The sequence below is a fragment of the Methylobacterium sp. J-067 genome, from assembly GCF_022829465.1.
GTDB lineage: Bacteria > Pseudomonadota > Alphaproteobacteria > Rhizobiales > Beijerinckiaceae > Methylobacterium > Methylobacterium litchii.
Genome location: NZ_JAKSXZ010000040.1, coordinates 1 through 55679, shown reverse-complemented (window position 1 = coordinate 55679; position 55679 = coordinate 1). Strand labels below are relative to the sequence as shown.

Here is a 55679-nt window from a genome sequence, read left to right as displayed (position 1 = left end):
CACAAAGTCCGGCTTGACCTTATTCGGCACCTCGCGCGGCGCCTCGCCCGGATGCTCCGGGGGCTTCCCGCCGACCGGCCCTTTGCGGCCGATGAAAAGGTAGTCCATCTCCGGACGCACAACGCCCGCCGACCGTTCGCCGTTGCGGCCCATGGTCTGCCGCGGAATGTCTCCGACGATGCGCAGGAACACCTCGCGCCGCGGATCGGACGGCGTCGGCCTTCCGTCCGTGTTGTTCTTCGCGGCCGCGCGCTCCGCGGCGAGGATCGTGGCTTGTAATGCCTCGATCTCGTTGATGGTTTTATCCTTGCGCTCTTCGCCCGTCAGCACAGGCAGACCGGACTCAAGGTAGTCTTCGAGGAACCGTACCGCGATGCCGCTGTGGGGATTGCCGGTGAAGCGCGCGACGGCGTCGTGATGGACCCTCGCCTCGAGGCAGCGAGGATAGAACGGTGGCTCGTCGGCGCTTTCCATCGCCGCGTTCATCTGCCACGCGGTTGGCGATTGCTCGCCAGCCGGCAGCGGATTGTCCGGTCCATGGGGCAGCAGCACCTCCTTGCGGCTGTCGACTCGCACCTCCCAGCTCTGCGTCTCGAATGTGGTGTCGCCGCTGGCATCCTCCTCGGCGTAGCGGCGCGGCACGCCGGCATGCTCGATCCGGCGCAGCGCCTGCCAGGCGCGGGTATCGTTCGTATCCGGTTGCTCAGAGCGCGCCGCCGGGTCGTTCCAGTAGGCCTGCAGCGCACGCATGGTCGGCGCATCATGGGCGGCTTGGTTGTCGATGAAGATGAGCGGCATCGAGACCGGCTCCGGCCGGCCGTCCACCGTGAAGCGGAAGCGCACGTTGCCGGCCGCGCCCGCCGCCGTGCGCGGCCAGAAGACGAGGCCTGAGCGCTGCGCATGATCGAGGCGGCCGTCCGACAGCTCCCGCCAGGTCGCGCCCTCCTCACGCTCGTCCATCGCACGCGTCGGATCGAAGAGGTCGGGCGTGCGCTGCGTTAGCATGGTCAGCGAACGGGCCGGCCAGCCGCGCCCGCGGAAGGGCTGGGCGATGCCGGGGAAGGTCTTCTCCGGGTTCGAGACCTGGATAAAGTAGCGCTGCACTTGGAAGGCGAGCGGACCTGACCAACGCTCGACGTCGGGGTCGTAGGTGGCGGGCCAGGGCAGGTACTGGCGCTCCGTGACCTTCAGCAGCGCGGCGCGAAACCCGAGCGGGTATAGGAAGCCCTTGTAGACGACCTCCGTCGTGACCTCGCGTCCAAGGGTGATGAAGATGCGCACCCGTTCGAGGCTGTAGGCGTCGAAGGTGTTCTCGTAAATTTCGGCCTTGTCGTTCTGTTTGGCGCGCAACGGGGCGGGCGGCACGAAGGGGGCGTTGAGGTCGAGCGTGCCGCCTAGCGGGGAGAGGCGCAGAAGCCGCGTGGGCAGCGCCCGCGGCATATAGAGGCCCTGCTCCTCGCGGTCCTGTTCTTGGACAAGCTTATCATCGATGCGAAAACTGTCGGGCGGGCTGACTTGGCTCGTCTGCAGCACGCCGCCAGCGCCGCGGCGCGCCAGCACCGGCAAGCCGTGCAGACTGGAGAGAGCCACGATCTGGCGGCGGTCGAAGTCGTCGAGGGCGAAGACCGGCCCACCTGCCTTGCCGGCCTGACGTCCGCGATAATAGGTATGGCGGAAGGGATCGCTGAGCTGCTTGCCGTCCACATCGTCGTGCTCGTAGTCCGGCGTGTGGATCGCGCGCAGGCTGTAGGGCTCGCCAGGGTCCTCTTGCAGGTCGGCGCGCCACACGGGCACGCGGCCCGCCCGGGCGTGCGGATGAGCGCTGGTCCGGAAGCGCGGACGCGGTCGCCCCTGGCCGGCCGGCTTACCGTTCGCTGGCGCCAGGGAGTGCTCGCGATCAGGCGAGAGGATGAGGCGGGCGGGCAGCTCGATGGCGGTCTCGGTTTCGTCGGGGCCGGTGCGAAGCATGGAGCGCAGCCGCTCAAGGCGCTCGCTCATGACCTTCGACTCGTCGAGGCCGAGCTGCCTGGCGAGCAGGTGCTGCAGCTCAATCGACGGCTGGGCTTCAGCTGCAACTGGTTCAACCCGCATCTCGGCGCGGCGGCTGACGCGCAGCTCCATGGTCCCCCAGTCGAGCAGCGTGGAAAGGGCCCATGGCAGCGTGCAGCCCGGCTTCACACACAGCGTGAAGGCGAGGCGGGTCTCCCCGGCGGTCCGGGTCTCAACCGGCAATTTCGAGGGCGAGACGGACCGGTAGCCGTCCTGAAGCGCCTGCTCCACATCGGGCTTGGGCTGTGCCAGCGGCACGGCGCTCAACGTTGCCTTGAGGCCGTCGCGCGCCTCGCCTGGACGCAAAGCGTCGGGCCAGTTCTGGCGCCATTCGGCGAGCAGGATCGGACCGGATGGGTTGGACGCGCGCCAGGCTGCCAGGACGCGGGCCATGTCGGCCTGGCGCTTGGCGGCCTCCTCTAGCAGCTCGCCAAGCGCGCGCGCGGCGTCAGGGGCCGCTTTCGGGTCGGTGCGATTGGGGTCGAGCCGCCCGTTGCGCCGTAGCACGTCGCTTACCAGGATCTCGCTGAGCCCGAGGCGCATGTCTACGAGCTTCGGAAGGGGCGCAAGGCTGTAGGCGGTCTCTCGGGCGGCGCGGTGGCCAAGCGGCGTGATCAGGCCGTCCGGACCGATATAGATCCGTTCGAGCGCGACGGTTTCGGAGCTTGGGTAGGGAGCCCGGGGGGGCTGGCGGCCCTCCTCGACCTTGCGCTGGCGCTTGACGAGGCTGTTGTAGCGCTCGACGAACTTCTCGCTGAAGCGCGCAAATTCGGGAGCTTCCTTGCTGAGCGCCTCGCCCAGCTTCGACCGCCCTTCGCGGTTGAAGGCGGAGGCCAGCTCCTCCGGCTTCAGGGCCCGTCCCGGCAGAACGGGCGCGACCCGGGGGAAAGCCTGCTCCATCACGTGCTGCGGCGGCAGGCGGACGATCAGGGTTGGTTCGTCGCGTGAGTCGGAGCGGCGCCGCAGCACGGGCGCGCGGCGGCGGACGACGAGATCGAGGCCACGAAAGCAGAAGCGGGCGCGGAACATGTCGGCGTCGCGGCCGGCCCAGAGATCTCCCGTGTCCAGGCGGAGCCGCATCGCTCCGGCATTGGGTGCCAGCGGGATGCGGCTCGCGGCGGGATCCACGCCATCCGTCGCCGTGACGGCCAGGGTAACCGGAGTATTGTCGGCGAAGTCGAGCCGCCCAATGTCGGCATAGCAGCGTCCCCCGGCTTGGAGCGGCAGACGGAGAGCGACGTGACGCAGGACTGCCCGGGCGCTCGCTGTGCGCACGCACCCGAAGCCCCCCTCGGCAACGATGTCGGACCTGCCGGACGCGCTCAGCTCGACGCGACCCTCGGGTGTATCCACTCGCTGGACGCCAGGCGACAGCAGAAGATCGAGTCGCCAGCTTCCGGTCGCGTGGCCGGCGGTCGTGAACTCGACGGTGCTGCCGGAGCCGTAGCTTAGGCGGGCCCCGGCGACCACGAGAGAGCCGCCACCCTTCAGGCGCAGACGGCGTGCGCCGCCCTCGCCGGCCACCACCAAGAGCCGATCGGGTCTTGGCTCGAGGACGAAGGGGACCGCGCCTCGCTTTCCGAGGAGCCGGCAGCCGTTCATCTTCGGCGGCTCCAACACGGCGAGACAAGCGTCGTCCCCCGCGTCGGGCAAAAGGCGCAGGCGTCCATTCGCGTGCAGCTTGTGGCCGAGCGCGAACCCGGACCCGCAGACGATATGGCACCCGAGGGCCGCGTCGAGTGTCAGATAGGTCGGCGACCCTGGGTCGAAGCCCAACCCACGGGCCAAGGCACCTGCGGCGACACGCTCGTCCAGCAGCACCGGGAGCAGCCTCGGGCGCCCCTCGAAAGGAGGCACTTTCCCGAGCCGCCCTCGCGTTGCGACCGTGAGCGCGCCGCCGCTCCTGGCGAACCTGAGATGCAGCCGCAGGGTCTCGCCCGCTAGCATCCCGGAAATCAAGACCTGCTGCGCGTCGGGCTCGACATCGGCGCGAGCGCCTTCTCCAAGTGCGGCGCGCAACTGGGCTCCGGTCTGCTCCCAGTTCGGATCGGCACCGAGAACGCGAAAGCCGCCATCCCCGGTGGCCTCCACCCGGAGGCTTTCGGCGACAGCCGGCGTGACGATCGCCAGCCCGGGAGCGGCTAGGAGCGCGCGCCGAGTGATCCGCATGTTGCCCCCCGATAGGCCAGCGTTTGAGAAAAGGCAAAAGTCGAAGACGGTAGCCGTCACCTCTGGTCGAGCCGATGGAAGCAGCAGCTCACTCAAGAGATCGGCGCAGCCCAACTAAGTCACGGGATGCGTTCCGCGACTTTCTGCGTTCCTATATGTTGCTGGCTTCGAGCGCGGCAGAGCCTGCATCCGGCAAGTTCCCTGGATGCACCCGATGATATGCATAGAGGCGGCGAGTATCGAAGGTTTTGCGGCACGCCGACCTGAGTTGGACCACGCTTCCGACGCTGTGTCCACGGGCGCGCCGCCAAGTCGGTCTATCTACTTCAGGATCTGATCGAGGCTTATCATCCTGATAATACGTTGCAATTCGATTTCCGAATTTGCTCGTTATATTTTCTGCGCGCAAACAAACCATGGCCACCTACCGACGATGGATATTAATACCTTAGTTTGCACATTCAGCAGCCAGTGATCGTTAAACCGACTGGCTGTAGTATATTGTGCTGTTAATATATTGTAAACAAAGAATCGATGCTCGCGCAAAAAAATCCTAGCACTGGCACGAAGGCAGTCAACGGTGTCGAGTGCTGAGGTGGCGGCGCCCGCGTACGTTGTCCGAGGACCTCCCGTCTATGCGGATGCCACGGAACAGTCTTCCGCCAGCTCGGTCGATACGCACGTGGCAAGGTATTCATGGCTCGACGAGCTTCTCGCAATAAACGGGGGTTTTTCAACTGAATTGGCGCAAATGGGACCTTCGATTCGCCCCAAGCCGATGTCTGCTTCCGAGATGCCGGCGGATGCAGCCGAGCGGCTGAGACGGGCGCCAAGCCGAAGGTCCGGTTTTGCGTGTAACGGCAGTTCGGCACGACGTAGTCTGGCCGAAAGCAGAACGGCCGCTTCGGATGAGATTCGCTAGAAAAGCGGACAAGCTTCTATCGTCCCAAAGTGGGCATGCGGGCTGCATTGAAGCGTTCCCTGAAGCAGTCATCTCACATCAGGGAAGCTCCGATTCACGAAGGAACTGCTCCACCTGGGCCAGCGAGCGCATCCGCCAGATGGGCGACGAAAGCTTTTACCTTCGGGCTCACCAGCCGCCTTGAGGTATAGAGCGCCCATAGTTCCGTTGGCGGGCCTTCGAGCCAACCCCAGCACGTCAAGCGGCCGGCGGCGACGTCACTGCCGACCAGCGAGCGCGGCAGGAGCGCGGCTCCGGCCCCCGCCACCACCGCGTCCCGCACCGTCGGCAGCGAGGACAGGCGCAGGACCGGCACTGGCCGGTAGCTCCTGCGGTCGCGCCCCCCGTGCACGCACCACGTCTCGCCTGGCCGTGGCAACGATCGAACGACGCTGGGTAGGTCAACGACGTCGCTGCCGTTCAGCGGTTCGGGTAGCACTGCCCCGGGCTCGGCGACGAGCCATTGCTCGTCCCGCAGCACGCACCGTCCGACGAGGCGCTCATCTGGCTTCGGGTTCACGCGGATAACGACGTCAAAATCCTCATCCACCGGATCGACGAAGCGGTCCTCCGAGCGGATCTCCAGATCGACCTCGGGGTAGGCTCGGATGAAGGTCGCAGCCACGCGGCCGAGTTGGGTATCCGAGAGGAGCAGCGGCGCACTCAGCCGCAGCCGTCCGCGAGGCTTATCGAGGCCCCCGCCTACGGAGGCGCCGACCTCCGCGATCTCGCCGAGCAGCGGTCCCGTGCGGGCATGCAGCAGCGCCCCTGCCTCGGTCAGGCGCAGACTATGACCGCCCCGTTCGATCAGCCGGGTCCCGAGGCTCGCTTCGAGTTCACTGACCCGCCGCGACAGCGTCGCCTTGGGGCGACCGCTGGCCCGCGCCGCCCGGCCGAAGCCGCCATGGCCGGCGACGAGGTTGAAATCCGATAGCGCCGAGAGATCCATAGGTCGTTCCATATTTGGGACACCCAGTCCCGATAATGCCGTCTATGGCTCGCGAAGGGAACGGCACATCTTCTGGTCATCGGCGGCCCCCACCGGACCGCCCCATCCGGAGAACAGTCATGACCATCCTCGTCACAGGTGCCACCGGCCGCATCGGCTCGGCGGTCGTCGATCACCTCGCCCAGGCTGGCGCCTCGGTGCGCGCCCTGACCCGCTCGCCCGGAAAGGCGCAGTTCCCCGTGGGCGTCGAAGCGGTCGCCGGCGACCCCGCCGACATCGACGCCATGCGGGCGGCGCTCACCGGCATCGACACCCTGTTCCTGCTGGTCGCCAACGTGCCGGATGAGCTGACCCAGGCCATCACCGCTTTGAGCCTCGCCCGCGAGGCCGGCGTGCGGGGCATCGTCTACCTCTCGGTCTACAGGGGCGGCGACTACGTCGATGCACCTCACTTCATCGGCAAGCACGCGGTCGAACGGATGATCGCGGTGATGAACCTGCCGGCGACGGTGCTGCGGCCCGCCTACTTCATGCAGAACGACTTCGCCCAGAAGGAGCCTCTGCTCGGCGCTGGCATCTTCGGGGTTCCGCTCGGGAGCAAGGGCGTCTCGATGGTCGACATCCGCGACATCGCCGAGGCGGCGGCCATCGAGCTCCTGCGCCGGGAGCGGGCCGCCGGTCCCCTGCCGCCCGAGACCTACGACCTCGTCGGCCCCGATGCCCTGACGGGGCCGGCGCTGGCCGGGATCTGGTCCGAGGCGCTGGGCCGGGAGGTACGCTACGGCGGCGATGACCTCGACATGCTGGAGAGCCGTCTGAGGAGCTTCGCCCCCGATTGGCTCGCCTACGACCTGAAGGTGATGATGCGCCGCTACCAGGAGGACGGCGCCGTGGCGAGCGAAGCCGAGGTGGAACGCGTCGCCGGCCTGCTCGGTCACCGGCCGCGCAGCTACCGCGACTTCGCGGGTGAGGTCGCGCGGGGCTGGCGCGGCGCCTGAGGCACGCCTCCGACTAGGCACAGTCCGGCGGCGCGGCAGGCTCCCGCGCCGCCGACCTTTTCCAGCGCAGAGTCTCGACGAGGCACCGCGGGGCCGGGGTGACCTGCCGGTCGGGGAAGTACAGGTGGCAGCCAGGAAAGGGCGGGCTCAACAGCTCCAGCATCTGGACGAGCCGCCCCCACTCAAGGTCGTCGGCTACGTCGTCCTTCAGCATGTAGCCGAGCCCGGCCCCCGCCCGCACGGCAGCCGCCGCGAGGGCTCCGTCGTTCACGACCAGTTGCCCGCGCACTCGGATGCGAACCTCACTTCCGTCGTGGGCGGATTCCCATGGCAACAGGCCGCCCCCGCCGACGAGGCGGTAGTTCACGCAGCGATGCGTCTCCAGGTCGGCGGGGGTATCCGGTTGCGGATGGCGCGCGAAGTAATCCGGCGTTCGACCACCGAGGCCTTTCATGAGGCCGTGATCGATTTACGCCACGCGTGCGTTCGCGGAGGGATACGCGAGACGGCAAAGGGCATAGTCGAGGCCGCGTCTTAGAAACCGCAACCATCGGCTCAACGAGCGTCCGCGCGGGGGCCGATGATGCGTTGAGACCCGCGGTGCTCGGGTCCTGAGGTTGGCCGCGGCGAGACGCGCGTCGCGTTCAACGGTTCTGTGCCCGGTAAGCCTGGGTCAGACCGTCGTAGCCCCAACTGTCCTTCGGCACCTCGTGGATGACGACATAGGATACTTCCGCGAGCTGGGAGCCGAGAACGTCTTTCAGGAGGCGGCTCGCCTCGGCGATGAACTGGCCCTTCTCCTCGGCCGTGTTGGTTTCCGCGCTGATGATGGCATCGACCTGCGCGGCGCACGCGACCGGCGCGGCGCCGACGTTCCATCCCGCCAGTGGCACCTCCTCGACCAGCACCCCGACGAGGGGGCCGACCTTGTGCAGGACGTCGGTCATCAGGGTCGTGACGCCCGCCTGGATCCGCTCGATATGACTCTGCGCCAGTTTCCGGCCTGCCACCTTGACGTTTATGAAGGGCATGGCTGCCTCTCCCACCCATTCGCCACCGCTCCGGCGGCAATCCGCAAGACGGTGCTATCGGCCGGGGATGGCTTGGTAAATTTGAAATTTCATCATAGAATCTTCTGAAAAACCGAATGATCGCGGCGCTGCCGGTCCGTGGCGTAATCCGTGTTCGAGCGCCTCGGGCTGCGGGAGCGTGGATCCTGCGGGAGGCAGGCAGGGAGCCATATGGTCCGAGCTCTACGCGACATGCTCCCGGATCGTCTCAAGCAGAATATCCGTGAGCCGGGCGACGGCCGGCGACAGGTCGGCTTCCGCCTGATGAAGGGTGAGCGGCGCACACGGAAGGGCTGGCAGCCCTGTCCCTGCTGGGTCGAGCACGCTCAGCGTCTTCGGCAGACCGACGGCCGTCCGCGCCGTGATGCCGAGCCCACCCTCGGCCGCAGCCCAGAGACCCGAGAGGCTGGGGCTCGTGAAGACCAGACGCCAGGGCAGACCATCTCCGTCCAGGGCGGCGACGGCCGCGGACCGGAACGTGCACGGCGGCGCGAAGGCCGCGAACGGTAGAGGCTCCCGCCCGAGACTCGCGAGGCCCGGCCAGTCGGGCTGACCGATCCAGTGGATCGGCACCGCGGCGACCCGCTGGGCATGGGGGGCATCGCCTACGTCCCCCCAGACCAGGGCGGTGTCGAGTTCGCCCTTCAGCGTCTTCTCGACGAGGTGCGCCCCGAGGCCCACTTGGACCTCGATGCGCACCCGAGGATAGGCCCGGGAGAAGCGTTTCAGGACCGCCGGGAGCCAGCTCTCGGCGAAGTCCTGCACGAGGCCGAGACGCGCCCAGCCTTCGAGTTCCGTACCGCGGAGACGATCGACCGCCTCATCGTTGAGATCCAGCAGCCGCTTCGCGTAGCCGAGCATGCTCTCGCCGGCCGGCGTCAGGGCGAGTCCGCGTCCGGCCTTCTGCACAAGCGGTTGCCCGACCTGCTCCTCCAGCTTCCGAAGCTGCGTGCTGACGGCCGATTGCGACCGGCCCAGGCGCTCGGCCGCCCGGGCGAAGCTGCCGAGCTCGAACCCGGTCACGAAGGTCCGGAGCACGTCCATGTCGAGGTTGGTGCGGATCATCATCGTTCGGTCTTATCGATATTACTGTTCTGTAGTTTCGAATTTTCAGAACGATGGTGCTGCTGTAGACCGTTCGCGTCAAGTCCATCGGGACGCGACGGAACCTGTCGGAGGACACCACGTCCATGCCTCTCGTTCGTATTTCGCTGATCAAGGGCAAGTCATCGGAGCACATCCGGGCGATATCGGACGGCGTCCATCGCGGCCTGATGGAGGCCTATGGCGTGCCGGCCGACGATCGCTTCCAGCTCATCCACCAGCATGCGCGGGACGAGTTGATCTACGACCCGGACTACCTGGGCCTGCATCGCACCGACGACCTCGCGATCATCAACATCGTCGCCGGAAACTGGCGCGAGACGCCGCAGAAGAAGGCGCTCTACCGGGCGATCACCGACAACCTCGTGGAGAATCCCGGGCTGCGCCCGGAGGACGTGCTGATCGTCCTCTCGCCGAACGGGCGCGACGAGTGGTCTTTCGGCAACGGCCTTGCATCCTACGTCAAGGACGAGACAGCCTGACCGTCTCGCGGGCGCGCCGCCGGACATTCCCAGAATAGGCAGGAGATCGCATGAGCATCCTCGTCACCGGCGCGACGTCGGGCTTCGGCCTCGCGATCGCGCGGCGCTTCGCACGGACCGGCCACAAAGTCGTTGCGGCCGGGCGCCGCCGGGAGCGGCTCCAGGCGATCGTCGACGAGCTCGGCGATCAGATGGTCCACACCCTCGAACTCGACGTCCGGGACAGGCGGGCGGTGGAGGAGGCGGTCGCCGGCCTTCCGGCGGCCTATGCGGCCATCGACGTGCTGGTCAACAATGCCGGCCTCGCCGTGGGGCTCGAACCCGCGCAGGCGGCGGACCTCAACGGCTGGGAGGCGATGGTCGACACCAACGTCAAGGGCCTGATGTACATGACCCACGCGGTGCTGCCGGGGATGATCGCGCGCGACGGCGGCCACATCGTCAACATCGGCTCGACGGCGGCGAGCTACCCCTATCCCGGCGGAAACGTCTACGGGGCCACGAAGGCGTTCGTCCGGCAGCTCTCGCTCAACCTGCGCGCCGATCTCGTCGGCACGCGGGTGCGCGTCACCGAGATCGATCCGGGCCTCGTCGGCGGCACCGAGTTCTCCAACGTGCGGTTCCGCGGCGACGATACCCGTGCCGCGGGCGTCTACGACGGCGCCGACGCGCTCACGCCCGAGGACGTCGCCGACACGGTGTTCTGGGCCGCCACCCGGCCGCCCCGCGTGAACATCAACGTCATCGAGCTCATGCCGGTCAGTCAGGCCTTCGGCCCGCTCGTCGTGCACCGGGGCGGCCTGGGCGGCCGCTGAACTCAGGAAGAGGCGTGGCGGCGAACGATCCGTGGCAGGGCCGCGGATGAGGGGCAGCCCACGCGGCGCCTCGGGGCGTAGGCAGGCCCGAGCCCGCGCGACCGACAATTGCCCAAGAGGATGCCATGACCGCCACCCTGCCGCGCGAGACCTCCGGCGATGACGCGATCCCTGCGGCGGTGCGGCGAGCCGAACCGATCGTCTGGCGCAACCCGCACCGCGGGTGCGCCGCGTCGGTGCTGGCCGCCTCGGCGTTCTCCAAGGCCGACATGCGCGGCGCGGAGGCGCGCTGGCGGCGCTTCGACCCCCTGCTGGCCAAGCTGTTCGCGGGCACGCAGGATGGCCGGATCGACTCGCCGCTGCTTCCCCTCCCGGCCGACCTCGCCCGGCGCGTCCTCGGCGGCGCGCCGGGTTCCGTCTGGGTCAAGGCCGACCACGACCTGCCGGTGACCGGCTGCATCAAGGCGCGCGGCGGCGTCTACGAGGTTCTGACCTACGCCGAGGCGCTGGCCGGGGCGGCGGGGCTTCTGCGGCCCGGCCTGTCCTACGCGGCGTTCGCGTCCGGCGCCTTCCGCGATCTGTTCGCCCGGCACACGATCGCGGTCGGCAGCACCGGCAATCTCGGCTTCAGCGTCGGCGTGATGGGCCGGGCTCTCGGCTTCGCGGTCGAGGTGCACATGTCGCACGACGCCAAGGCCTGGAAGAAGCAGCGCCTGCGCGAGCTCGGCGCGCGCGTCGTCGAGTATCCGGGCGATTACGGGCGCGCGGTGGCCGCGGCGCGGGACGCCTTCCGGGACCGCGCCGATGCCCACTTCGTCGACGACGAGGATTCGGTCGATCTGTTTCTCGGCTACGCGGCGGCGGCGCTCGACCTGCAGCGCCAGCTCGCGGCGGCTGGGATCGCGGTCGACGCGGCGCATCCGCTCTACGTCTACCTCCCCTGCGGCGTCGGCGGCGCGCCGGGGGGCGTGACCTTCGGCCTGACGCTGCTGTTCGGCGACGCGGTCCGGCCCGTCTTCGTGGAGCCGGTGGCCTCGCCCTGCATGCTCGTGCAGCTCGCGGCAGGGCTCGACCGTTCGGTCAGCGTCTACGAGGCCGGGCTCGACAACCGGACGGCGGCCGACGGGCTGGCGGTGGCCAGCGCCTCCCTGCTGATTGCCCGGACCGTCGGCGCGCTCATCGACGCGGTGGTGACCGTGCCCGACGCGGATCTGTTCGCTTGGCTGAAGGCGCTCTGGACGGGCGCGGGGATGCGCCTCGAACCCTCCGCGGCCTCGGGCTTCGCCGCCGTCGGCGGGTTCGTCGGCGGGGCGGAGCCGGCGGATCTGGCAGCCGCCACCCACGTGGTCTGGACCACGGGGGGCGCGCATCTGCCGGACGCGGAATTCGAGGCCGCCCTAGCCCACGCCTGATCGGGAACAGGCTTCCGCCCTCACGCCATTGCCGGCATCGTCGTCCCGGCGCGGGGAGCGGCGCGTTCCAAGGCCGCGCTACGTTCAGGCCGTCCAGCCCGGCCCCAGGGCCCGGCGCCGCGCCCGGCGGCTCAGCCGGAGCGATATCTGCCGGAGGATGCGGGCGGAGACGACCTTCGGACCGGACTAGGCGCGGTCAGCGGTCGAGGTCCAGGATGGCGGCAGCGAACAGGTCCGGCGCCTCCTGGGGCGCGTTGTGGCCGACGCCGTTCAGCACCGTCGTGCGGCGCAGCTGCGTGAAATGCGGGGCTGCGGCCCCCGGAGGTTCCGGCGGATCGACGCCTTCGTCGGCGCCTTCCAGCACGATCGTCGGGACCGTGATCTGCGGGCTGGCGGAGAGCTGCCGCTCGATCGGCTCCAGCGCGGGATCGCCAGGCACCTCGCCGATGCGGAAGCGGTAGGAGTGCAGCGCCACGGTCACGAAGTCGGGGTTCTCGAACGCCGCAGCGGTCCGGGCGAAGGTCGCATCGTCGAAGTTCCAGGTCGGCGAGAAGTCGTGCCACAGATAGCGGCAGAAGCCGGCGGGATCGTTCGAGAAGGCCGTCCTGCCGCGCTGCGCGTTCAGGTACCAGTAGAACCAGTGACGGCGCTCGAACGCGGCGTCACGCGGCCTCAGGAAGTCCGCGCGATTCTGGATGTTGTAGCCGGGGCCGCCACTGCTGACGAGGCCGCTGACCCGTTCGGGATGGAGCGCCGCCGCCACACACGCCGCGCGGGCGCCCCAGTCGAAGCCGGCCAGCGTCGCCCTGCGGAGGTCCAGCGCGTCGAGGAGGGCGAGGAGGTCGTTGCCCAGCGCGGCCTGCTGGCCGACCCGCGGGGTGGCGGCCTCGATGAACCGGGTCGGTCCGTAGCCGCGCAGGTAGGGCACGATCACGCGCCGGCCCGCCTTCGCCAGAACGGGCGCGACCGCCGCGTAGGCATGGACGTCGTAGGGAAAGCCGTGGAGCAGGATCACCGGATGCCCATCCGGCGGGCCGGACTCGCGATAGGCCACGTCGAGGACGCCTACCCTGACGCGCCGGATAGCCGGATCGCCTATTGGATCGCCTGCGGGATCGGGCGCGGCGTCAGCGCGCGCCGGGATCAGGTCGCTGACGGCCGCCCCGGCCAGGGCAGCCACAATTTCGCGGCGATGGAACGACACCATGTGGGGGACTCCTTCGGGCTCGACGGTCCGCGGCCGGATCAGGCGTAGGCGCCGATCATCGCGCGCGTGCTCCGCTCCTCGGCCCGGACCGCGGGATCCGCTGCGTGGTCGGCCAGGAACTTTTCCGCCTCCAGGGCCGCCATGCAGCCCATCCCGGCGGCTACGACCGCCTGCCGGTAGACGCTCTCCGCGCAGTCGCCGGCCCCGAAGAATCCCGGGACCGAGGTCTTGGTGGACCACGGGGAGATCCGGATGTAGCCGCCGGCCTCCATCTCGACCTGCCCGTGGAAGAGCGCCGTCGCGGGATCGTGCCCGATGGCGACGAAGACGCCGTCGGCCGTCAGATCGCGGGCGTCGCCGCTCCCGACATCGCGCAGCCGCACGCCCGTGACCGCCTTCACGGGCTCGTCCCGGCCGAGGATCTCCTCGACCACGTGGTTCCAGACGACCGCGATCCTGGGATGGGCCGCCAGCCGGTCCTGCAGGATCGGCTCCGCCCGGAAGCGGTCGCGCCGATGGACCACGGTCACCTTCGCGGCGAGGTTGGCGAGGTAGAGCGCCTCCTCGACGGCGGTGTTGCCGCCGCCCACGACCACGACTTCCTTGCCGCGGTAGAAGAAGCCGTCGCAGGTCGCACAGGCCGAGACCCCGGCGCCGTTGAGCGCCAACTCGGAGGGCAGCCCGAGCCAGCGGGCCTGCGCGCCGGTGGCGGCGACGATCGTGTCGGCGCGGTAGGTGTCGCCGCTGTCGCCGACGGCTTCGAACGGCCGCCGGGAGAGATCGACGGATATGATGGTGTCGGAGAGGATCCGGGTTCCGACGTGCTCGGCCTGCTCCCGCATCTGCTCGACGAGGTCGGGGCCCTGGATCGCGCGCGCGAAGCCCGGATAGTTCTCGACCTCCGTGGTGATGGTGAGCTGTCCGCCCGGCTGAAGCCCAGTCACCAGGAGAGGCTGCAGGTTCGCCCGCGCCCCGTAGATCGCGGCCGTGTAGCCGGCCGGACCGGCGCCGACGATCAGGAGTTTCGTCCGATGAACCGTCATGTGCGCTCCGAGGTATGGGACCGACGGCGCGAGAACCCGGTGGTCCTGGCGTCCTGAAAGAGGAATTCGGTCGCGAGCCGCTCGACGATGCGGACATGCGTGGAGAGCTGGGTCTCGGCCTCGGAGAGCCGCCCCGTCACGGCAAGGTCGATGATGCGGCGGTGCTGCTCCACGGCCGCCCGCATGCGCGCGAGTTCGCGCGGCAGCCTGTGGCGAAGGGCGCCGACCTGATCGGCGATCCCGCGATAGGCTCGGGTGAGCAGCGCGTTGTCCGCCGCCGCGATCAGAGCCTCGTGAAACGCGCCGTCCATCGCCTCTGCCCGTGCGAGATCTTCGTCCTCCACCGCCAGGGCGCCTCCGGACAGGGGAACCGAGACGGCGGCGACCAGAACGTCCGGATCGCGGGCGGCAGCGATGCGCAGCGCGCCCAGTTCGAGCACGGCCCGCATCTCGCAGATCCGCCGCACGTCGGTGGCATCCAGGCTCATCACGAAGGTCCCGCTCTGAGGGCGCACCACGACGAGGTCGTCCTGCGCGAGGCGCGCGAGGGCCTCCCGCACGGGCGTCCGGCTGATCTGAAGCTCGTCGGCCAGGGCCCGATCCGACAGCCGCTCTCCGAAGGCGAAGCGGCCGCTGACGATGGCCTCGCGGATGAGCGCCTCAGCACGGAGGCTCAAATTGTCGGTCGCGGTCATTATTGGAATATCAATTAACCGCTATTGCGCGTCAATAGCATAACTGGCATATCAGTTAGCGGCAGAAGCGCGCGACACCACCGAGCGGGGGTTCCCATGCTGCACGCGATCCGACGCACCTCCTCCAATCTGACCCTGCAGGTCGTCGTCGCACTCTGCGCCGGAGCGGCCCTGGGCGTGCTCTGGCCCGGCTTCGCCGTCTCCCTTCAGGCGCTGAGCGACACGTTCATCAAGCTGATCAAGATGGTGATCCCGCCGATCGCCTTCCTGACGATCGTCATCGGCATCGCGGAAGTCAGCGACCTCAAGAAAGTCGGCCGCATCGGCGGGAGCGCGCTCCTCTATTTTGAGGTCGCGTCCACGCTGGCGCTTATCATCGGCCTGATCGTCGTGAATCTCGTCCGGCCCGGCGACGGCTTCGACAGGAGCCGCGTCGGCGCGGTGGCGGTCGATGCCACGAAATACGCGAGCGCGTCGGCCGACCGGTACATGCTGGATCTGCTGTCGAACATCGTGCCGGACAACGCCGTCGCGGCGTTCGCCAAGGGCGATCTGCTTCAGATCGTGTTCTTCGCCATCGCGTTCGGCTGCGCGGCCGTCCTGATCGGCGAGCGGGCGAAGCCGTTCGTCGTGGTGGCGCAGGCCGCCAACGACATCCTGTTCCAGCTCGTCGCCCTGATCATGCGCCTCGCGCCGCTGGGCGCGTTCGGCGCCATGGCGTTCACGGTGGGCCGCTACGGCGTCGGGTCCATCCTCGTCCTCGGGCACATGCTCCTGAGCGTCTACCTGACCTGCGCGCTGTTCGTCGGGGTGGTGCTGGGGGCGATCGCCCGCGCCTACGGGTTCAGCCTCTTCCGGTTCATCCGCTACATCGGCGCGGAGGTTCTGGTCGTCCTCGGGACCTGCTCCTCCGAGAGCGTGCTGCCGCGCCTCATGACCAAGCTCCAGCGCCTCGGATGCTCGAAGTCGAGCGTCGGTCTCGTGCTGCCGGTCGGCTACTCGTTCAATGCCGACGGAACGGCGATCTACCTGTCGATGGCGTCGCTGTTCATCGCGCAGGCCTACGGCATCGACATGAGCTTCGGCCAGCAGCTCGGCCTGCTCCTGCTCCTGCTCGTGACGTCCAAGGGCTCGGGGTCGGTGGCCGGCTCCGGCTTCGTCGTGCTCGCCGCGACGCTCTCGGCGACGCATGTCCTGCCGGTCGAGGGCCTTCTGCTGATCATCGGCATCGACCGCTTCATGTCCGAGGCGCGGTCGGTCACCAACATCATCGGCAACAGCCTCGCGACCGTCGTCGTCGCGAAGATGAGCGGTGAGTTCGACCCGGAAGCGGCCGAGGCGGCCTACGCCGAAGCTTTTGGGCCGGATGTCCCCTTCCAGCAGGGGCGTTCGCGCCGTCCGGTTGCCGTCTCGGCGCCGGTCGACAGCCCGGCCGCCCGCGGCGACCGGAAGGCCGTCCTGACCGCGAGTACGTGGGAGCAGCGCCCGTGAGCCGCCGGGCTCATCGGCGCCGATCTTCGAAATTTTGGATGCAGCAAGGAGAGAGGCCGTGAACACGCATGTGAGACCGGGCGATCAGCTCGTCATCTTCGTCAAGCACGGATGCGAGACGTGCCAGATGCTGGAGGACGTCGTCGGGCGTATCGCCGGCGCCGTGCCCACCTGCGTCTACACGCAGGACGATCCGGGCTTTCCCTGCGGCGTCGCGGCGATTGACGACACATCTCTGGAGCAGTCCTTCGCCTTCGACATCGAGGCCGTACCGACGCTCGTCCGCCTCAAGGATGGTCAGGAGGTGGCGCGCACCTTCGGCTGGCACCGCGGCGACTGGCAGGACATGACCGGTCTCGACGATCTGGGGGCGGATCTCCCCGCGATGCGTCCCGGATGCGGCTCGAAGTCCCGGGAGCCCGGCGTGCACGACGTGCTGCGGGCCAGGTACGGGCAGGTCGATTTCCAGTCGCGGCCGATCCAGCTCGGCGCCTGGGACGACGAATTCGAGGCCACCTACGACCGGGGCTGGAGCGACGGCCTCCCGGTCGTGCCGCCGACCGACGCGCGCATCCTCCGCATGCTCGACGGCACGTCGCGAAAGGCCGATGAAATCATCGGCGAGGTGCCCCCCAATCTTTCCCCGATCACCGTGGAGAAGGTCGCCATCAACGCCGTGATGGCCGGCTGCCGCCCCGAATACCTACCGGTCGTCCTGGCGGCGCTGGAGGCGGCGCTCGACCCGCTGTTCACGATGCACGGGCTCCTGTGCACAACCTGCTTCTCCGGGCCGATCATCGTGGTTAACGGGCCGATCGCCCGCGAGATCGGCATGAACTCGGGCATCAACTGCCTGGGCCAGGGCAACCGCGCCAACGCGACGATCGGCCGGGCGCTGCAGCTGATCATCCGCAACGTCGGCGGCGGTCGACCGGGCGAGCTCGACCGAGCGGTCCTCGGCGGCCCCGGGAAGTACACGTTCTGCTTCGCCGAGGACGAGTCGGATCCGACCTGGCAGCCCCTCGCAGTCGCCCGCGGCATCGCGCCGGGAACGAACGCGGTGACGCTGTTCCAGGGCGACGGCATCCAGGGCTTCCTCGATCAGCGCTCGCGGACGCCGGAGGAGCTGACCAAGTCCCTGGCCATGTCGCTGCTCGCGGTCGGCCACTACAAGCTGTGCGAGTTCACCAACGCGATGCTCGTCCTCGTCCCCGAGCACTACGCCATCTTCCGGGATGCCGGATGGGACCGGGCCCGGATCACCGCAGAATTGCACGGGGCCATGGTCCGTCCGGGCGCGGACGTGATCCAGGGCGCTCACGGGGTCGGCGAAGGCATCGCCGTCAGCCGCCGGAACGAGATGGTCAACAAGTTCTGGCCCGAGGGCCTCCTCATCGTCCAGGCGGGCGGTCAGGCGGGGCTGTTCTCCGCCATCTGCGCCGGCTGGACCGGAGGACGTTTCCGCACCGAGTCCCAACCCGTCACCAGGGAGATTGTCCTGTGAACGAAGTTATCCTGCTACGCGACCCGACCGCCGAGACCGCATCGGCCCTGCGCCCCCGCGTCGAGCCGCTCGACACCCTACAGGGCCGGACCGTCGCCCTGATGGATATCGGCAAGATGCGGGGCGACGAGTTCATCGACCGCCTGGAGGTCCTGTGCCGCGAGCGCGGCATCACCACGCGCCGCTACAAGAAGCCGACGAACACGCGCGTGGCGCCGCGCGAGATGATCCTGGACATCGCGGCGCACTGTCAGGCCGTCATCATCGCCCTGTCCGATTGCGGCTCGTGCACCTCGTGCTCGACACACGATCTCAACGATCTGGACAAGCGGGGCCTGACCGGCGTCAGCGTCCTGACGACCGAGTTTGCGCAGGCGTTCGAGTCGCAGAGGTCGACGATCGGCCTCGACGCGGCCTCGGTCTACGTCTCGCATCCGATGCAGAACAAGACCACGGCCGAGCTTCATCTTTCCGCCGACTTGGCCTTCGCGGCGATTCTGAAGGCGATCACCGCGGAGGCGGACCTGACGCCGCGTTCCGAAGCGGCCTGACGGGCTGCGCTACGCCGTGCCACGATGGCGGTCCCGGCGGCTCATCCCGCCGGGCCCCCGGATGTGACGAAGCCTCGGCGCATGGTCCGGCCATGCGACGACCTCCGCCCGGACGTGGGCAGGGAGATGCCGATCATGACAACCCACCGGTTCGATACCGTCCTGTTCGATCTCCTGACAGCCCTGCTCGACAGCTGGTCCTTGTGGAACGCAGTCGCCGGCGGCGAAGAGGCCGGCCGTCGGTGGCGGGCGGAGTACTTGCGGATCACTTATCGGACGGGCGCGTACCGGCGCTACGAGACCCTCGTCGCCGAGGCCGCCGAGGCGGTGGGTCTGCCGCGCCGCGTCGCGGACGATCTGGAGGCCCGTTACGGCGAACTCCGATCGTGGCCCGGGGTAACAGAGGTCCTGCAGGCGCTCACGGGGCGATCCGTGCGGCTCGGCGTCGTGACCAACTGTTCCGAGCGTCTGGGCCGCATCGCCGCCGAATGCGTGGGGGTCGCGTTCGACGCCGTCGTCACGGCCGAGCATGCGGGCTTCTACAAGCCCGACCCCCGGCCCTATCGGCTCGGTCTTCAGGCGCTCGGGGTCGCGCCGGAGCGCTGCCTGTTCGTTGCCGGCTCGGCCTTCGACCTCGTTGGGACGGCACAGGTGGCTTTGGCGACGTACTGGCACGACCGGATCGGCATGGCGGCCCCCGAAGGTGTGACGCCCCCGCTGGCCCATGAGACCACCCTGGAACCGCTGCTCACGTGGTTCGATCCGGGTGCATGAGATCGTGAGCGGCGGGCCTTAGCCGCAGGCGGATCCGGCTCGGCAGCGGGGGCGCGGCAAAGGCTCACATACCCGCCTGGTTTCAAGGGGATCGGGCCGGTTTAGAAGCGCCGGGCGTTAGTCGGAGGGGGTACCAGCGTGCCGACCCGAGCTGCAGCAGACGTGAAGGCTGCGATGATCGATCCGGGACGCGCGCCGGGAGAGGTCCTGAGCGCGGCCGAGAACGAGGGCGCGGATGATGTCGCGCTCTACCGGGTTCGCTACGCGGCTGCTTCGCAGGTCTTCGGGATCAACGCGCACCACCTCGTCGTCGTGAATGTCGGCGCGGCGGTCCCGGCCGCCTGCCGCATCGGTTCGGCCGAACTCGACCACGTCTCCGAGCCGGGAAACGTCGTCGTGATTCCCGCGGAAATCCCGTGGAGCGCCGTGATTCCGCGCAGCGCCGAGCAGGTCGTCATAGCGCTGCCGCGCGAACGATGGGCCGTCGCTGCCGCGCAGTCGCGCGTCAAGGTAGAGCCGATCCGGCCGCGCCTGCGCAGCCAGGACCCCGACCTCGTCTCGCTCGTCCTGGAAATGGCAGGTTCAGCTGGACCGGCCAGCGCGGACGACTTGGCGTGGCACGCCCTCGCCGACGCGTTTCTCGAACAGGTCTGCAGCTCGTTCTCCACGGCGGACCGTGCGCCCCAGGGCGGCGTCCTGGCGCCGGAGGTGATGCGGCGCCTCAACGACTACCTGCGTCCGCGTCTTGACCAGTCGCTCCTGGTCGACAGCTTGGCCGATGTGGCCGGTCAGGGCCGGTCGCACTTCCCGCGCGTGTTTCGGCGAACGGTGGGCATGAGCCCCTATCAGTACGTGATGCGCCTCCGGCTGCGCCGGGCTCGCGCCCTGATCGGCCGTCGTCTGCCCCTGGCCGAAGTCGCGCTCGCGTCGGGGTTCGCCGATCAGAGCCATCTGAACCACTGGGTGCGCCGGATCTACGGGACCACACCGGGCCGTCTGGCGACCGGACGAGATCCAGGGCCGGAGGATGAAGCGTGGGGCTCCGGTCCGGCTGGCACAGGGCCGTAGGGCCCGGTCAGCCGCGGCAGCGCGAACCGCAGAAATCTTCAAGCGTCCGGGCGCCGATCGACGGCAAGGCATCGCGTCACCCCCTGGGTCGGACCTTGGAGAAGCGCGATGGCCGTCATGCCGCAGGAGCCTGCTGATCAACCCCTGTTCACCGCCCTGGCAGCCCACGGCGTGTCCGCGATGCCGCCGGCGACGGCCGCGCGCGACGGGGAAAGCCGCGCTCTGACGCGCGCGCTCTTCAACGGAGCCGTGCGCTCCCTCCCGCTGGCGGTGGTGCCCTGTGCCGACGAGGCGGCCATCCGGACCGTTCTCCGTCTGGCGACCGACCACGGCACGTCCGTCGCCGTCTGCGCCGGCGGCCACGATCTGTCCGGCCGGTCCTTCAACCCAGAAAATCTGGTCCTCGACCTCGGCAGCCTGAACAATACCCACGTCGATCCGGCCTGCGACGAAGTCACCCTCGGCGGCGGTGCGCTGACCCGGGACCTTCTCGCGGCGCTGCCGGAGGATCGCGTCACCGCGACCGGAACCGTTCTGACCGTCGGCATGACGGGGGCCACCCTGGGAGGCGGGTACGGCCGCCTCACGCCGGGCTTCGGTCTGTCTGCGGATTGCCTCGTGCGCGCCCGCGTCGTTCTCGCGGACGGGTCCGTTGTGGTCGCGAGCGAGGCCGAGGACGCGGACCTGCTATGGGCGCTGCGCGGCGGCGGGACCGGATTCGGCGTCGTCACCGCGATGACGATGGCGCTGCACACTCTGCCCCGGGTTCTGAGCGCGATGATCCTGTATCCTCTGAGCGAGGCCGGGAGCCTCCTCCTGGCCGCGCAGGATCTGATCGATCGCCATCCGGATGCGCTCAGCCTCTTCACCGGCTTCATGACCGCACCGACGGGAGACGTGATGCTCTTCGTCGCACCGATGTGGTGGGGCGACGGACCGGCGGGCGAGAGGGTGGTGGACGATCTCACACGGCGGCCGGGGGCCTTCGTGCTGGAAACGGGCTGGCGCCCCTACCGGGCGACGTTCAGCGAGGAGAGCGAGAAGGCCTGGCCGAAGGGCCGGTACTACCATCTCCCCACCCGCACGGTCCGGCGCATCGACGGGCACGTCGCGGAGATCCTGGTCGCGGGCGCGCGGGGCATGACGTCGCCGAACTCGGCGATCGTGCTGCACGATTTCCACGGCGTACCGACGCGGATCGCCTCCGGGGCGACGGCCTTCCCCTTGCGGGAGGACCACTTCGTCGTGGAGATCATCGCAGCCTGGGACGATCCCACGGCCGAGCTGGCGGCCGACGGCCTGCGGCACCGCGCATGGGCCGATGACCTGTCCGGCGCTCTGGCATCGGTCTCCATACCGGGCGGCTACGTGAATCTCCTGCCGCCGGACGAGGCCGAACGGGTCCGCCTGTTCTACGGCCCATCCGCCGATCGGCTGCGCGCGACGAAGCGGCGCGTCGATCCGCACGATCTCTTCCGTTCGGCCATCGGACGTCTCCCGGCGGCCCGCTGACCTGTTCAGTGCCCGGCCTCCGCAACCAGCGCGACCGTCTCGGCGAAGGTCCGCTCCAGGCGCTCGCCCAGCCCCGGCTCGGGATCCTCCAGCCACGCGATCACGGCGTGCCCGAAGGCCGCCATCCCGGTCCGGGCCGCCAGCGCCGCCCGCAGATCCGCGACGCCGCGCAACCGCAGCGCATCGACCAGCGCGTCGGTTAGGGCCGCCGTCTTGGCCAGTTCGCGCTCGTAGAGGGGGGGCGTACGGGCGATCAGCGCGTGCCGCGGCTCGGAATAGTGCCGGTTGTTCTCAAGCAGCGGCCGGATCGACCGGAACGACCAGAACAGCGTGGCGAGCGGTCCGAGCGCGCCGGGGGCCTCGGCGATGGCAGCCGTGAGAGCGGTTCGCAGCACAGCCTCGCCGTCGAACAGCACCTCCCGCTTGTCCGGGAAGTGCCGGAAGAAGGTCCGCTCCGTCACGCCGACGCGCGCGGCGATCGCGGCGGCCGTAGTCCGCTCGTACCCGCGCTCCTCGAACAGCGCCATGGCGGCCTGCCGGAGTCGGACGCGCACATCATCTTCCAAGCGATCCAAGACCCGAACCTCCTGTTGTCAGTGACTGACATCGGCACTATGTCAGTCACTGACGCGGCAGGCCGGATTGGCAGCCGCTGGCCATGGCGAGGGATCTACCATGCGCATCTTTCTGACTGGAGCGAATGGCTGGGTGGGCTCCGCGGTCGCCCGCGAGTTGCTCGACGCGGGCCATGCGGTCACCGGACTGGTGCGTACGACTGACAAGGCCGACGCCTTTTCGGCCCTGGGCGGCACACCGCTGGTCGGCGCGATCGGGGATCCGGACGCGCTCCGGGCCGGTACCGCGGAGGCAGACGGCATCATCCATCTGGCGTTCGGCCTCGACCTCGCGCAGATCGCCGCGATGGCAGAGGACGATCGGCGGGCGATCGAGACCTTCGGCGCGTTGTTCGCCGGCACCAACCGGCCGATCGTGTCGGTCAGCGGCTTCCTACTGCTCCCCCGCGGAGAGGTTTTTCGGGAGGACGCGCGCCCCCCGGTCGACCCCGCGTTCCCCCGGGCGACGGAGCAGACGACCTTCGCGCTGGCCGAACGCGGGCTGCGCGCCTCCGTGGTGCGCCTGCCGCGCTCCGTGCACGGGCGGGGCGAGCGGCACGGTTTCATCCCTATGCTCGCGGCCGTGGCGCGGGAGAGGGGAGTCTCTGCCTATGTTGGCGACGGGCAGAACCTGTGGCCGTCCGTGCACCGGCTGGACGCCGCGCGCGTGTTCCGCCGCGCCCTCGAACGCGGCGCCCGGGGCGAGGCCTATCATGCCGTCGCGGATGAGGGCGTGCCGTTCCGGCTGATCGCCGAGGCGATCGGCCGGCAGGTCGGCGTGCCGGCCCTGTCCCTCACGCCCGCGCAGGCGGATGCGCATTTCGGCGGCTTGGCGATGTGGGTGGCCGGCAATGGGCCAGCCTCCAGCGCACGGACGCGTTCGAGTCTCGACTGGCAACCGCGGGAAAGAAGCGTCATCGCGGATATCGACCACCCGGATTACCATGCCTGAGCGGCCGCCTCGCTCGGCCACGAAGTTCGACGCATCAGGCCCCTCCGTGCCTCGCGATACGGCGCGGTCAGGCGGCCAACGCGCTGGCCTGACGGGCGCGCAGGGGAGCTTCGACGGTTGAAACCCTTGATGTCCCGCCGCCAGATCGTTCTTGCGTGCGGCGCCCTCGCTGTTCCAGGGGGAATCACCCGTGCGGCCGATGCGGACGCGCTCGGCACGCTCGAGAGCCGGCAGGGTGGAAGGCTGGGTGTCTTCGCCGTGGATGCGGGCTCCGGCCGGACCTTGGCTCATCGCGCCGACGAGCGCTTCATGCTCTTCAGCACGTTCAAGGGCGTGTTGGCTGCCGCGGTGCTGGCGGACGTCGAAGCCGGGATCGAGGCGTTGAACGCCCGCGTGTCCTACACGGCAGCGGATCTCCTGCCGGCCTCGCCGGTCACGCGCGCGCATCGCGACGAGGGGAGCTTGACGGTGGAGGCGCTGTGCCTCGCCATCATGCATCGGAGCGACAACGCGGCCGCCAACCTCCTCCTCGCGCGGCGCGGTGGCCCGGCACGCCTGACAGCCTTCGTGCGGGGGCTCGGCGACGCAGTCACGCGCTTCGACCGGTACGATACAGCGGCCGGCACGCCCTCAGGCGTCCTCGATACGACGACCCCGCGCGCCATCGTGTCGACTGTCCGTGCGCTGCTCCTGGGCGACGTTCTGAGTGCAACGTCGCGCGCCACGCTCGAAGCCTGGATGGCCGGCAACGAGGTCGGCCGATCCCGGTTGCGGGCGGCCTTCCCGACCGACTGGACGGCCGGTGACCGGACGCGCACGGGGAACGGCTACTGCAATGACTACGCGTTCGTGAGACGGCCCGGAAAGCCCCCGCTGGTCATGAGCGCCTACTTCGAGGCGCCGGGCATGACGCTGGCCAAGCAGGAAGCCGTGCTGCGGCAGGTCGGCGCCATCATCCTCGCGTGGCAGGCCTAGGTTCGATTCGGTGGAAGAACATCTTCAGAAGTTTCGAATTTTCGCGATGAACAGAGCGGCCTAGAGCGGAGCGTCGCGTGGGTGCCCTCAATGGGGTCCATGAAACCACCAGGGGCGGGCCGAATGTCGGAGGACCCCCACGCCATCGTTCCGGATCGTCGAACGCTGGTCGCGGGCTTGGCCGTAATGCCGATCCTGCGGGCGCCGATGCGTTCCGCTTCCCTGACGGATCACCCCATGGACACGCGTGCTGCGCCCATCATCGTCTTCGACGTCAACGAGACTCTGCTCGATTTCGGCGCGCTCGCACCGGTCTTCGTCCGCATCTTCGGCGAACCGGACGCGCTGCGCACGTGGTTCAACCACGTCATCCTCTATTCCGAGGCGCTGACCCTATCGGGCCAATACGCCGATTCCGGCACGGTCGGCGTGGCCGTCCTGCGGATGCTGGCCCAGGCGAGCGGCCGCACGGTGGCCCCGGCGGATCTCGACGCATTGCGGCGCCTCTCGGCAGAGATGCCGACCTACGCCGACACCCCGAAGGCCTTGACCGATCTGAAGAGCGCCGGCTACCGCCTCGTCACGTTGAGCAACAATCCCACGGCCGCCGTCGAGGCCCAGCTCACCCATGCCGGGATCAGGCCCTTCTTCGACACGCTTCACAGCATCGACGACCGCATCCGCCGCTACAAGCCGGCGCTGGAGAGCTACACGAACCTCGCCGCGACGCTGGGCGTCGCGCCGTCCGACCTGTGGCTGGTCTCCTGTCACGCCTTCGACACGCTGGGGGCTGCCGCGGCCGGCTACCGGACGGCGCTTGTGCTGCGGCCCGGGAACGCGCCGGTCGCGCTCGGTCGCGCGCCGGACATAGTCGCGGACGATCTGGGCACGGTCGCCGACCGCATCGTCCTGGCGGGTGCGGGCCGCGGCCCGTCGCCGGTCCGTGGCCGGAGCGCCCCATGAGGGATCGACCGCCTTCCGAGGCCGAACCGACACGCCGGACCGTTCTGGGTGGTGTCGCGGCCGCATCATCCCTCATCCTGCCCATCGGCCAAGCGCAGGCGTCGCCGCGCCTTGGCACCTACGCCGGAGCCATCGCCATGACGTCGGACGATCGAGAAGACCTCAGGCTGCCCGACGGGATCCGGCAGCGCAGCCTCGCGGGCATCAACGGGCTGACCGTCAACGTGCTTGAGGCGGGCTACGAGACGCCTGGACGCCCGGCGGTTCTGCTGCTCCACGGCTTCCCGGATCTCGCCTTCAGCTGGCGCAAGACGATGCTGCCACTGGCTGCCGCCGGCTATCACGTGATCGCCCCCGACCAGCGCGGCTATGGCGCCACCACGGGGTGGGACGACCGCTATAACGGCGATGTCGCGTCCTTCCGCACGCACAGCTACGCCCGCGACGCGCTCGGCGTCGTGGCGGCGTTGGGGCACCGCTCGGTCGCCGCGGTCGTGGGACACGACTTCGGGTCGATGGTCGCCGCCTACTGCGCGCTCGTGCGGCCCGACGTGTTCCGCGCCCTCGTGATGATGAGCTTCCCGTTCGACGGACCGCCCGCGATCCCGTTCGATACGGCCGGTAAGCCTTCCGAGCCGCCCCCGCCGTCGCTGGCCGCCCAGCTCGCGGCCCTCCCGCGCCCGAGGCAGGACAGCATGACCTGGTTCGGGACGCCAGGGGCGAACGCCGACATGCTCCACGCGCCCCAGGGCCTGCACGACTTCCTGCGCGCCTACTTCCACGTGAAGAGCGCGGATTGGCCCGGCAACCGCCCGCACCCGCTCGTCACAGGATCCGCGGCCGAGCTCGCCACGCTGCCGACCTACTACATCATGGACGCAGGCGTCGGCATGGCCGCGACCGTCGCGCCCGACATGCCGACGCCGGCCGAGATCGCGGCCAATCCATGGCTGCCCGAGGCGGACCTGACCGCCTACACAGCCGCCTTCGGTCTCACGGGATTCCAAGGGGGCCTCAACTGGTTCCGCTGCCACACCGGCCCGATTGGCCGCTCGGAGATCGAGCTGTTCGCCGGCCGCTCAATCGACGTGCCGTCTCGCTTCATCTCCGGCGCCGCCGATTGGGGCACCTACCGCAAGCCTGGCGCGATCGAGCGCATGCGCACCACGACCTGCACGCGCATGGACGGCGTTCACCTGATCGAGGGCGCCGGGCACTGGGTGCAGCAGGAGCAGCCCGAACGATTCAACGCGATCCTGCTCGAGTTCCTGCGGCGCCATCCCGTCCCGGGATGACAAGCTACATCAGGGAGGCGAGTTTGCGGTGTGGAGAGGTACCTACCGACAACGACATGCGCGACATAGAAGCTGTTCCTGGCTAGCCCCGTGAGTCTTTGGCGGGGGCCGAAGCACGCAGAGCCGTCGATGTCCGGTTTTGGAAGCGGCTCCCAGTGACTGGAACGGCCGAAATGGGCGCATTGCGGAACGTCCGGTTTCTTGGGTCGCGTTACGGCTTGATCGGGCTCCCATTGACCTCAATACGCCGAGGTAGCGGAATAGCCGTTTAAATTATCGCGCCACCTCAATGATATAGGTGTTCGCAGTTTTATTCCGACTGGCGCGCCAATCTTTTCAATGACTTAGCTCCCAGGTGCTGGCATGGTGCCTTCTTTGCGGAAGCACTGCGGAAGCGGCGCGCCTCGGTTGAGATTTTTTACGGCAGACGCTGTTAGCCGGATCGCGGCGGGTTTGTTGCAGGCGGAGGACGCTATTGCGTGGCTCGCGTGCCCACTGCCCTGGGCGAGAGCGTGACACCCCGATAGCAGCCGTAGGATCCCGATTGGGCGAACCGCGTTTGTCCAGCGACGATCCGAAGGCGAAGGGCTATCTGAAATGAATGAGACGCCAGACTTAGACCTCCGCGCCCGCGCGATTGCCGAGAACGTCTACGCCGCCTATTGCAGACAGGCGACAATGCCTATCCCCTACCGCGAGGAGCAGACGGTGCTAGCACGTCTGGTCGAAGCCCTCCGTCCGCAGATCGGGTCGGGAACACCGGGTGAACTGATCGAAGCCGCCAACATCGCCTTATCGGATTGGGAGCAGCGTGATGCCAAAGTGCGCGGGCCGCGCGTGGCGTCCATCAACCAGATCGATGGCGTAGTGACCGTTGGCTAGCTGCCTTCACGATTTTACGGACGGGCTTAGCTGATGCCGCTCGGCGTAGCCTCCATCCTGGGAACTCGATGACATACACCCTTCAACGGCTCGCCCCGGGCAGCTTCGATCTTCTCCTCGACGGCGAGGTCGTCGGCAGCATCGTCCGCGAGGTGTCCAAGGACGGCTACGAGGGCGACTGGGTGGTCGAGACTCTGACCGAGAGCCCGCCCTATCCGGCCCCGTTCACCGCCGAGGCGCACAAGTTCGGGACGCTGAAGGCTGCAGCGGACTGGCTAGAGGCGGACGTTCCCGATCTCTGATCTGGATCGCTCTCGCCGTGGTCAGTGAGGCCGCTGGCCGGTACATGGTGAGCGGGCGAAGCTAGAGAGCATCACGCTGCACGAGTTACGGCACTCCTACGCGAGCGCGATGGTGCGGAACGGCGCGCCGCTGATCGTCGTGGCGGAAGCGCTCGGGCATTCCGGTACCCGCATGGCCGAGAAGCACTACGCTCACCTGGCGCCTAGCTATGTCGCGGACACGATCCGCCGAACTGCGCCGGATCTGTCGCTGCTTGGATCGAGTGCGGTGCTCCGGCAGATGTAACGATCAAGGAGATGTGGCGTCAGGCTAAGCCAAACAGCCGGAAGGGGGCCTATCGAAATGTCGTCTTACCGATACAGTATATTAGATAGGTCCCTTGGACCAGAATTTATCAACTAACTTGTCGATAGCTATGTTGATCTCGTCTATGTTTTCGGGGCCTTCGACGGTCTGATTAGAAGCTGGGAGGGGGTCAATAAATTGCCCTGCTTCCTGGTTTGATTTCTGCCTCTCAGCATCCTCTTTTTCGCCAATATCCCAGGCGGCTTCTAGATCTTTGTAGCACTGTGGCAGCTCATCTCTGCTGTATGTCTCTCTATGCAGTGCAATTATTGGTATCTCAATATCGTTTTGCATCATAAACATATGTGTGTAGTTTCTCAAACCGATATGTTCCGCGAATGAAATTCCAGCGACGGCGCGCTCAAGCGCATCCAATTCGCGTCGTGCAACCGATCTTTCTGTTTGTACCGTAATAACCGGGTACGGAACGCCAGCGATTACGCCTTTTAGGACTTCCTTTCCTCTGTAAGTAAACTGAAAATCGATTAGGTTAAGGTGTTTCAATAGGGTTAGCAACCACACCAAATCAATTGACAACGCAAGCTCATGCCGCTGAGCGAATTTCGAAATTCTGAAGCCCGTATCAATCTGCTTGCCGAGAAAATCATAATCACCTGGCGTTACGTCAGCTCTTTTCTCATCATCTTCCCCGAGTTGGTCGCCAACGATACTGGAACTCGGTTCGAGGGAGAGGCGGCTCGCCGATGCAACTGTCGCGTTTGGCGCTGGGAAAGACGCCACCCAGGCTGATCCCTTGACGTCAAGTTCTGGCTCTTGATCGTTGATCAACTCACCGTACGCAGAGAGCGCTTTAGTAAAGGCCAGGAGGCAGCACGCTAAGTGCTCTAAGCAAGTTATACGGATACAGAAGATGATTTCATCGCCGATAGTCTTCCAAACTTTCGGCGAACGATCTGCAAAAGAGGCGTGTCCCTCGAACGCGCCAAGGTACCCGCCGTATCGCTCGCTTAGGATTTGAGGAAATTGCCGGTAGAAGCTGCGAGTACGGTTTAGCCATACGGGGTACGGCTCGTTGCCTTCGCGCCTATCGCGGTGCTTCGCCTTGAATGCCGTGGACCCCACAAGATCGACCGACATAAATAGCCGCACGCGATACTCTGGACAGTCGCCCATTCTTCAGCAGCCGAGTGATTGAGCACGTACTTCGGCGGCCTTCGGACTAACAGCAAAATGCCTTGCCGTCAGTTCGATCGAGCGGCCATTGCTCGTATATATCTCCCTAAACTCGGTTGCTGGCATAAGGAATGCTGCCGCAAACCAGTTAGCTTCCCATTCAGTCCTGATAAGATCAGGATTGTCCTTGTTTACCCAGCGTGTGGCTATCATAATTGCGCCTCGCTGACGGGCAGAAACTAAAGGGTAATGTAAGAACAGATGCCCAAGCTCATGCGCTATGGTAAAGCGATCGCGCACCAAGGAGGTAACGCTTGGTAGAAAAATAGTGAAGTCATCCATCGCGCGGACAATGATAGCTTCAGGCAAGTTTCCTTCCACTATCTCAGCAGTTTTGTATTCTATACGCCCCCCGAGTTTGACAACCAGCGGTTCAATGGCGTCTCCCACCTTGAACTTTAGGCGCGAAGCTACGTTCTCGGCGACGGAATGAACCTTTGCCTTCATCAAGTGCGTAGGAGAGGGGGGCGCGATCGTCACCGGGCTACCTCATGAACCGGAAACTTTAACGTCCAGGCGTCTAGTGAACATATGAGGAACAAACACGATATACACAACCTTTTACAAAGGGCTGCTATGACCTGCGACAAGGTGCTCTGAAGTGCGATGATACACCTATCCACAGACAGAATAAGGGCTCCTATGGCGCGATCGCGGCCTCGCCAATCCCAGATCAGTGCATCGTCGCCGCTGGCTCCGGCGTAAATGGTACTTCGAACAGGGCGCTTAGCGGCATGGCGGTCGGACCAATCACTGCCATGCTGAGAGGGACGTATACGCTGTCGAGGTCATTCACGGAGACCCGCAGCATGAAGGCAAGCGTTCGCGCAACAGCGGTGCATCAGTGCGCGGCTAGGTACGCCGCGATCATCTCTGGCGTCACGTCCGTCGCGTAGCACAGCGGCGCATAGCCGCCCGGCCGGACGTAGGCGGCGTGCTTCCCGCACGATGAGCCGTTGCGGGCGCTCCGGGAGGGGCGACGCCAACTTGACGGCACGCTGGATGAAGCAACCTTGGTTTCTCGCGGATAGATCCGGGCCACTTTATGCCGCAAGCGTCGAGCCTTGTTTTCGGTGGTCGGCCAAGCTGAAGAAGGAATTGCGCTCCTGCGGGGCGGAAGGTACGGCAGTTGGATAATGCTCGACGGTAACGCGGTCCCCGCCGGTCTTTTCGTGCTCGGCATCGTGCTATCAGTAGTTGCTGACGGACGCCTGCGTGCTCGAAACGGCGCATCATGGCATCAGGGGTGCGTGACTGCAGCCGGCGCTGGGCTCGCGTTTCTGGCCTGTGCGTACGCGATCCACTGAGACGTGAACCCAATTTCATGTGACATTGCTCTGGGACGCCCTAATGTCGCACTCGCATTGGGTGAAGCGGCATGGATCCCGGAGAAATTTCAGCGATTGCTTGCGGCCTGATCCTCGCGGGCTTGGCTGCCGAGAATTTTCATGCACATCGCTGGGTCCGCGCTGAGGGACCAGCCCGCTTTAACCGTCTGGCGGCCCTAGCGCTTGGTTTGCCTGTCTTGGGGTTAGGCGTCCTGGCGTTCCTAACAATCTAAGTCTTGGATGGCAGTCTGCTGCACGTGTCTGCGGCGTAGCACGTAGCAGCAGGGCGTCGCTGATGCACGATCGGCGATTGCTCAATGCATCGAGTGCACAGCATGGCGCGATCTGCAGCGATATCGTCGGGCATGGACAACGTGATTCGCCCGACTTTCCGCCGCACAGAGGCCGAAGCGCCTCCCGAGACCGTGGACGCCTTCAGCCCGCTTCAGGTCTACGGCACCGCTGTCGGCCACTTCGTGGCGCTGATCCGCGCCAAAGACGAGAAAGTCGGCATGACGCTGCAGCTGATCGTCGGGCGCGAGGGCGGCGATAATGCCGAGTCCGTGGCGATCTTTCCCGACACAGCCGAGGGTGAAGCAGATGCGGAGACGACCGGGTTTGCGATCCTAAGGACGTTGGAGATTGTCAGAGAAGCCTTTGTTGGCGACGCAGGTTGAACGCCGCCGTCTCCATTCATGCATGCGCCACCGGCAATTCGGCCACCTGCGTCGTATAGCGCGGCGTTCGCATATCGAACTTCGTCGTCCATTCCCGCCGCGCCACTAGCCCCGCCCGCGCCGGCACCACTGCCCCTCGCCCCCACCGCGCGTTGCAGGCGTCCATCGCCGCCATCAGCGAGCCTGAGCGCGCGCGGTCGAGGGCGCCTATCAGCGCCCGGGGGCTGTCGGTCAGCGGCCACAGGTCGTTCGTCACCACGCCGGCCTTGCTGTAGCGCCAGGCCGGCCGGTCGGGGCTCGGGTCGCGCCAGGTCTTAGCCACGCCAAGGCGCACCGCCTGGATCAGCGCCAGGGTGTCCGAACTGTGCTCGGGCAGGCTCACCGTCGTCGCCACTGAGCGCTGCGGCGCATCCCGGTCGTGCTCGCTCGTGTGATAGAAGACCGTGACGTGATCCGTGCCGAGCCCTTCCCGACGCAGCTTCTCACCCAGCCGCGTGGCATGGGCGGCCACCGCCTCCTCCAGGGTCGCCCGGTCGGTGATGCGCGCGGAGAACGAGCGCGTCACCGCACAGCCCTTCCGCCGGGCCGGGACAAGATCGAGCGGCAGGCAGGCGAGCCCGCGCAGCTCGTGGATGATGCGCTCGCCCACCACGGTCAGGCCCTTGCGCACCGGCCGGGGATCGAGGTCGCGCAGGTCCGCGACGCTCTCGACGCCCATCGCTTCCAGCTTGGCCAGCGACGCCCGGCCGATGCCCCAGACCTCGCCCACCGCCACCCGACACAGCCAATGGTCGTAGGCCGCCGCGTCGGTGAGGTCGCAGACGCCGTCCAGCGCCGGCACGCTCTTGGCGATGTGGTTGGCGAGCTTGGCCAACGTCTTCGTTGGCCCGATGCCGACGCAGGTCGGGATGCCCGTCCAGGCGCGCACCGTGGCGCGCAGGTCGCGGGCGAGCTCCACCCGCACGGGGGCCGCCACATCGGACAGATCGAGGAAGGATTCGTCGATCGAGTAGATCTCGACCCGCGGGCTGAACTGCCGGTAGACGGCGTTCGTGCGCCCGCTCATGTCGCCGTAGAGCGTGTAGTTCGAGGAGAACACGCGCACGCCCTGGCTGCGGCACAGGTCGCGGATCTTGAAGTACGGCTCGCCCATGCGAATGCCGAGCGCCTTGGCCTCGGCCGTGCGGGCGATGGCGCAGCCGTCGTTGTTCGACAGCACAATGACCGGCACGCGGGCGAGCTTCGGATCGAACACCCGCTCGCAGGAGCAATAGAAGCTGTTGCCGTCGATCAGCGCGACGGCCCGGGGGGCGCGGCCGCTCACGCGAGCCGTCCGCGCGCGACGTGCCAGCGGATGGTGAAGCGCACCACGCCCCAGATCTCGACTTCGCTCGCCTCGTCGACGGCGAAGGCGGGCAGGTCCGGGTTGTCGAAGGCGAGCCGGGGGGTGTTGCCCTCGATGCGGTAGCGCTTGCAGCTGAGCAGCGCGTCAACCACCGCCACGACGACGCTGTCGTGCTGCGGTAGGAGGCTGCGGTCGACGCAGGCGAGATCGCGGTCGAAGATGCCCGCCCCGCGCATGCTCTCGCCGCGCACCTGCATCAGGAAGGTCGCGGGCGGGTTCGGCACCAGCCAGCGCGGGAGTTCGAGCGCCCCCTCGAGGAAATCGTCCGCCGGCGAGGGAAAGCCCGCGCAGACGGCCGGGCCGACCAGGGGCACCCGCACCGTGCCCGGCCCGTCCTGGGGCAGCGTCGCGACCCGGCGTAGGCTCATCGGGCGATCCCGGCTGCGCAACGCGCCCGCCGCTCATCCCCACCCAATCGACGCGGCATGACTCGCCTCCGGCGCAACTGCCTCTAGAACAAAGAGTGAACAAGCCTTAGCCGGAGGCCAAGTTCAACCGGCCGCGGCCTGCAGCCGAGCGCGGAGATCTGGGACGATGTGGACGGCTGTGGATATGCGCCGAAAAGACCAATGAGGAAGAAGCCTTGCGCGAACGCGCTCCCCCCACCGCTCCGTGGGAAGCAATTGTCGGCTTTGCGTGCGGTCGCGTTGACCCCTGGCGGGCTTCGCCTTGGGGCCTACCCGGGTGCGCTGCACTTGCTCGCGCAGATGGGGCTGGTCGAGGAGCGCGCCGCCTCACGTATCGCGCACCGCGACGGTCGGGCATGGTTCCTTACCGTCGAGGGGCGTGAGACGGTAAAGGCTTATGGAGTGGACGAGGCATAAGACGCGACTGCGCCGACGAGGCCGCGCGGTTGCCCTGCGCTGCTCTGAAGGCGCTCGGGTGAGGGTGGAGCCCGGTCGCTGGACGGAATAAGGGCCAACCGAGTTAATAAATGGTTAAGGACCAAGTCTCAATATCTAATTAAATAACCCTCCTGAGAAAGCCAGAGAATTGTGAAGCCTTTTCTAGTTCTAATGGTCTCTTTGGTTTCGTCCCACAGGGCGTCCCTTACTTCGCAAAACCAAGATAGTTTGGGCAGATATTTTTGATCGTTCCGCGCTGTATGAGGCAGAAACCATCGGATAGTCCGGAGAAAGCCCATATCGCAAACGATACTCAGAGGCAGTCATCCCATTAGCTCTGAGATGTCTTTTTAGTGATTTATATGATTTTCCGTCAATGAAACTGACCAGTGCATCGTGTTTTATTGATTTGCTGATTTCCGCTAGGGTTGCCTTCACGAAGTCTGATACATTGACTGGGCGATCATTTGCCAATCCGCCGAGAGAAGCATGCACTGCTGCTATCAGAGCAGTCATATCGCCAGGAGCCACGCGGTGGTTCGAAACGTAGGCAGCGACAATGTCCGCAACGCGATCAACTGTTGTTCGGCTACGCCCTTCACCGTTGTCAATCATCACATCGCCCTCGAAGTAGGTCTAAGCGGTGCAGCAATGGGGCTGCGGGCGGAAATGGTTTGAGACCGAGCCGAGGTGGCGTCGCGGTAGGTGCCGGCCCGATCCGTTGAACGGGGGCCATAAGATCGAGCCGGCGTGTCCCTCGTAAGGACTTTCGCACATTAGTCGCGTTGGCAGTGGTCGTGAAGGATAGGAAGCAAGCCTGTATCCCTGCCGGCGAGAGCATGTACGTCCCAGCTAGGGACTAGCGCCTCGAACGGCGGCAAGGGTACGCTTTCGACGAGGAGCGCTAGCATCGCTCGATGCGAGTCGAGCATGATGGCCGGGGGCTCGCCGGTCAGGAACCGCCAACGCTCGACGAACACCGCGGGCGGCATCCCAGCCACTCCAGAAGGGCTTGCTGCTAGCCACATCTTCGACGGCAGGAAGGTTGTGTCCATCTGCACTGAACGGCTAGGGGCCCTGTCTAGTCGAGGCTGCCGTCGATGAATGTGAAGAAACAGTTCGCTGGCGGCACATGAAAAGGTAGCCACAGTGTTTGCAAAGCATCTGAAGGCGCCTCCTAGATGACGTCATCCATTGGGCTGGGGAGGAAGCGCTACTGGCTTGGCTCGCGGCAACCCAGCTGTGGTCAGGCCAAGGAACCGTGCAAGTTCAATTAATTCATCAAGCGAAAGCTGCCCCCCTTTATCACCGTGCTCAATGTTATCGACTGCGGCTGCGGAAATTTTCGTCAGGCGTCCGACATCAAATGTGCTGAGCGCCATTTTCAATCTTGCCGCTCTGGCATGCAGCTGTAGGTTGGCGATCAATGCTTCGCGAGCCTGTTCCAACGTATCCAACCATATGAAGTTTTAGCTCGATCGATGTTATCGACGCGTAGAAACGTGATTTGATCCAAGTTATTTTGCAGGCCTGATGGCTAAAAAAGAAGCTTGGTAGTGATCCCCTTTGCGAGGGACAGCGGCCGCATAGCCCAAAAAAATCCCGCCGCGGCAGAGCCGGGCGGGCGAGAAGTTCCTTGGGAGGAGGTAACGGTGTACGGCGAGCGCCGCGTCGCGACCACTTCGCAGGATGCAAACCAGGGACGCGGGAAGCCAGCATTAGCGGATGGAAGGGGCCGGAGGCCGAGCCCATGTGGCCGCCGAGATAGATACCGGCCCGATCTTTTGAGTGTCCAGGGGTCAGCGGATCGGGCCGGCAAGTCCTTGGAAGGACAAAGAGCCGAATTGCGGCACGGCTCAGGGCGCATGTTGGTACGAATTGATTGACCGATAGTTACCTAAAATTGGCCCCAAAATAGCTTGGTCATCGAAGTAGGCAAACCACCGAGACAGTTGGTGCTGCCCTTACGGGTCCGAGGGGTCAATTATGATCTGGAGTGAACGGCCTGACGTTCTCAGCCGTTACATCCGAACCCTCCGACGAGCGATCCGCCTCGCGTAGGGCGGCGTTGAGGACCCGGCGGTGGCCCTGCGCGTCGTCAATGGCGGCCCATGCTCGCAGAAGGGCGATCACGTCCCCACCCTCATCGCCTAACGGATCGCTGAGAAACGCCGTCACTGGCACGTCCAGGGCGGTCGCGATGGCACGGAGAAGCGGGTTGTAGAGGTCGGATCGGTTGCTCATGCCGTGCGATACGAACTGAAGTAGGCGGAGGTTTCCGTCTGCATTTAAAATTCGGTATTCCAACGCATCACAATTACGCAAGTGACTTAGAGTACGGCTGCGGCTTGAACGTGACTTGGATTACGTCAGGGCACCTCATAATGGGATGATCCGCAAGGGATCCGGGGTCGTCTTCGACACCTTGGGCGCTGCCTCCACGATGACAGCATCATCCTTGAACACCACCCGCACATCTGAGTAGCCCGCCGCTCGCATGGCGCGGATCGCGCGGGCGATGTCAGCTTGGGTAACTCGCGCGGCAGTCCTAGGCATCAGGTGCCATCATCGCGCTCGCTATGACCTCAGGCATCAAGCCGGATCTCCCGACCATGCTGACTTCCAACCTTTTCACGGCCAACGAAGCCGCGAAACTCCTCCGGGTGGGCCGCCGTGCCTTCGACGCTCACGTGGCGCGGGGAGATATTGCCTACATCGCGGTCGGTATGGGGCTGAAGCGTATCCGCAAGCGGTTCGACCCGGAGGATTTGGCGCGGTTTCGCGAGCGGCAACGACGGGTCGAATGCCCTTCCGATCCCTCCCAAAGCAAGGCGAGAGCCTCGGCGTCTAAGTCAGAGGGCACCGATTTCGCCGCGATCCTGCGCGAACGCCGGGCCGAGAAGCGGGCAACTCGGGAGAAAGCGCAGCGAGCTTAGGCCGCCCGACGCGCCCAGAACGCGAGGCCCCAGCCGAACACTACGGCGACGGCCGGCACGATGATAAAGGCGAGGATTTGAACATCGGTCACGGCTTAAGCCCCTTCAGGACGTGACGGGCTGCAGCATGCAGCGCGAGGCTAGCGCATAGAAAGATCAGTGCGCCGAGCCCAAGTGTCAATGTCGGCAGGTGCCCAGCGGGGCCAGTCACCCCAAAGACTGCCGCCGCAGTGGGGGCGACGACACCTGCACCGAATAGTCCACCAGATGCCGTAATCAGATAAGTCGCCGTCAGCTTCGTGCGCTCGTTGTGAACGAAGGTCATGGCTCAACCTTTGCGAGCGCTGTGCGGCCAGCTTCCGTGATGGTCCACTCCACCCGAACCTCTTCGTCCGTCGCCTGTGTCGGGGCGACGAGCCCTTTTTGCTCAAGGCTGCGAAGGTTGTTGACCGTTCCGTAAAAGCGATTTCGCTCGAATAGCAGGCGCAATTGATATCGGTCGCGCATGTTCAGGGTTTCTCGGCGTGTCGGCAAATCACGCGCCCTTCCGCTCCCGGAACCGGATGCCAGCGCCGCCCCCGTTCTCGGGGATGAAATCGAGGCCGGCGGCCTCAAGAGCGGCGACCACGGCGCGAACGTTGTTCGCCATACCCGAAGCCGGACCTTCGCTAGCCTCCATCCGCTTCAAGGTAGGGACAGAGATCGAAGCCGAGGCGGCTAAATCTGCCTGTCCAATTCCAAGCAGCGTTCGCGCCGCTGCAATCTGCCTGCCCGTCACCCCGAAATGATCTTTTTGGCTCATTACGATCTTTAGGTCTTGACCTTCGGCGCTTTGTGATCCATAAGTATCACGTCGCCCCAAGCGGATCAACTCTGATGTCCCACTCCAGCCGCCGCTCCTTCTCTTGGTCCGCCGCGCTACGGGGCATCAAGTCCGACCGCGCCCCCGTCGTCCCCGGCCTGCTCGCCGCTCGCGGCCTCGCCTCGGCCTACGCCCGCTCGCGCAACCTCCCCCTCAACATCACCACGCGCTCCGGCCGTGGCGAGACGTTCGCCGTCTCTCACAAGTTCGACCGCGCCGCGATCATGACCGTCGCGACCCTCGCCGCTCGCGAGCACCAGAAGCGCCACGGCGGCACCTGGGCTGCTGCCATGGCCGTCTGCCTCAAGGCTGCTTGGCAGTCCGCGAAGCTCGCCCGCGCCGGCATCGTTCACTGAGCCGCCGCGCCATGTCTCACCCCCTGATCCGCACCCCCGCGCGCCAGCTTCTCGACGCCCGGCAGGATCACGCTCGGTGCCTCCGGCTCGCGGCTTGGTATCGCCGCCAGCTTTCGGACGGTGACGCCTCGATGCGCGCTCGTCACGCCTGGGCGCTCGGGCAGGCCCGCAAGCTCCGCAACCGCTTCCCGTCCGGCCTGTCGGGGGAGATCGCGTGATGGTCGTCGCCCTCACCCGCCGCTCGGCCCTCGCCGCCGCCGTCGCGCTCATCACCTACCGTGCCGACCCCGTGGCCGCCGCCCCGATCTATGCCGCGATCCGCCGGGCCGAGGCAGCCGACGCCGCCGACCGCAAGGCTGGGCGCCACGCTCGCGCTCTTCACCGCGCCGGCCGTCCCGTCCCCGCCGGCTGGAAGTCCTACCGCGCCGGCCTGCGGCAGGCTCGCACCGCCGCCCGGTTCGACCTGCACAGCCTGACGCCCTCGACGTCCGAGGCTGCCGCCGCCCTCATCGCCTATTACCGCGACCGCGCCGCCGCGTCTGGCGAGCCCGCTACGGCTCACCACGCCGCCCAACGCCGTCTGCGGAAGGTGTTCCGCCGCCCCGGCGCCTTCAACGCCCTGGCCCGCGCCTAGCCGTGACGGGCGAGTGAGTCCGCAGGGCCATTTTCGCCCCTTTTGAGGACGGAAGCACAGTCCGAACAGTCACTTAGTCGAGTGAGTCCACTTCACCCGCCGAACCCACCGCCACGAGCCCCACGAGGAGCGCGAACGATGACGCACGCCCGCATGACCCTTCCCACTATCAGCCCGGTCCACACCGCCATCGCGGCCCACCGCGCCGCCTACGACGCTTTTCAGATCGCCCCCGAGGGCGAGGCGTCCGAGCGCGCCGAAACCGCCTACGACGACGCCAGCATGGCTGTTGTCGCGGTTGCCTGCGCCACCACCCCCGAGGCCCTGGCCCTGTTCAGTCATCTGGCGTGGTGGGTGCTGGACGAGGCCGAGTTTTCCGCCGGCCATCAGCCCGCCTACAGCATCGCCATGGCGCGGGCGAAAGACCTGAGCCTGTACCTCGGCACGCTCACCGGCCCCGCCCCGATCCCGCAGGCCGCGCCGTCCGGTCGCCTCGCTGCCTACTTTCCGCGCCGTTCCGTGCCGGTGATCGACCTCCGCTCGCGGGTGTCGGCAGATGCCCCCGAGGACGAGGAGGCCCCCGGCGCGATTTGCGGATGGGAGGCCGTCACACCCGTTCGCCCCGACACCGCGCACGTCCGTGCCCTGCGGTTCCTCGACATCGCGGGCGAGGCCCTAATCGCCGTCGCGATCATCGCTGGGGGCGTGTTCGCCTACGGCTTCGTGCCGACCGTCTGAGCCGCCGCCACCGCGCGGCGCTCACCCCGCCGCGCCTCCCTCTCACCCGAGACCGTGAGGCCATCCCATGCGCAATCCCTTCCGTCGCCAAGCCGAGACCGCCGCCCCAACGCTCCGCGAGCGCGCCGCCAATTTGCGGGCGAGCCTGCGCCAGATCCCCGCCGCATCGGCTGCACTCCCCGCTCCCGGCAGCCCCGAGGCCATGGCCGCTTGGCATTCCGCCTGCAACGAGCACTCCAAGCGCAGCGCCCCGCTGCACGAGTACGCCGAGCTTATGGACCCGGAGGGTGGGTTCTGGACAAAGGCGTCGCTCGGCCGGGCGTTGGAGACCGGCGGGATTTCAGTGGCCGAGTATGCCCGGCTGCATCCTATGGCGTCCGAGCGCGAATTGCGCCTGGACCAGATCGGGCACGAACTGAACACCGCCGCTCTGTTCGCATTGGCCTACGCCGACGAGTACCCGCAGAAGCCGGAGGCGCAGCCTGTCTCAGCGCCGATCAAGGGCGAGCCGGTCGCCGTCGATTTCGGACCCGACGCACACATTGCCAAGCTGGCCGCCGAGTTCTGCAAAGCCTACGCGGCCAACATCAAGGCCGACCGCAGGCACATGGCCTGGCGCATGTCGGAGACGGAATGGCTCCCTTACTATGCGGAGGCCAAGCGCCTTATGGAGAAGCTTGAGGCAACCGAGCCCAAAACCACGCTCGGCATGGCCCTCAAATGCCTCGGCCCCATCGGCGCCGCCGGCTACAACGCCCCGGCGGATCGCACCGAGCATCAAGAAGACGCTTGGGACCGCCTTGGGACGCAGTTCGTTGACGCCGTGCTGGCCGATACCCTGGCGCCTTTGCCCGCCAGCAGGCAGCCCATCCCCAATCGCGACCTGTGCCGCGAGGCATTCGCCTACGCTTACGACTTGGACCTGTCGGCCGTCCCCTTGGATTGCCTGCTTCGACTAATCGACGTGTTCCACCGCGAGGCCGAGGTTCTGAGCGACGTGTCGCAGGAGGTTCGGTTCTATGCAGACGCCAATATCCGCCTTCAAAACGACGGCGGGGAGATCATCGAGGCCGAAAGCAACCGCCTCGGCTGTCTCCGCGATGCGTGCGTTCAGGAAGTAGCTCGCCGCGCCCCCAAGACCGAGGCCGACCGCGATGCCATCCTCGTGTCCCGCGTCCATCACGAAATGCTCTGCGAAATGAAGATCCGCAACATGGCGCTGATTGCAGAGATCCGCGAGGCTTGGGGCGGGGAATAGCCTTCCCTTCGCCCCATCCAGCCGACCTTCACGCCATACCCCCGCAGAGTGCCCGCCATGTCCAACGTCGTCGCTTTCACGCCTCGCCCGCGCCTGCCCGAACCGGCAGCCCCGGCGCCGCTTGCCGGCCTCGCCCTCCGCGCTCGCCTTGAGGAGGCGGCGCAGACCGCCCTTGATGCAGCGGACAAGATCATCGCCGCCCTGGACGGGATCGAGGAAGGCGCCGACGCGCAGGCCACCAAGACCGCCCCGCCGCCGCGTCCGACCATGCCGGCGCAGATCGTGCGCTTAGGCGACCTCGGGAGTTTCGAAACCAGTATCGCGCGCCCGCGCGAGGAAGCCCCCGCCGTGATCGAGGCGCCGCAGGACGAGGTCCAGGCCGAGCCCGCCCCCGTCGCGACGGCAGAGGTCCGCCAACTGTTCCCGCCGCTGCCGTGGGGCGGCGCTGGCAATGTCGTGGCCGCCGCCGGGTGCGCGGTCCTGGCCCTTGTCGGGATGCGCGCCTGATGCCGACCACACTTCCCATCACAGCCGCCCGGCCCGTGCGTCGCCTGTCGTTGGGCGAAACCGTCCGGTTCCTGTTCCTCGTGGCCGAGGTCCGCCTTTTGGACCTGCGCTTGTCCGCGCTCTACGGCGGCGCCGAGCGTCGAGGCCGCGAGCCTCATGGGCCGACCCTGTTGCGCCTCGTGCGGCGCTGGCTGGCCGTGCATGAGCGGATCGGAGCCCTACTGCCCGGCATCCCCGAGCCGCCCCATGTTCAGCAGGTGCGCGTCGTGCTGGGCTTCCTGACTGAGCGGCCCTGAATTTCAGTTCCGTCCCTGGCAGGGCGGAAAGCGGCCGGGACTGGCGCGACTGGACATCGCGTCGGCGCCCGGCCGCACCCACGCCCACCTCAACCCGGTCAGTTGAGACGGGAAGGCAGGCGTGGGGGTCGCGGCTCGGGAGGAACCCGACACGCTACCCTAGCAAAGATTGTGCGACAGGCCGGCAACGTTGACTTAACCACCGCCCCTGGCCGACAGGGGCGGCTACTACTTTGCCTACACCAGCGGCCTGGATCGCACGTCCATCTCATTTTGAGAAGGTCAGCGCATGAGGCCGTCGCTGTGCTGTGGAAGGCGACGCGCCGGGGCCACACTTAGGGATAGAAGAAGGGCTGCCAGGGGCTAGGGGCTACCCTCGACTATGACTACTTGCCGCCGCCGCTTCCCGTCGAACCCATTCGAGAGGGCTGCCCTTCATTGCCAGAAGCAGCTGAGTCGTTCGAAATACCGTCCGCAGCACGTCCGGTCGGCGAGTAGCTGGCAGAGCCCTCTTCACCCGTCGAGCCCGGCTGACGGGTGACGACACCCGGCGCACCACGGGGGACAATAACGGTTGTAGTGGTCGGGCTTTCCAAAACCTGGGCGAAGGCAGGAGTAGTGAGCGCTGCGACAAACGCCGCAACGAGAATACGCTTGTTCATAGGGGTCTTTCGCTGAGAGACTGAAGAACGGTCGGTCGTGCGCAATGGTCCCAGCGTCGGTGTCACAGGTGCGGGCATACCTTGGGTGACCAGCATACAACCTGATTGAGGTGCTTAGCGAACGCCCTGGGACAGGTCCAAGCGGTGCCTAATAAAGTGAAGCCTTCCCCGCATGCGTGCCCGAGGCGTTCGCGTTACCGCACGGCCCGTAGCAGGTGAGTACGCAACGCCAGGCAGACCGAAGCCAGTTCCTCCCGTCCTGCCCGTGCAGCCTTGGCCGGGCGGTTGCGTGAGGGTCGGCAGCGCGGGGGAATTGGACACCGCAAGCGCCGGCTCACGGCCCTTTCTCAGCATTGAGCGGGCCAGCCGCTTTCGACCCAATGCAGGCACCCGGCTCACCTTCGGTGCTTCTTCAAAGGGGCCGTCGCGAGGTAGGGCAGTGACCTCAAGGCCACAGCGGGGCGGATACCCAGTTGGGTCGGGAACGGTTAGCCCCCAGGGTAGTTTGCGTGCCCATGACCCTACTGCCCAGCTCGTCTGACCGCTCGCCCCTTAACGCTTCGGCGATCTTTATGGCACTGGGTATAGGATTCCTGAGTGCGGCCATCGCAATGGTCCTGCTCTAGGGTTGGCACTGCCTGTTGAGCGGATCTCGACCGGCGTGCCGGTAAGCCTAAATCCAACGGACTGACTAACGTTGCGTGCTTAGAATGCTCGGCTGTTACATCCCGCCAGTTCTCGCAGGTGGTAGCCTCCGCGGTCTACGTGCGATGGGTTCTGACGATCCATTCGGCATGGGACGTGTGAACCACATAGACGATGCTCAGCCCGTCGATCCGAAAGCCACGGCTCAGAAGCTCGCTGGGCTCCAGCGCTGCATCACTGAGGGGCAGTGCCGAACGAGCGCCTATGCCAGCATCATCACAGACAAGGTGCGGGCCGGAGAAGACACTGAAGAGTTGGAGCGCCGGATGCTCGCTGAACTGGACAAGCTCATAGTCCTGCGCCTGGACTACGGAGCGCTCTGCTTCTTGAGCGGTACGCACGGCGATCCAAGCGGCTGAACCCCTATCCTAGTCGACCTGTTCGGTGGGTATTGCGCTACCAAAAGGCGTCCAGCGAGAAGATCGGCTGCTTTCGACCCATGATTGCCATACGGCGCTGCTTGGTGCGATCCAGTAAGCAGACTTGCAACCTAACGAAATAGGAAGCGAGTTTAATCTCTCGTTGGGTTTTTAGTTCCGAGCGCAAATCGCGGGTTATGCATCACTGCTTAACCATACGCGGTGCAGCATAATTGCTCTTGCACTCGTGACGTCGCGCGAACGGCCTTCCCCATGAACTTCCCGCCCCTGTCGATCCGGACGAAGCTCGTCGCCACCTTCGCCATGCTCAGCATGTCGATGCTCGGAACCGCAGCGATCGGCCTGCATGGCATCGATGCGTTGAGCCGGGTGAACGTCAGTCTGGGTCAGGACGCTGTGCCAAGCGTGCGCTATGCGGGCGAGTTGCGGGGCAACGTGATCGATGTGCGCGTCAGCGTCATCAATCACGTTCTCTATGCCGAATCAGCACGCATGGCAGCCGAAGAGAAGACGCTCGCTGAGAAGATCGCGGCGGTGACGAAGACCGCTGCAGCCTACGAGCCTCTCGCTGGTCGGGGCGAGGAGCGCCAGCTATTCGATAAGTTCACGACCGATTGGCAGGGCTTCAAAGCCAGCGTCGACGCGGTGCTCGTGCATTCGCGCTCTGGGCAAAAGGCGCAAGCTCTTGCCGAGATGACCGAGACCGTGCGTCCCCGCATCAAGGCGGCTGCAGAAGCGCTCGATCGGATCGTCGTCCTCACAAACCGCACGAGCGCGGCAGCCGTCGCACGTGGCGAGGCGACCGCGAGTGCAGCGCGGAGCCTGATGCTTGGGATGGGCGTGGCAGCCGTCGTATTTGCGGCTCTTCTGGCTTTCTTGATCGTACGCAGCATAAGCGCTGGCATCCGATCGGTCGTCACACCTATGGGGCAGCTTGCCGAAGGGGACCTGTCGGTCACGATCCCCCACCAGGGCCAGCGCACGGAGATCGGGACGATCGCGAAGGCCGTGCAGGTCTTCAAAGATGGCCTGATCCGCATGCGGGCATTAGAGGCTGAAACGGCTCAAGCGCGATTTGCAGCAGAAGAGCAGCGCAAGCGCGCCATGCGCGAGATGGCCGATGGGTTCGAGCAGGCGGTCGGCGGCGTCATCGGGATGGTGTCGTCCTCGGCGACCGAGCTTCAGGCGACCGCCGGAACCATGAGCGGCACCGCCGCCGAGACCGCGGCGCAGTCGTCCGCCGTGGCCGCGGCCGCTGAGGAGGCGGCCTCGAACGTCAACACCGTCGCCGCGGCGGCGGAGGAACTGGGCTCCTCGGTGCAAGAGATCGGCCGGCAGGTCGATGGCTCCGCCGAGCTAGCGCGACAGGCCGTGGGGGAGGCCGACCAGGCGGGGGCGCTGGTGCATGAACTGAGCACGGCCGTCGCGCGGATCGGCGACGTCGTCGGGCTGATCTCGAATATCGCCGGACAAACCAATTTGCTGGCGCTGAACGCGACGATCGAGGCGGCCCGGGCGGGGGCGGCCGGGAAGGGGTTTGCCGTGGTAGCCGCGGAGGTGAAGGCGCTGGCCGAGCAGACCGCGAAGGCGACGAACGAGATCTCCGGGCAGATCCTGCAGATCCAGGCGTCGACCGGGCAGGCCGTCGCCTCGATTGGCGGGATCACCGGGCGCATCCGGGAGATCAGCGCGGTGGCGACCTCGATCGCGGCGGCGGTGGAGGAGCAAGGGGCAGCGACCCAGGAGATCGTTCGCAACGTGGCCCAGGCGGCAGCGGGCACGGGGGAGGTCACGGGTAACATCGCCGGCGTAGCGGGGGCCGCCGAGGAGACCGGGGCGGCGGCGACCCAGGTGCTGGGGGCGGCCTCGGAGCTGTCGCGCCAATCGGAGCACCTCACAGCCGAGGTTGCCCGCTTCCTCGCCACCGTGCGGGCGGCTTAACACGAACCATCGAAGGTCCGCTTCCGCCATTTGTTTAAGCGGAAGCGGACGGGCAGCAAACCACCCGGAGCGGTCCTCCTACTTCCGACCCAACCCGGCCGCCCCGACTGTCATCAGCGCGTCTCCAAAGCGGCCGTCCAGGAACTTGGGTTCTGATTGACGCCCGACCTTCGGCGCTACGGCCGAAACCGAACGGTTGACGGAGCCTCTTCGATTTAGCCGGAACGGAACGATCGCCATCTCGCGACCAAGTTTATAAAAATTCTAAAAACGTCCGCTGGACCTATAATCTTTCGGAGTCAATCCAGTGATGCGTCGAAAGGCCGTCGCCAAATGGCTTTGATTGGAGAATCCAGTATCGAATGCGATAGACGTGATAGCTAAGTCAGTGGAAAGCAGCATGACCTTGGCTCGCTCGATACGTCGGGAGAGGACGTATTGATGGACGGTCGTTCCCCATTGCTTGAGGCACACCCGGGAAAGCGTACGGGGGGATACACCAACCTCGGCCGCCAGGGCTTCCAGTGAGAGATCCTCCGCGATCCGGTCTTCGATCACGTCACGGAGGCGCCATATCTCGCAGCGATCGGGCGCGTCTATGTCAGGCATCGTGCGTGCCGACCGTCCGTTGGCCGTGTAGGCCCGCACGAGGCGGACCACCATAGCGTGGACGAGTTCCTCGACGTAGAGCGCTGAAGACGGATCGGGCTCCTCTCGCAGAGTCTGCAAGATCGCCAGCGCCAGCTGTTCGAGGAGCGGATCAGACGTCCCAAGGGGGATATCCAGCTCGACCTGCTGCGCGGTCGCACTCCACATCTGGCGCGCAGTGTCGTTGATCAACCCTTGGCGAAGATGCATCGCCAGCATCTCCGACCGGCCTCGTCTTTGCCATTCGCTCTGGTCCAGAGCCGGGATGAGGTGGAACTGCCGGGGACGTAACGTGCTCGTCTCGGTCGTGCCTCCGCGCCCGATCCGCCGCCGGATCTGGGCCGGCCTGTTGACGCAGTAGCCGAGGCAGGGATTGCCGACGGGATCGAGCGTCCCGGTCCAAGGCTCGACGGCGACGTGCTGCGCATGGATGTCCTTCCAGCCTCGCCCTGTACTGCGAGCTAACGCGATATTCTTCGGCCAGGAGCCGATGTCGCGCGTCTGCATCGTCGCGATCGTCATGTCCGACCTCTCACCCCATACCCCACCGTTCCCTTGCTGAACGCTGTCTGGAATCTGTTCGAAATTGGCGTGAATTTGGAACGACGTTGCCCGAAGCTACGGGCAAGATAGGGACCAATCAAATCATAAATGACGAGGGTTGCAGCGTTCGACTGCACGATGCGCGATTTGGTTGGCTTAATTTCGAGCAGGCAGCTCGCATCTCCAGCAGAATGTCTTGTTGGATGCAGCGGGCGTGAAGAGAGATCGCGATGTCCTCACTGTTCAGCGAACTCAAAGTCCGCGATGTCACCCTGCGCAACCGCATCGCAGTCTCGCCAATGACCCAGTTCTCGTCACCCGACGGGCTCGTGAACGATTGGCATCTGGCGCATCTCGGCTCTAAGGCGGCGGGCGGCGCGGCCATGGTTGTGGTCGAGCAGGCGGCCGTCGCGCCCGAGGGCCGGATGTCCACCCAATGCGCGGGCATCTGGAACGACGCGCAGGGCGAGGCGCTGGCGCGTATAGCTCGGTTCGTCTCCTCTGTCGGCTCGGTGCCGGGCATCCAGCTCGGCCATACGGGACGGCGCGGCTGCGTCGAGCCGCCGTGGAAGGGCGGCGGCCACCTGCCGGACGACCACCCCGACCAGTGGGAGGTGATCGGCCCCTCCGCCGAGGCATTCGGCGGGAACATGCCGCGCGTGCCGAAGGCGATGACCCATGAGGACATCCGTACGGTGACCCGGCAATACGCCGACTCCGCCCGGCGGGCGCGGGAGGCCGGGTTCCGGTGGCTGGAGATCCACTGCGCCCACGGCTTCCTCCTGTCGAGCTTCTTCTCGCCGCTCGCCAACAAGCGCATCGACGAATACGGCGGCGACTTCACCGGCCGCAGTCGCCTCCTCATGGAGGTCTGCGAGGCCGTGCGCTTGGAATGGCCCGAGAGCCTGCCGCTCTCGATGCGCTTCGGCGTCACCGAGTTCGCCCCCGGCGGGCAGACGGTGGACGAGTCCGTGGAACTCGCCCGCCTCCTCGCACCCCGCGGCCTCGACCTCGTGGATGTCTCCTTCGGCGGCAACTCGGGCCGCGCTCAGACGCCGTGGGACGAGGAAGGCTTCATGGTCCCGGCGGCGCGGCGCATCCGCGAGGAGGCCGGCGTCCTCGCGGCCGCGAACTGGAACCTCGCCGACCCGGTCTACGCCGACGCCATCGTCAAGGACGGGCATGTCGATCTCGTCATGCTCGGCCGCCCGATGCTCGCGAACCCGCATTGGCCCGTCTACGCGGCCATGGTGCTTGGTGAGGAGCGCCCCTACGACATGCTGCCGGTCCAGTTCAGCACCTGGCTCAACAAGTATCAGCGCAGCCGTGTCAACAACGGATTCGGTCGAATCGTGACCGATAACACTTAGAAGGCCGCCGAATAAGCTTCGTTATTTTTGTGAGATCTATTCCCCAGCCGAGGATCGACCCATGTCAGCAGACAGACCCACGCCGTACACGCCGAACAACGACCTGCCGCAGGCCCGGCTCGGCTGGATCATGGCCCTCATCCAGACCCTGATCTACGGCACCTTCGTGGGGACCTTCATCGTCTCCCCGGCGACGATGACCCGCCCCATCGCGCCGGGCATGGCCGTGACGGTGGCGACCGTCGGCGGCCTGCTCGTCATCCTGTCGACGATGGTGTTGACGGGGCTCTACGTCCTGACGGCCAACCGCCTCACCGCGCGCTAAGGAGCCCGAGGCCATGCGCAGATTCCTGCTGCCCGCCCTTCCCCTCCTGGCCGCCGCGACGCCGGCCTACGCCGCCGGGTCCGACGGCGTGAACGTCACCGCCGTGACGATGTTCATCGCCATCGTCCTTGTGACGCTCGGCATTACCTACTGGGCCGCGCGGCGCGCCACTTCGGCGGACCAGTTCTACGCGGCCGGGGGTCAGATCTCCGGCTTCCAGAACGGTGTCGCGCTGGCGGGCGATCTCGTCTCGGCGGGCGCCCTGCTCGGTCTCGCCGGGCTGATCTGCTCCTCCGGCTTCGATGGGCTGATCTTCGCCGTGGGCTATGCCACCGGCCTGCCCTTCGTGGTGTTCCTCGTGGCGGAGCGCCTGCGGAAGCTCGGCCGCTATACGGTGGCCGACGTCCTCTCCACCCGGCTGTCGGAGACGCCGATCCGCATCTTCACGGCGGTGGCGACGCTCATCATCGTGATGTTCTACCTCATCGCCCAGATGGTCGGGGCGGGGCAGTTAATTCGGCTCCTGTTCGGGCTCGATTATCTTTACGCGCAGATCCTCGTTGGCGTGCTGATGATCTGCTACGTCATGTTCGGCGGGATGGTCGCGACGACCTGGGTGCAGATCATCAAGGCGATGCTCCTGCTGACCGCCGGTGTCGCGATCTCGCTCCTCGTGCTGGCGAGGTTCGGCTTCGACTACAACGCCCTGGTGGCTAAGGCGCTCGCCGTTCACCCGCGCCACGAGGCGATCATGATGCCCCAGGTCTATTCGGGCAGCGTCTGGCAGTCGGTCTCGCTGGGCATGACCCTGATGCTCGGCACCTCCGGCCTTCCGCATGTGCTGATGCGCTTCTTCACCGTGCCGGATGCCCGCGCCGCCCGTGTCTCGGTGTTCTGGGCGGTGATGTGCCAGAGCGGGTTCTTTGCCCTGATCTTTGTGCTCGGCTTCGGGGCGCTGGCGATCGTCGCGGGCGATTCGGCCTACCTCGACGCCAAGGGCGCGATCCGCGGCGGCGGCAACATGGCGACGATCCACCTCGCCCACGCGCTCGGCGGCGATACGCTCATGGGCCTCGTCTCGGCGGTGGCATTCGCCACGATCCTTGCGGTGGTGGCGGGGCTGACCCTGACCGGCGCCTCGGCGGTCTCCCACGATCTCTATGCCCGCATCATTGGCCGGGGCCGGGCGACGGAGCGGAGCGAGATCCGGGTGTCGCGCATGGCGACGGTCGGGCTAGGCATCCTGTCGGTCCTGCTGGGCATCGCCTTCCAGACGCAGAACGTGGCCTACATGATCAGCCTTGCCTACGCAGTGAGCTGTGCCTCGACTCTGCCGCTGTTGATCCTGGCCCTGTACTGGAACGGCCTGACGACGCGTGGGGCCCTCGCAGGCGGCGTGACCGGCCTCGTCCTGGCGGTGACGCTGACGGTCCTGGGGCCGCCGGTCTGGGTAAAGGTGCTCGGAAATGCCTCACCGATCTTCCCGATCGATCCGCCCACGATTGTGACGATGCCTTTGGCATTCCTGACGGCATTCCTCGTTTCGGTGTTGGACCGGAAGTCGGTGCCGGAGGCAGCAATGCCTTCCGCAATTTAGCCTCCTGATCGCGAGGCCCTGCAACTTACACTGTTGCGGGGCCCGGTGGCACTTCTGGACGGTCAGCCGCAGCCAAGATTATGAGGTGATAAACCCCAGCTCGCCGGCTACATGGACGCGTCGTTTATTCTGTCTCCGAACGTCATCCTGCGCTGAAGCGAGTTGCGCGGGCCGGCTCTATCTAACAGTCGCGGAAAGCCGATCTAAAAGCACGGAAGGTAGCCGAAAAAGCCGACTTTGCTTTTACTCACTTTCCAGGCGTGGCCTTAAGCCTGTGAGTTATTGCGAGCACCCAATAGCAATGGGTGAATGTTACAAAGTCATAGTTCGCGCCGCGTAATCACGGGCGTTGGTGACCCCTCTATCTGCCGGAGCCGAACGTCCGCTTCACAGTTCCATCAACTGTGAAGCGGACGGGCCGTTTTCCACCCCAAGCGGTCAGCAAATACGACCGCAACGGTACCGTCCTATCGGTAAGGCCCGCCGAACAGGTCGCCCGACGCCTTCCGCCGGAACAGGGTTCGCCACCGCCGCCGCTTATGCTCCGGCCGGTCGTGGTTCATGTGGCACCGCTGGCAGACCGCCATGAGGTTCACGTCCCGGTTGTCGGCGGTGTCGTGATTACGGTGAGTTGCAGCTAGAACCACCCGCGTCGTTCGGACGGAGCCCAGCACGTCGTCCTCCCCAACGGCGAGGCAGATGACACGGCCCACGCCGTCGCGCCAGGAACCGGCCTGCGCGTCCCACCTGCGGCCATCTCCGAGGTGCCAGACGGTTCCCCATGCGGACGCCCGCAGGCCTCACAGCGGCTCTTAGCGCGCCGGAAACGGATCACCGCCGACAGCTGCGGCCAGTCGATGGGGTAGAAGAAGCGGTGCTCGCGCCGGATCGGCATGGTGGAATGGTGCGGTGCTGGGGGTCAAGCGCTGATGCCTGTGGTACCAGCGATCCGCATCGAGTTGCCAGGCTGGCCCGGATACCGACCGGCTAAGCGCTTCCTACGATCAGAAGCTGTGGCTTCTGCGAAACCGCTGCGATGCCCTGTGACCGCGCACAGCGAGTTTGGTTGCGCCCCCCTGTTTTGGCTTCGTAGAGCGCGGCGTCGGCGAAGCGATAGAGCGCCATCATCGACGTGCTGTCCGCCTCGCTCGGGATGACGACGGCAAGTCCGATGCTCACCGTAATCGCACCAGCGCCGATGCCCGTTGAGCCAATCGATAAGGTAGCAATTTCAGCGTGAGCTTTCTCTGCGATCCGCAATGCGCCTGCCTGATCGGTGTCGGGCATGAGGATCGCAAATTCCTCTCCCCCGACCCGACAGACTAGATCGTTGGGCCTGTGCACGCTCGCTGATAGGCACCGCGCAAGGCCCTTGAGCACCTCGTCTCCGACCTGATGCCCATACCGGTCGTTGAACCGCTTGAAGTGGTCGGCATCAATAATCAGCAACGAAAGGGGGGCATAGTCGCGCCGCCCCTGCTCCCAGGCGCGAGAGCCTGCCGTATCGAAAGCTCGCCGGTTCGGTAGGCCGGTTAGGGCATCCGTTTGAGACAGGCGTTCGAGTTCGGCCTCCATGGCCTCACGACGGCGCAGCTCACGTCCGAACAGAAGAGACAGCACGACGGTCAGGCCACATAGCACCAACACCATGCTGCCAATCACGATTGCCTTTGCCCGCCATTCAGCCTCGATCTCGTTCGTGGCGAGGGCGACGTTCAGGATCAGCGGCAGGCTGCCGATCCGCGTGAAGGTGTAGTGTCGCTCTACCCCGTCACGCACAGAGGTTTGTATGAAACTGCCACTGTGTTCACGCAGGAAGCCGCGGAAGGTTGGGCTAACTGCGATGTTCACGCCAATATCAGCCTCGTTGAAGGGATGACGCATGAGGCGCGTGCCATCATCGAGGTACAAATTGATCGCGCCATCCCGACCTAGATCAAGCTGACGGAACAGGTTTGTGAAGTAAGATAGTTTCACGCTGCCAAGGACGACTCCGCCGAAGGTGCCGTCCGACTTGCTGATGCGACGGCTGAAGGGGAGCATCCGTTCGCCGGTCAGGCGTGAGACGATGGGGCGTCCGACGTAGAGGCTGAGGCCAGCGCGAGACTTGTGAACCTGAAAGTACTCGCGATCCGCGTAGTTACCCCCACGTGGGGGCATGGCATCAAGATCGGCGACGATATCACCGCGCTCATCGATAACGAGCATCACACCCATGTCGCGAGCGGTAGCGGCACGATCAAACAGGATGAGCTGGCGCAGTTTCGCGTCGACCTCTGCAACTCCCGGAGCCCTGGAGTTTTCCACGGCGGACTGAAGCGAGAGGTCGTACATCTCCACATTGCGGGCGATGTCGCGCTCAAGAACTTGCAGCAGGTTCTTCGATGTCTGTTCGGCTCGTTCCCAAGCGTCCTGCCTAAGATCAAACAACATGAAGCCTGAGACGGCGAGCATGCCGAAGGGCGCGACGACGCTTAAGGCGATCCACATCTTGGCCGAGCGAAAGGACCGCAATCTAAGGTGGGACCAAGGCACAGCGTTCTCGCGAGCGGTTCTCCTTAGCCTGAACGTGTAAACATAAATACTTAATCTCCAATTGATGTTGCTCATCTGAGCCGCTAAGGGTACTCAATCAGATAATTCGATCACGGCAATTTTACATATATGGCGGTGCTTGTTAGTAAAAAAGTTTAAAATTGTCGATCTATTGCGGAACAAAGCCGTTCTGCATTATGGTTCGGCGATAAGTACACAACAGCCGCCCCGTCGCTTGGCCTTGGATCGGAGCAGACAGCGGGGCATCGATATCACGCCCCGATAGCGTGCAACACGTTGCACATGCCCCTTCACAGTCGGCCAAGGCGCAGTTCGTCAGACCCTAACTTCTTCGGCGTGTAAGCCACCCGCCCTGATGTGTTCAGGCAGGTCACTGTGGTCGTAATAGCCCGCCTCGTGCGCCATGGCGCCCAAGGCGGCAATCGGCCCTGATGCGGCGCCTGTCCAGAGGATCGCACCCGTCACCTGCTGGCGGATCTGAAACACGCGCATCACTGCCTCGCTCTGATGGATGCTGAGACAAGCGCCGCCTTGATGGCTCGTTCCTGCTGGTCGGCTGCCGGGCTAGCGTGACGCAGTCTCTGCCGGCGGTTCGACTGCCATACGCACCGGGATCAGCGCTTCTTCTCGGCACGGTGATGGATGTGCGCTTCGGCGACGGGCATAAGCGTCCAATTGCCGTCGATCAGCGCCTCGCAGGTGTTTTTGTCGGGCGTCATCATGTGAAGTGGGTGCCACGTAGGACGGTTTCTCTCCGACCGGTTTTAACCCACTGCCCTCCTGCGCCAATCGAAAGCCCGCCAGCGCAGCAGAAGCCGCGTTCGTGCCGGATCGGCATGGCGGGTGATGCGGTGGATGGCCTACCGTAGCCATACGAGATCCAGCGGGGTCGTACATCCCCCAGGATCTTAGGGAGCTTTGGTTCTCGTTCCTGATCAGTCGAGAGGGAAGCTCATCCTTCTGACAGTAGGGTCCGTGCCTCGCTCACTAGGTGATAGAAGCGACCATCGAACATCTTCATCACCGCTTCGGTGGCGGCATGCGACTCGGGACGGATCGATGAGGCGAGGCAGGCGTCCAACGCCGCCTGATCAGGAAAATCCATCTCAAGGATCATCGCAATCGGTCGCGCGTCGTCATCCTTGGAGACCAAGCGCTGCACCCGCACAGCGAGCACGCCAGGGAAACGACGCCAGAATGGCTCCAGCTCGTCCCTGACCCGGTGGAAGAACTCGTCCTCCCGGCCGTCGCGAACGGTACCCTCGTAGATCGCGGTCCTGGTCAGCATCGGCTCACTCCGAGAAGCTGACCGTCAACAGAGAGGCGTGCAACACGTTGCATAAATGTCCCCGGTTTCTGACCTTCTGCGACAGCACTCGCTGAGCTATTCGCTATGCAATGCCTTGCCGATGCAGCGAAATGCCTCGCGGGCGATGGATCGTGCTTCTGATGGAACTGCATCCCTGCAAGGGCCACATTTTCTCGATTGCTTGATCCCGCCCTGCTGGCTGCCTCGACACCCGCAGGCTGCACCGCCATGTTGAGTTGATGACGCCGCCCGAGCCCGCCAATGACGAGAGACCGCCCCTGTGGCCGGGGCTGTCCAAGCGCGCTGATGAACGGTTTTGGCTCTGGTTCTCCTTGGCCGTGATCGCATGTGGCATCGCCTTCATGCTCGCCGTTCTCGACGCTCGGCATTGGGTCAGCTTCGGCATCACCATCGGTATCGCGTCGTTCTTCATCATCGGCGCGGCACTCTGGCGGCTGGTCGTCTACGGTCGGGCCTAGGGGAGCATTCCGGCGCGCTGCGGCGTCCGGCTCGCGAGGAATTCCGCGAGCCGGTTGCCCTTGCTGTCGTCGTTGGCCGCCGGCTGGACCCGCAGGTAGAGCGGCGCGACGGTCTCGGGCGCGGAGCGTGACGCGGCACCCAGCAGCCTGTTCACGGGCCCTGCCTGCCCCGTGCCGAGCGCCTGATCGATGAGGCGGTTCGTCAGCGCCGGAGAGCGGAGCACCTGGCTGGCGATCCTGCCGCCCGCGAAGCCTGCCGCCGCACTGCCGAGGCTCGGGACTGCATAGCCCGCGGCTGCGGCCGTGAGGGCAGGGGCGACACTCTTGAGGCCAGCCGCCGTCGTCGCGGCCCCGCCGGTCAGCGCGGCGATCTTAGCCGCCATCCCGAGCGTGTCCCGAGAAGCGGTTGCGCCTCCACCCTCGCGTGGCCCGAAGGCCTGCGCCACCCGAGCGAGGTCCGCGAGGTCGCCGCCGCGCCCGTAGGCCATGCCGTCCGTGGCCTTCGCGACCGCCGCCCGGAAAGCCGCCGGGTCGATGCTGCCGCCCGTGTCCTGTACCAGCGGCTCGACCACCTTCATGACGCGGTACTGGTTGCGGGCTTGGCGCAACTCGGCCGCGAGGTCGTCGGGGGCGGACCGCTCGAACGCTCCGGTGAGGGCGGTCTTCAGCCGCCCCGCGAAGTGCGAGAGCGAGGAGTCGTCGCCACCCTGCATGAGGTCGAGGGGCGAGCCCTTGCGGGTGAGGTTCTGGTAGGCCGAGCCCTCCATCTCACTCGTCGCCGGGTCGAACTTGCCCTGGATGCCCCGGAACACCTTCTGCAGCTTCCCGAGCTGGTTGGCGTCCAAGGCCTCCGAGGCATCCCGGAAGATGGTCTGTAGGTCCCCGGCGAACTCGTTGTCCTGTCGGACCCAGGTGTTCTTCTCGATCCGGTCGAAGGTCTGCCCGAGGCGGGTCTTGGCGGACTGCATCAGGGCCGGGGTGATCTTCGTCCCGTTCTCACCCATCAGGCCGGCGATCTGGCCGTTCAGGGCCGCCTGCTTTGCGGCGTCGATACCGCCGTAGCCCATGCCCGGCACCTTGGAGAGCGCCGTGTCGGCCCCGCGCAGGAGGGGGCTATCCGAGATCTCGGCGGCTCGAACCGGCAGGCCGAGTTCCTGCGCCCGCCGGGCGAGGGCAGCGGCTTCGGGGGACGCGGAGCCGGTCAGACGGTTGAAGGTGCCGGAGGCATCCGAGCGCACAGGCACGCACACATGACAGTTTGCGTGTAGCGGCTGAAACAGACCCCCAAAACCCTCGAAACCCCCAACTCACCCCGGCGAGGCGCCGATGATCGCCCCCGCCGACGCCGGGAGGCCATTTCGCCCCGAATTGGACGAGGCTGAGCGCCGCGCCTGCTTGCGCGCCTTGCGCCAAACCGCCCGCCGCCTCGCCAGCTGGTTGTCACCGCTTCTCGCGCTGCGCTTCTTCTTCGGCTTCCGTACCTGGTCGCTCCATCGGACCATCCTGCGGCTTCACTGTGCCGGTCGCCGTATCTTGGGGGCTGTTGGCCAGTCCTTCACTCTTCGGTTTGCCCTGCGGCATCCGCTGAGCCTGTGTGTCGGTCGGCTGATCGGCCATACTATGCGTCCTCAGATTTCGGTTTCGCGTTTCACGACCGCGTCCTCGCCGTCGCCCTTCTGCGATAAGCCGACCTCCGGTGCCTCGTCGTTCGTCGGCAGAGCAGACTCAGCAGCTGGAACCCCCCGTTCATCTCCCCTGACGCGGTGTCCCGCGTCATACTCGGTGACGGCCAGGTCCTCGGTGCGGACTGGTGCGGGCGGGATTGGTTCGTCAGGCATCAGCGTCCTCCTGGATCAAAACCAACCTCTCCTCGTGAGTTTAGGTCCGTCAGCGCGCGCCGACCTTCGCGCTCGACCGCGCCCGCAAACAAAAAAGGCGGGGCTCT

The 55679-nt window shown here is 66.2% G+C and carries 55 protein-coding genes and 2 pseudogenes (1 of these 57 running past the window's edge); 32 read left to right on the top strand and 25 right to left on the bottom strand.

Going from position 1 to position 55679, the window contains the following annotated elements; genetic code table 11:
• Together MKK52_RS02805 and MKK52_RS02800 are read right to left on the bottom strand one after the other, a co-directional pair.
• Positions 1-4218: the 5' portion of a hypothetical protein gene (locus MKK52_RS02805; RefSeq protein WP_243952225.1), read on the bottom strand. 3357 nt of this gene lie to the left of the window's left edge; only the first 4218 of its 7575 coding nucleotides appear in the window; its start codon is at positions 4216-4218; its stop codon lies beyond the left edge, outside the window.
• A 1016-nt stretch (positions 4219-5234) separates the two neighbouring features.
• Positions 5235-6128: a LysR family transcriptional regulator gene (locus MKK52_RS02800; RefSeq protein WP_243952224.1), complete on the bottom strand. Its 894-nt coding sequence runs from the start codon at positions 6126-6128 to the stop codon at positions 5235-5237.
• 119 nt (positions 6129-6247) lie between these two features.
• On the opposite strand from MKK52_RS02800, the gene MKK52_RS02795 reads away from it, so the two are divergent.
• Entirely contained in the window at positions 6248-7126 is an 879-nt protein-coding gene (locus tag MKK52_RS02795) for an NmrA/HSCARG family protein (protein ID WP_243952223.1), read from the top strand.
• A gap of 13 nt (positions 7127-7139) precedes the next feature.
• Here MKK52_RS02795 and MKK52_RS02790 read toward each other — a convergent pair whose 3' ends face one another.
• From MKK52_RS02790 to MKK52_RS02780, 3 genes are all read right to left on the bottom strand, one after another.
• Positions 7140-7580: a LysR substrate-binding domain-containing protein gene (locus MKK52_RS02790; RefSeq protein ID WP_243952222.1), complete on the bottom strand. Its 441-nt coding sequence runs from the start codon at positions 7578-7580 to the stop codon at positions 7140-7142.
• A 190-nt stretch (positions 7581-7770) separates the two neighbouring features.
• Positions 7771-8157 carry a tautomerase family protein gene (locus tag MKK52_RS02785; protein ID WP_243952221.1) on the bottom strand — a complete coding sequence of 129 codons (387 nt, stop codon included), beginning with the start codon at positions 8155-8157 and terminating at the stop codon, positions 7771-7773.
• Between the two features lie 222 nt (positions 8158-8379).
• Entirely contained in the window at positions 8380-9264 is an 885-nt protein-coding gene (locus MKK52_RS02780; protein WP_243952220.1) for a LysR substrate-binding domain-containing protein, read from the bottom strand.
• 122 nt (positions 9265-9386) lie between these two features.
• On the opposite strand from MKK52_RS02780, the gene MKK52_RS02775 reads away from it, so the two are divergent.
• From MKK52_RS02775 to MKK52_RS02765, 3 genes are all read left to right on the top strand, one after another.
• Positions 9387-9782, top strand: coding sequence for a tautomerase family protein (locus tag MKK52_RS02775; RefSeq protein ID WP_243952219.1), 396 nt, complete (start codon positions 9387-9389; stop codon positions 9780-9782).
• Positions 9783-9832: 50 nt separating this feature from the next.
• Positions 9833-10597 (top strand): SDR family oxidoreductase, encoded by a 765-nt coding sequence (locus MKK52_RS02770; protein WP_243952218.1) that lies wholly within the window; start codon positions 9833-9835, stop codon positions 10595-10597.
• A gap of 125 nt (positions 10598-10722) precedes the next feature.
• Complete coding sequence (locus tag MKK52_RS02765) at positions 10723-12009, top strand: D-serine ammonia-lyase (RefSeq protein WP_243952217.1); 1287 nt, start codon at positions 10723-10725, stop codon at positions 12007-12009.
• A gap of 196 nt (positions 12010-12205) precedes the next feature.
• Here the strand turns inward: MKK52_RS02765 and MKK52_RS02760 are convergent, their stop codons facing one another.
• From MKK52_RS02760 to MKK52_RS02750, 3 genes are all read right to left on the bottom strand, one after another.
• The gene (locus MKK52_RS02760) at positions 12206-13093 is read right to left on the bottom strand and encodes an alpha/beta fold hydrolase (RefSeq protein WP_243952249.1); all 888 of its coding nucleotides are present in this window, start codon (positions 13091-13093) and stop codon (positions 12206-12208) included.
• A gap of 161 nt (positions 13094-13254) precedes the next feature.
• Positions 13255-14259, bottom strand: coding sequence for a thioredoxin-disulfide reductase (trxB, locus tag MKK52_RS02755; RefSeq protein ID WP_243952216.1), 1005 nt, complete (start codon positions 14257-14259; stop codon positions 13255-13257).
• Entirely contained in the window at positions 14256-14936 is a 681-nt protein-coding gene (locus tag MKK52_RS02750; protein ID WP_243952215.1) for a GntR family transcriptional regulator, read from the bottom strand. The genes trxB and MKK52_RS02750 overlap by 4 nt, the downstream gene beginning before the upstream one ends.
• A 114-nt stretch (positions 14937-15050) precedes the next feature.
• Between MKK52_RS02750 and dctA the strand changes: the two genes are divergently transcribed.
• The 6 genes from dctA (at position 15051) to MKK52_RS02720 (ending at position 21854) form a co-directional block, all read left to right on the top strand.
• A complete protein-coding gene (gene dctA / locus MKK52_RS02745) occupies positions 15051-16445 on the top strand; it encodes a C4-dicarboxylate transporter DctA (protein WP_243952214.1) in 1395 nt (464 codons plus the stop codon).
• Positions 16446-16503: 58 nt separating this feature from the next.
• Positions 16504-17949, top strand: a complete 1446-nt coding sequence (locus MKK52_RS02740; protein WP_243952213.1) for a thioredoxin family protein — start codon at positions 16504-16506, stop codon at positions 17947-17949.
• Entirely contained in the window at positions 17946-18500 is a 555-nt protein-coding gene (locus MKK52_RS02735) for a hypothetical protein (protein WP_243952212.1), read from the top strand. Before MKK52_RS02740 ends, MKK52_RS02735 begins: the two co-directional genes overlap by 4 nt.
• 135 nt (positions 18501-18635) lie before the next feature.
• The gene (locus MKK52_RS02730; RefSeq protein WP_243952211.1) at positions 18636-19274 is read left to right on the top strand and encodes an HAD-IA family hydrolase; all 639 of its coding nucleotides are present in this window, start codon (positions 18636-18638) and stop codon (positions 19272-19274) included.
• A 174-nt stretch (positions 19275-19448) separates the two neighbouring features.
• Positions 19449-20342, top strand: coding sequence for a helix-turn-helix transcriptional regulator (locus MKK52_RS02725; protein WP_243952210.1), 894 nt, complete (start codon positions 19449-19451; stop codon positions 20340-20342).
• A gap of 108 nt (positions 20343-20450) precedes the next feature.
• Entirely contained in the window at positions 20451-21854 is a 1404-nt protein-coding gene (locus tag MKK52_RS02720; protein WP_243952209.1) for an FAD-binding oxidoreductase, read from the top strand.
• A 5-nt stretch (positions 21855-21859) separates the two neighbouring features.
• On the opposite strand, the gene MKK52_RS02715 is transcribed toward MKK52_RS02720, so the two are convergent.
• Positions 21860-22408, bottom strand: a complete 549-nt coding sequence (locus tag MKK52_RS02715; protein ID WP_243952208.1) for a TetR/AcrR family transcriptional regulator — start codon at positions 22406-22408, stop codon at positions 21860-21862.
• Positions 22409-22529: 121 nt separating this feature from the next.
• Here MKK52_RS02715 and MKK52_RS02710 point away from each other — a divergent pair, with 121 nt between their 5' ends.
• The 7 genes and pseudogenes from MKK52_RS02710 to MKK52_RS02680 all read left to right on the top strand — a co-directional run.
• A complete protein-coding gene (locus MKK52_RS02710; RefSeq protein ID WP_243952207.1) occupies positions 22530-23420 on the top strand; it encodes an SDR family oxidoreductase in 891 nt (296 codons plus the stop codon).
• 129 nt (positions 23421-23549) lie between these two features.
• A complete protein-coding gene (gene bla, locus MKK52_RS02705) occupies positions 23550-24395 on the top strand; it encodes a class A beta-lactamase (RefSeq protein WP_243952206.1) in 846 nt (281 codons plus the stop codon).
• A 237-nt stretch (positions 24396-24632) separates the two neighbouring features.
• Positions 24633-25358, top strand: a complete 726-nt coding sequence (locus MKK52_RS02700) for a haloacid dehalogenase type II (RefSeq protein WP_243952205.1) — start codon at positions 24633-24635, stop codon at positions 25356-25358.
• Positions 25359-25495: 137 nt separating this feature from the next.
• A complete protein-coding gene (locus MKK52_RS02695; protein WP_243952248.1) occupies positions 25496-26653 on the top strand; it encodes an alpha/beta fold hydrolase in 1158 nt (385 codons plus the stop codon).
• A 597-nt stretch (positions 26654-27250) separates the two neighbouring features.
• A complete protein-coding gene (locus MKK52_RS02690; protein ID WP_243952204.1) occupies positions 27251-27535 on the top strand; it encodes a hypothetical protein in 285 nt (94 codons plus the stop codon).
• A gap of 68 nt (positions 27536-27603) precedes the next feature.
• Complete coding sequence (locus tag MKK52_RS02685) at positions 27604-27837, top strand: hypothetical protein (RefSeq protein WP_243952203.1); 234 nt, start codon at positions 27604-27606, stop codon at positions 27835-27837.
• 58 nt (positions 27838-27895) lie between these two features.
• Positions 27896-28123: pseudogene (locus tag MKK52_RS02680) on the top strand (tyrosine-type recombinase/integrase); the annotation flags it as partial.
• 81 nt (positions 28124-28204) lie between these two features.
• Here MKK52_RS02680 and MKK52_RS02675 read toward each other — a convergent pair.
• A complete protein-coding gene (locus tag MKK52_RS02675) occupies positions 28205-29281 on the bottom strand; it encodes a hypothetical protein (protein WP_243952202.1) in 1077 nt (358 codons plus the stop codon).
• A gap of 39 nt (positions 29282-29320) precedes the next feature.
• Positions 29321-29857, bottom strand: a complete 537-nt coding sequence (locus tag MKK52_RS27095; RefSeq protein ID WP_243952201.1) for an ImmA/IrrE family metallo-endopeptidase — start codon at positions 29855-29857, stop codon at positions 29321-29323.
• A gap of 1213 nt (positions 29858-31070) precedes the next feature.
• Between MKK52_RS27095 and MKK52_RS02665 the strand changes: the two genes are divergently transcribed.
• Entirely contained in the window at positions 31071-31382 is a 312-nt protein-coding gene (locus MKK52_RS02665; protein ID WP_243952200.1) for a hypothetical protein, read from the top strand.
• Positions 31383-31398: 16 nt separating this feature from the next.
• Here the strand turns inward: MKK52_RS02665 and MKK52_RS02660 are convergent, their stop codons facing one another.
• From MKK52_RS02660 to MKK52_RS02650, 4 genes are all read right to left on the bottom strand, one after another.
• Positions 31399-32706, bottom strand: coding sequence for a Y-family DNA polymerase (locus MKK52_RS02660; protein ID WP_243952199.1), 1308 nt, complete (start codon positions 32704-32706; stop codon positions 31399-31401).
• Positions 32703-33155: a LexA family protein gene (locus tag MKK52_RS02655; protein ID WP_243952198.1), complete on the bottom strand. Its 453-nt coding sequence runs from the start codon at positions 33153-33155 to the stop codon at positions 32703-32705. The genes MKK52_RS02660 and MKK52_RS02655 overlap by 4 nt, the downstream gene beginning before the upstream one ends.
• Positions 33156-33800: 645 nt before the next feature.
• Positions 33801-34247, bottom strand: coding sequence for a MucR family transcriptional regulator (locus MKK52_RS27205; protein ID WP_409564611.1), 447 nt, complete (start codon positions 34245-34247; stop codon positions 33801-33803).
• Between the two features lie 572 nt (positions 34248-34819).
• Positions 34820-35080, bottom strand: a complete 261-nt coding sequence (locus MKK52_RS02650) for a helix-turn-helix domain-containing protein (RefSeq protein WP_243952197.1) — start codon at positions 35078-35080, stop codon at positions 34820-34822.
• 1164 nt (positions 35081-36244) lie between these two features.
• Here MKK52_RS02650 and MKK52_RS02645 point away from each other — a divergent pair.
• Positions 36245-36568 carry a helix-turn-helix domain-containing protein gene (locus tag MKK52_RS02645; RefSeq protein ID WP_243952196.1) on the top strand — a complete coding sequence of 108 codons (324 nt, stop codon included), beginning with the start codon at positions 36245-36247 and terminating at the stop codon, positions 36566-36568.
• Positions 36569-36889: 321 nt separating this feature from the next.
• Here the strand turns inward: MKK52_RS02645 and MKK52_RS02640 are convergent, their stop codons facing one another.
• Positions 36890-37075, bottom strand: a complete 186-nt coding sequence (locus tag MKK52_RS02640; protein ID WP_243952195.1) for a helix-turn-helix transcriptional regulator — start codon at positions 37073-37075, stop codon at positions 36890-36892.
• Positions 37076-37444: 369 nt separating this feature from the next.
• On the opposite strand from MKK52_RS02640, the gene MKK52_RS02630 reads away from it, so the two are divergent.
• The 7 genes from MKK52_RS02630 (at position 37445) to MKK52_RS02600 (ending at position 41219) form a co-directional block, all read left to right on the top strand.
• Entirely contained in the window at positions 37445-37786 is a 342-nt protein-coding gene (locus MKK52_RS02630; protein ID WP_243952194.1) for a hypothetical protein, read from the top strand.
• A gap of 11 nt (positions 37787-37797) precedes the next feature.
• Complete coding sequence (locus MKK52_RS02625) at positions 37798-38004, top strand: hypothetical protein (protein ID WP_243952193.1); 207 nt, start codon at positions 37798-37800, stop codon at positions 38002-38004.
• The gene (locus MKK52_RS02620) at positions 38004-38420 is read left to right on the top strand and encodes a penicillin-binding protein (protein WP_243952192.1); all 417 of its coding nucleotides are present in this window, start codon (positions 38004-38006) and stop codon (positions 38418-38420) included. Before MKK52_RS02625 ends, MKK52_RS02620 begins: the two co-directional genes overlap by 1 nt.
• 153 nt (positions 38421-38573) lie before the next feature.
• Positions 38574-39158 carry a hypothetical protein gene (locus tag MKK52_RS02615; protein WP_243952191.1) on the top strand — a complete coding sequence of 195 codons (585 nt, stop codon included), beginning with the start codon at positions 38574-38576 and terminating at the stop codon, positions 39156-39158.
• Between the two features lie 67 nt (positions 39159-39225).
• A complete protein-coding gene (locus MKK52_RS02610; RefSeq protein WP_243952190.1) occupies positions 39226-40416 on the top strand; it encodes a hypothetical protein in 1191 nt (396 codons plus the stop codon).
• 57 nt (positions 40417-40473) lie between these two features.
• The gene (locus MKK52_RS02605; protein ID WP_243952189.1) at positions 40474-40923 is read left to right on the top strand and encodes a hypothetical protein; all 450 of its coding nucleotides are present in this window, start codon (positions 40474-40476) and stop codon (positions 40921-40923) included.
• On the top strand, positions 40923-41219 hold the full coding sequence (locus MKK52_RS02600) for a hypothetical protein (RefSeq protein ID WP_243952188.1): 297 nt from the start codon (positions 40923-40925) through the stop codon (positions 41217-41219). The genes MKK52_RS02605 and MKK52_RS02600 overlap by 1 nt, the downstream gene beginning before the upstream one ends.
• Positions 41220-41605: 386 nt before the next feature.
• On the opposite strand, the gene MKK52_RS02595 is transcribed toward MKK52_RS02600, so the two are convergent.
• Positions 41606-41881, bottom strand: coding sequence for a hypothetical protein (locus tag MKK52_RS02595; protein WP_243952187.1), 276 nt, complete (start codon positions 41879-41881; stop codon positions 41606-41608).
• Positions 41882-42651: 770 nt separating this feature from the next.
• Between MKK52_RS02595 and MKK52_RS02590 the strand changes: the two genes are divergently transcribed.
• Together MKK52_RS02590 and MKK52_RS02585 are read left to right on the top strand one after the other, a co-directional pair.
• Positions 42652-42945, top strand: a complete 294-nt coding sequence (locus MKK52_RS02590; protein ID WP_243952186.1) for a hypothetical protein — start codon at positions 42652-42654, stop codon at positions 42943-42945.
• A 273-nt stretch (positions 42946-43218) separates the two neighbouring features.
• Entirely contained in the window at positions 43219-44907 is a 1689-nt protein-coding gene (locus MKK52_RS02585; RefSeq protein WP_243952185.1) for a methyl-accepting chemotaxis protein, read from the top strand.
• Positions 44908-45171: 264 nt separating this feature from the next.
• On the opposite strand, the gene MKK52_RS02580 is transcribed toward MKK52_RS02585, so the two are convergent.
• Positions 45172-46077 (bottom strand): helix-turn-helix domain-containing protein, encoded by a 906-nt coding sequence (locus MKK52_RS02580; protein WP_243952184.1) that lies wholly within the window; start codon positions 46075-46077, stop codon positions 45172-45174.
• 251 nt (positions 46078-46328) lie between these two features.
• On the opposite strand from MKK52_RS02580, the gene MKK52_RS02575 reads away from it, so the two are divergent.
• From MKK52_RS02575 to MKK52_RS02565, 3 genes are all read left to right on the top strand, one after another.
• The gene (locus MKK52_RS02575; RefSeq protein WP_243952183.1) at positions 46329-47468 is read left to right on the top strand and encodes an NADH:flavin oxidoreductase/NADH oxidase; all 1140 of its coding nucleotides are present in this window, start codon (positions 46329-46331) and stop codon (positions 47466-47468) included.
• 61 nt (positions 47469-47529) lie between these two features.
• Positions 47530-47793 carry a DUF485 domain-containing protein gene (locus MKK52_RS02570; RefSeq protein ID WP_243952182.1) on the top strand — a complete coding sequence of 88 codons (264 nt, stop codon included), beginning with the start codon at positions 47530-47532 and terminating at the stop codon, positions 47791-47793.
• A gap of 13 nt (positions 47794-47806) precedes the next feature.
• Positions 47807-49390: a sodium:solute symporter family transporter gene (locus MKK52_RS02565; protein WP_243952181.1), complete on the top strand. Its 1584-nt coding sequence runs from the start codon at positions 47807-47809 to the stop codon at positions 49388-49390.
• Between the two features lie 467 nt (positions 49391-49857).
• Here MKK52_RS02565 and MKK52_RS02560 read toward each other — a convergent pair.
• The 4 genes and pseudogenes from MKK52_RS02560 to MKK52_RS02545 form a co-directional block, all read right to left on the bottom strand.
• Positions 49858-50285, bottom strand: a pseudogene (locus MKK52_RS02560) (hypothetical protein).
• A gap of 92 nt (positions 50286-50377) precedes the next feature.
• A complete protein-coding gene (locus MKK52_RS02555; protein ID WP_243952245.1) occupies positions 50378-51880 on the bottom strand; it encodes a sensor domain-containing diguanylate cyclase in 1503 nt (500 codons plus the stop codon).
• Positions 51881-52261: 381 nt separating this feature from the next.
• Positions 52262-52438, bottom strand: coding sequence for a hypothetical protein (locus MKK52_RS02550; protein ID WP_243952180.1), 177 nt, complete (start codon positions 52436-52438; stop codon positions 52262-52264).
• Between the two features lie 460 nt (positions 52439-52898).
• Positions 52899-53234 (bottom strand): hypothetical protein, encoded by a 336-nt coding sequence (locus MKK52_RS02545; RefSeq protein ID WP_243952179.1) that lies wholly within the window; start codon positions 53232-53234, stop codon positions 52899-52901.
• A 260-nt stretch (positions 53235-53494) separates the two neighbouring features.
• Between MKK52_RS02545 and MKK52_RS02540 the strand changes: the two genes are divergently transcribed.
• On the top strand, positions 53495-53734 hold the full coding sequence (locus MKK52_RS02540) for a hypothetical protein (protein WP_243952178.1): 240 nt from the start codon (positions 53495-53497) through the stop codon (positions 53732-53734).
• On the opposite strand, the gene MKK52_RS02535 is transcribed toward MKK52_RS02540, so the two are convergent.
• From MKK52_RS02535 to MKK52_RS02525, 3 genes are all read right to left on the bottom strand, one after another.
• Complete coding sequence (locus MKK52_RS02535; RefSeq protein ID WP_243952177.1) at positions 53731-54978, bottom strand: hypothetical protein; 1248 nt, start codon at positions 54976-54978, stop codon at positions 53731-53733. The genes MKK52_RS02540 and MKK52_RS02535 overlap by 4 nt on opposite strands.
• Positions 54979-55174: 196 nt before the next feature.
• Complete coding sequence (locus MKK52_RS02530; RefSeq protein WP_243952176.1) at positions 55175-55351, bottom strand: hypothetical protein; 177 nt, start codon at positions 55349-55351, stop codon at positions 55175-55177.
• Between the two features lie 11 nt (positions 55352-55362).
• Positions 55363-55572, bottom strand: coding sequence for a hypothetical protein (locus MKK52_RS02525; protein WP_243952175.1), 210 nt, complete (start codon positions 55570-55572; stop codon positions 55363-55365).
• Positions 55573-55679 lie beyond the last annotated feature (107 nt).

Bases quoted from the DNA above. Each gene is read 5' to 3' on its own strand.
- MKK52_RS02800 (WP_243952224.1), bottom strand. From the start codon at position 6,128: ATGGATCTCTCGGCGCTATCGGATTTCAACCTCGTCGCCGGCCATGGC.
- MKK52_RS02795 (WP_243952223.1), top strand. From the start codon at position 6,248: ATGACCATCCTCGTCACAGGTGCCACCGGCCGCATCGGCTCGGCGGTC.
- MKK52_RS02790 (WP_243952222.1), bottom strand. From the start codon at position 7,580: ATGAAAGGCCTCGGTGGTCGAACGCCGGATTACTTCGCGCGCCATCCG.
- MKK52_RS02785 (WP_243952221.1), bottom strand. From the start codon at position 8,157: ATGCCCTTCATAAACGTCAAGGTGGCAGGCCGGAAACTGGCGCAGAGT.
- MKK52_RS02780 (WP_243952220.1), bottom strand. From the start codon at position 9,264: ATGATGATCCGCACCAACCTCGACATGGACGTGCTCCGGACCTTCGTG.
- MKK52_RS02775 (WP_243952219.1), top strand. From the start codon at position 9,387: ATGCCTCTCGTTCGTATTTCGCTGATCAAGGGCAAGTCATCGGAGCAC.
- MKK52_RS02770 (WP_243952218.1), top strand. From the start codon at position 9,833: ATGAGCATCCTCGTCACCGGCGCGACGTCGGGCTTCGGCCTCGCGATC.
- MKK52_RS02765 (WP_243952217.1), top strand. From the start codon at position 10,723: ATGACCGCCACCCTGCCGCGCGAGACCTCCGGCGATGACGCGATCCCT.
- trxB (WP_243952216.1), bottom strand. From the start codon at position 14,259: ATGACGGTTCATCGGACGAAACTCCTGATCGTCGGCGCCGGTCCGGCC.
- dctA (WP_243952214.1), top strand. From the start codon at position 15,051: ATGCTGCACGCGATCCGACGCACCTCCTCCAATCTGACCCTGCAGGTC.
- MKK52_RS02730 (WP_243952211.1), top strand. From the start codon at position 18,636: ATGACAACCCACCGGTTCGATACCGTCCTGTTCGATCTCCTGACAGCC.
- MKK52_RS02725 (WP_243952210.1), top strand. From the start codon at position 19,449: ATGATCGATCCGGGACGCGCGCCGGGAGAGGTCCTGAGCGCGGCCGAG.
- MKK52_RS02720 (WP_243952209.1), top strand. From the start codon at position 20,451: ATGGCCGTCATGCCGCAGGAGCCTGCTGATCAACCCCTGTTCACCGCC.
- MKK52_RS02710 (WP_243952207.1), top strand. From the start codon at position 22,530: ATGCGCATCTTTCTGACTGGAGCGAATGGCTGGGTGGGCTCCGCGGTC.
- bla (WP_243952206.1), top strand. From the start codon at position 23,550: ATGTCCCGCCGCCAGATCGTTCTTGCGTGCGGCGCCCTCGCTGTTCCA.
- MKK52_RS02700 (WP_243952205.1), top strand. From the start codon at position 24,633: ATGGACACGCGTGCTGCGCCCATCATCGTCTTCGACGTCAACGAGACT.
- MKK52_RS02695 (WP_243952248.1), top strand. From the start codon at position 25,496: ATGACGTCGGACGATCGAGAAGACCTCAGGCTGCCCGACGGGATCCGG.
- MKK52_RS02690 (WP_243952204.1), top strand. From the start codon at position 27,251: ATGAATGAGACGCCAGACTTAGACCTCCGCGCCCGCGCGATTGCCGAG.
- MKK52_RS02685 (WP_243952203.1), top strand. From the start codon at position 27,604: ATGACATACACCCTTCAACGGCTCGCCCCGGGCAGCTTCGATCTTCTC.
- MKK52_RS02675 (WP_243952202.1), bottom strand. From the start codon at position 29,281: ATGTCGGTCGATCTTGTGGGGTCCACGGCATTCAAGGCGAAGCACCGC.
- MKK52_RS02665 (WP_243952200.1), top strand. From the start codon at position 31,071: ATGGACAACGTGATTCGCCCGACTTTCCGCCGCACAGAGGCCGAAGCG.
- MKK52_RS02655 (WP_243952198.1), bottom strand. From the start codon at position 33,155: ATGAGCCTACGCCGGGTCGCGACGCTGCCCCAGGACGGGCCGGGCACG.
- MKK52_RS27205 (WP_409564611.1), bottom strand. From the start codon at position 34,247: ATGATTGACAACGGTGAAGGGCGTAGCCGAACAACAGTTGATCGCGTT.
- MKK52_RS02645 (WP_243952196.1), top strand. From the start codon at position 36,245: ATGCTGACTTCCAACCTTTTCACGGCCAACGAAGCCGCGAAACTCCTC.
- MKK52_RS02640 (WP_243952195.1), bottom strand. From the start codon at position 37,075: ATGCGCGACCGATATCAATTGCGCCTGCTATTCGAGCGAAATCGCTTT.
- MKK52_RS02630 (WP_243952194.1), top strand. From the start codon at position 37,445: ATGTCCCACTCCAGCCGCCGCTCCTTCTCTTGGTCCGCCGCGCTACGG.
- MKK52_RS02625 (WP_243952193.1), top strand. From the start codon at position 37,798: ATGTCTCACCCCCTGATCCGCACCCCCGCGCGCCAGCTTCTCGACGCC.
- MKK52_RS02620 (WP_243952192.1), top strand. From the start codon at position 38,004: ATGGTCGTCGCCCTCACCCGCCGCTCGGCCCTCGCCGCCGCCGTCGCG.
- MKK52_RS02615 (WP_243952191.1), top strand. From the start codon at position 38,574: ATGACCCTTCCCACTATCAGCCCGGTCCACACCGCCATCGCGGCCCAC.
- MKK52_RS02610 (WP_243952190.1), top strand. From the start codon at position 39,226: ATGCGCAATCCCTTCCGTCGCCAAGCCGAGACCGCCGCCCCAACGCTC.
- MKK52_RS02605 (WP_243952189.1), top strand. From the start codon at position 40,474: ATGTCCAACGTCGTCGCTTTCACGCCTCGCCCGCGCCTGCCCGAACCG.
- MKK52_RS02600 (WP_243952188.1), top strand. From the start codon at position 40,923: ATGCCGACCACACTTCCCATCACAGCCGCCCGGCCCGTGCGTCGCCTG.
- MKK52_RS02595 (WP_243952187.1), bottom strand. From the start codon at position 41,881: ATGAACAAGCGTATTCTCGTTGCGGCGTTTGTCGCAGCGCTCACTACT.
- MKK52_RS02590 (WP_243952186.1), top strand. From the start codon at position 42,652: ATGGGTTCTGACGATCCATTCGGCATGGGACGTGTGAACCACATAGAC.
- MKK52_RS02585 (WP_243952185.1), top strand. From the start codon at position 43,219: ATGAACTTCCCGCCCCTGTCGATCCGGACGAAGCTCGTCGCCACCTTC.
- MKK52_RS02580 (WP_243952184.1), bottom strand. From the start codon at position 46,077: ATGACGATCGCGACGATGCAGACGCGCGACATCGGCTCCTGGCCGAAG.
- MKK52_RS02575 (WP_243952183.1), top strand. From the start codon at position 46,329: ATGTCCTCACTGTTCAGCGAACTCAAAGTCCGCGATGTCACCCTGCGC.
- MKK52_RS02570 (WP_243952182.1), top strand. From the start codon at position 47,530: ATGTCAGCAGACAGACCCACGCCGTACACGCCGAACAACGACCTGCCG.
- MKK52_RS02565 (WP_243952181.1), top strand. From the start codon at position 47,807: ATGCGCAGATTCCTGCTGCCCGCCCTTCCCCTCCTGGCCGCCGCGACG.
- MKK52_RS02555 (WP_243952245.1), bottom strand. From the start codon at position 51,880: ATGTGGATCGCCTTAAGCGTCGTCGCGCCCTTCGGCATGCTCGCCGTC.
- MKK52_RS02550 (WP_243952180.1), bottom strand. From the start codon at position 52,438: ATGCGCGTGTTTCAGATCCGCCAGCAGGTGACGGGTGCGATCCTCTGG.
- MKK52_RS02545 (WP_243952179.1), bottom strand. From the start codon at position 53,234: ATGCTGACCAGGACCGCGATCTACGAGGGTACCGTTCGCGACGGCCGG.
- MKK52_RS02540 (WP_243952178.1), top strand. From the start codon at position 53,495: ATGACGCCGCCCGAGCCCGCCAATGACGAGAGACCGCCCCTGTGGCCG.
- MKK52_RS02530 (WP_243952176.1), bottom strand. From the start codon at position 55,351: ATGGCCGATCAGCCGACCGACACACAGGCTCAGCGGATGCCGCAGGGC.
- MKK52_RS02525 (WP_243952175.1), bottom strand. From the start codon at position 55,572: ATGCCTGACGAACCAATCCCGCCCGCACCAGTCCGCACCGAGGACCTG.